The 52,832-nt window shown below is 45.0% G+C and carries 44 protein-coding genes (1 of these 44 running past the window's edge); 26 read left to right on the forward strand and 18 right to left on the reverse strand.

Annotated elements, in window-relative coordinates; genetic code table 11:
* Both ACFPFU_RS18690 and ACFPFU_RS18695 read left to right on the forward strand, forming a co-directional pair.
* A protein-coding gene (locus tag ACFPFU_RS18690) for a hypothetical protein (protein ID WP_377066896.1) crosses the window boundary here: on the forward strand, positions 1-342 show its 3' portion. Its footprint begins 144 nt before the window's first position; 342 of the gene's 486 nt are visible here — the last part of the coding sequence; its start codon lies off the left edge, out of view; it ends in the stop codon at positions 340-342.
* 4 nt (positions 343-346) lie between these two features.
* Positions 347-778: a nuclear transport factor 2 family protein gene (locus ACFPFU_RS18695; RefSeq protein WP_377066898.1), complete on the forward strand. Its 432-nt coding sequence runs from the start codon at positions 347-349 to the stop codon at positions 776-778.
* Positions 779-801: 23 nt separating this feature from the next.
* On the opposite strand, the gene ACFPFU_RS18700 is transcribed toward ACFPFU_RS18695, so the two are convergent.
* Positions 802-3,195, reverse strand: coding sequence for an endonuclease MutS2 (locus tag ACFPFU_RS18700; protein WP_377066900.1), 2,394 nt, complete (start codon positions 3,193-3,195; stop codon positions 802-804).
* Complete coding sequence (locus ACFPFU_RS18705; RefSeq protein WP_377066902.1) at positions 3,196-3,534, reverse strand: DUF4296 domain-containing protein; 339 nt, start codon at positions 3,532-3,534, stop codon at positions 3,196-3,198. It lies immediately after the preceding gene.
* A gap of 108 nt (positions 3,535-3,642) precedes the next feature.
* Between ACFPFU_RS18705 and ACFPFU_RS18710 the strand changes: the two genes are divergently transcribed.
* From ACFPFU_RS18710 to ACFPFU_RS18720, 3 genes are read left to right on the forward strand one after another with little or no spacing between them, the layout of a single operon-like run.
* Complete coding sequence (locus tag ACFPFU_RS18710; RefSeq protein ID WP_377066904.1) at positions 3,643-4,521, forward strand: DUF58 domain-containing protein; 879 nt, start codon at positions 3,643-3,645, stop codon at positions 4,519-4,521.
* A complete protein-coding gene (locus ACFPFU_RS18715) occupies positions 4,514-5,413 on the forward strand; it encodes a hypothetical protein (protein WP_377066906.1) in 900 nt (299 codons plus the stop codon). Before ACFPFU_RS18710 ends, ACFPFU_RS18715 begins: the two co-directional genes overlap by 8 nt.
* Positions 5,406-6,446: a vWA domain-containing protein gene (locus ACFPFU_RS18720; RefSeq protein ID WP_377066908.1), complete on the forward strand. Its 1,041-nt coding sequence runs from the start codon at positions 5,406-5,408 to the stop codon at positions 6,444-6,446. The genes ACFPFU_RS18715 and ACFPFU_RS18720 overlap by 8 nt, the downstream gene beginning before the upstream one ends.
* Positions 6,447-6,561: 115 nt before the next feature.
* Here the strand turns inward: ACFPFU_RS18720 and ACFPFU_RS18725 are convergent, their stop codons facing one another.
* The 4 genes from ACFPFU_RS18725 to ACFPFU_RS18740 form a co-directional block, all read right to left on the reverse strand.
* On the reverse strand, positions 6,562-7,980 hold the full coding sequence (locus ACFPFU_RS18725; protein WP_377066910.1) for a Gfo/Idh/MocA family protein: 1,419 nt from the start codon (positions 7,978-7,980) through the stop codon (positions 6,562-6,564).
* 55 nt (positions 7,981-8,035) lie between these two features.
* Positions 8,036-8,974, reverse strand: coding sequence for an amidohydrolase family protein (locus tag ACFPFU_RS18730; RefSeq protein ID WP_377066912.1), 939 nt, complete (start codon positions 8,972-8,974; stop codon positions 8,036-8,038).
* Between the two features lie 67 nt (positions 8,975-9,041).
* Complete coding sequence (locus tag ACFPFU_RS18735) at positions 9,042-10,412, reverse strand: TrpB-like pyridoxal phosphate-dependent enzyme (protein WP_377066914.1); 1,371 nt, start codon at positions 10,410-10,412, stop codon at positions 9,042-9,044.
* Between the two features lie 23 nt (positions 10,413-10,435).
* Positions 10,436-13,780: a VCBS repeat-containing protein gene (locus tag ACFPFU_RS18740; protein ID WP_377066916.1), complete on the reverse strand. Its 3,345-nt coding sequence runs from the start codon at positions 13,778-13,780 to the stop codon at positions 10,436-10,438.
* A 272-nt stretch (positions 13,781-14,052) separates the two neighbouring features.
* On the opposite strand from ACFPFU_RS18740, the gene ACFPFU_RS18745 reads away from it, so the two are divergent.
* Positions 14,053-15,546 carry a hypothetical protein gene (locus ACFPFU_RS18745; protein WP_377066918.1) on the forward strand — a complete coding sequence of 498 codons (1,494 nt, stop codon included), beginning with the start codon at positions 14,053-14,055 and terminating at the stop codon, positions 15,544-15,546.
* 50 nt (positions 15,547-15,596) lie between these two features.
* Here ACFPFU_RS18745 and ACFPFU_RS18750 read toward each other — a convergent pair whose 3' ends face one another.
* The 6 genes from ACFPFU_RS18750 to ACFPFU_RS18775 all read right to left on the reverse strand — a co-directional run bounded on the left by ACFPFU_RS18750 (position 15,597) and on the right by ACFPFU_RS18775 (position 28,519).
* A complete protein-coding gene (locus ACFPFU_RS18750) occupies positions 15,597-17,204 on the reverse strand; it encodes a SusD/RagB family nutrient-binding outer membrane lipoprotein (RefSeq protein WP_377066921.1) in 1,608 nt (535 codons plus the stop codon).
* Between the two features lie 20 nt (positions 17,205-17,224).
* A complete protein-coding gene (locus ACFPFU_RS18755) occupies positions 17,225-20,449 on the reverse strand; it encodes a SusC/RagA family TonB-linked outer membrane protein (RefSeq protein ID WP_377066923.1) in 3,225 nt (1,074 codons plus the stop codon).
* A gap of 637 nt (positions 20,450-21,086) precedes the next feature.
* On the reverse strand, positions 21,087-22,697 hold the full coding sequence (locus tag ACFPFU_RS18760) for a SusD/RagB family nutrient-binding outer membrane lipoprotein (RefSeq protein ID WP_377066926.1): 1,611 nt from the start codon (positions 22,695-22,697) through the stop codon (positions 21,087-21,089).
* A 19-nt stretch (positions 22,698-22,716) separates the two neighbouring features.
* Positions 22,717-25,941, reverse strand: a complete 3,225-nt coding sequence (locus ACFPFU_RS18765; protein WP_377066928.1) for a SusC/RagA family TonB-linked outer membrane protein — start codon at positions 25,939-25,941, stop codon at positions 22,717-22,719.
* A gap of 395 nt (positions 25,942-26,336) precedes the next feature.
* Positions 26,337-26,972 (reverse strand): LysE family translocator, encoded by a 636-nt coding sequence (locus tag ACFPFU_RS18770; protein WP_377066930.1) that lies wholly within the window; start codon positions 26,970-26,972, stop codon positions 26,337-26,339.
* A complete protein-coding gene (locus ACFPFU_RS18775; RefSeq protein WP_377066932.1) occupies positions 26,969-28,519 on the reverse strand; it encodes a GH3 family acyl-acid amido synthetase in 1,551 nt (516 codons plus the stop codon). Before ACFPFU_RS18775 ends, ACFPFU_RS18770 begins: the two co-directional genes overlap by 4 nt.
* A 60-nt stretch (positions 28,520-28,579) precedes the next feature.
* Between ACFPFU_RS18775 and ACFPFU_RS18780 the strand changes: the two genes are divergently transcribed.
* From ACFPFU_RS18780 to ACFPFU_RS18800, 5 genes are all read left to right on the forward strand, one after another.
* Entirely contained in the window at positions 28,580-29,263 is a 684-nt protein-coding gene (locus ACFPFU_RS18780) for a YggS family pyridoxal phosphate-dependent enzyme (protein WP_377066934.1), read from the forward strand.
* On the forward strand, positions 29,260-29,643 hold the full coding sequence (locus tag ACFPFU_RS18785) for a DUF423 domain-containing protein (RefSeq protein WP_377066936.1): 384 nt from the start codon (positions 29,260-29,262) through the stop codon (positions 29,641-29,643). Before ACFPFU_RS18780 ends, ACFPFU_RS18785 begins: the two co-directional genes overlap by 4 nt.
* 16 nt (positions 29,644-29,659) lie before the next feature.
* Positions 29,660-30,949: a D-alanyl-D-alanine carboxypeptidase/D-alanyl-D-alanine-endopeptidase gene (locus tag ACFPFU_RS18790; RefSeq protein ID WP_377066938.1), complete on the forward strand. Its 1,290-nt coding sequence runs from the start codon at positions 29,660-29,662 to the stop codon at positions 30,947-30,949.
* Positions 30,950-30,957: 8 nt separating this feature from the next.
* Complete coding sequence (locus tag ACFPFU_RS18795) at positions 30,958-31,995, forward strand: S66 peptidase family protein (protein ID WP_377066940.1); 1,038 nt, start codon at positions 30,958-30,960, stop codon at positions 31,993-31,995.
* 94 nt (positions 31,996-32,089) lie between these two features.
* Positions 32,090-32,746, forward strand: a complete 657-nt coding sequence (locus tag ACFPFU_RS18800; RefSeq protein WP_377066942.1) for an SGNH/GDSL hydrolase family protein — start codon at positions 32,090-32,092, stop codon at positions 32,744-32,746.
* Between the two features lie 50 nt (positions 32,747-32,796).
* Here the strand turns inward: ACFPFU_RS18800 and ACFPFU_RS18805 are convergent, their stop codons facing one another.
* Together ACFPFU_RS18805 and ACFPFU_RS18810 are read right to left on the reverse strand one after the other, a co-directional pair.
* Complete coding sequence (locus ACFPFU_RS18805) at positions 32,797-33,198, reverse strand: DUF1573 domain-containing protein (RefSeq protein WP_377066944.1); 402 nt, start codon at positions 33,196-33,198, stop codon at positions 32,797-32,799.
* A 40-nt stretch (positions 33,199-33,238) separates the two neighbouring features.
* On the reverse strand, positions 33,239-34,699 hold the full coding sequence (locus ACFPFU_RS18810; RefSeq protein WP_377066946.1) for an ATP-dependent DNA helicase: 1,461 nt from the start codon (positions 34,697-34,699) through the stop codon (positions 33,239-33,241).
* Between ACFPFU_RS18810 and ACFPFU_RS18815 the strand changes: the two genes are divergently transcribed.
* Genes ACFPFU_RS18815 through coaD form a run of 4 tightly spaced genes read left to right on the forward strand, consistent with a single transcriptional unit; the run spans position 34,689 to position 37,144 of the window.
* Positions 34,689-35,192: an NUDIX domain-containing protein gene (locus ACFPFU_RS18815; protein WP_377066948.1), complete on the forward strand. Its 504-nt coding sequence runs from the start codon at positions 34,689-34,691 to the stop codon at positions 35,190-35,192. The genes ACFPFU_RS18810 and ACFPFU_RS18815 overlap by 11 nt on opposite strands.
* A 60-nt stretch (positions 35,193-35,252) precedes the next feature.
* Positions 35,253-35,834, forward strand: coding sequence for a hypothetical protein (locus ACFPFU_RS18820; RefSeq protein WP_377066950.1), 582 nt, complete (start codon positions 35,253-35,255; stop codon positions 35,832-35,834).
* 2 nt (positions 35,835-35,836) lie between these two features.
* Positions 35,837-36,679 (forward strand): DUF3822 family protein, encoded by an 843-nt coding sequence (locus ACFPFU_RS18825; RefSeq protein ID WP_377066952.1) that lies wholly within the window; start codon positions 35,837-35,839, stop codon positions 36,677-36,679.
* Between the two features lie 9 nt (positions 36,680-36,688).
* Entirely contained in the window at positions 36,689-37,144 is a 456-nt protein-coding gene (coaD, locus tag ACFPFU_RS18830; protein ID WP_377066954.1) for a pantetheine-phosphate adenylyltransferase, read from the forward strand.
* On the opposite strand, the gene ACFPFU_RS18835 is transcribed toward coaD, so the two are convergent.
* Positions 37,132-37,821: an NUDIX hydrolase gene (locus tag ACFPFU_RS18835; protein ID WP_377066956.1), complete on the reverse strand. Its 690-nt coding sequence runs from the start codon at positions 37,819-37,821 to the stop codon at positions 37,132-37,134. The genes coaD and ACFPFU_RS18835 overlap by 13 nt on opposite strands.
* Positions 37,822-37,903: 82 nt before the next feature.
* On the opposite strand from ACFPFU_RS18835, the gene pyrE reads away from it, so the two are divergent.
* A complete protein-coding gene (pyrE, locus tag ACFPFU_RS18840) occupies positions 37,904-38,548 on the forward strand; it encodes an orotate phosphoribosyltransferase (RefSeq protein WP_377066958.1) in 645 nt (214 codons plus the stop codon).
* Positions 38,549-38,567: 19 nt separating this feature from the next.
* Here pyrE and ACFPFU_RS18845 read toward each other — a convergent pair whose 3' ends face one another.
* From ACFPFU_RS18845 to ACFPFU_RS18855, 3 genes are all read right to left on the reverse strand, one after another.
* Positions 38,568-39,338, reverse strand: coding sequence for a TIGR02757 family protein (locus tag ACFPFU_RS18845; protein ID WP_377066960.1), 771 nt, complete (start codon positions 39,336-39,338; stop codon positions 38,568-38,570).
* Positions 39,338-39,892 carry a hypothetical protein gene (locus tag ACFPFU_RS18850; protein ID WP_377066962.1) on the reverse strand — a complete coding sequence of 185 codons (555 nt, stop codon included), beginning with the start codon at positions 39,890-39,892 and terminating at the stop codon, positions 39,338-39,340. Before ACFPFU_RS18850 ends, ACFPFU_RS18845 begins: the two co-directional genes overlap by 1 nt.
* 200 nt (positions 39,893-40,092) lie before the next feature.
* Positions 40,093-41,352 carry a LysM peptidoglycan-binding domain-containing protein gene (locus tag ACFPFU_RS18855; protein ID WP_377066964.1) on the reverse strand — a complete coding sequence of 420 codons (1,260 nt, stop codon included), beginning with the start codon at positions 41,350-41,352 and terminating at the stop codon, positions 40,093-40,095.
* 139 nt (positions 41,353-41,491) lie between these two features.
* Here ACFPFU_RS18855 and ACFPFU_RS18860 point away from each other — a divergent pair, with 139 nt between their 5' ends.
* The 10 genes from ACFPFU_RS18860 to ACFPFU_RS18905 all read left to right on the forward strand — a co-directional run bounded on the left by ACFPFU_RS18860 (position 41,492) and on the right by ACFPFU_RS18905 (position 52,659).
* Complete coding sequence (locus ACFPFU_RS18860) at positions 41,492-42,859, forward strand: NfeD family protein (RefSeq protein WP_377066966.1); 1,368 nt, start codon at positions 41,492-41,494, stop codon at positions 42,857-42,859.
* Positions 42,860-42,968: 109 nt separating this feature from the next.
* On the forward strand, positions 42,969-43,721 hold the full coding sequence (locus tag ACFPFU_RS18865) for a lysophospholipid acyltransferase family protein (protein WP_377066968.1): 753 nt from the start codon (positions 42,969-42,971) through the stop codon (positions 43,719-43,721).
* A gap of 170 nt (positions 43,722-43,891) precedes the next feature.
* Complete coding sequence (gene gatC / locus ACFPFU_RS18870) at positions 43,892-44,179, forward strand: Asp-tRNA(Asn)/Glu-tRNA(Gln) amidotransferase subunit GatC (RefSeq protein WP_377066970.1); 288 nt, start codon at positions 43,892-43,894, stop codon at positions 44,177-44,179.
* An 8-nt stretch (positions 44,180-44,187) separates the two neighbouring features.
* Positions 44,188-46,992, forward strand: a complete 2,805-nt coding sequence (locus tag ACFPFU_RS18875; RefSeq protein ID WP_377066972.1) for a hypothetical protein — start codon at positions 44,188-44,190, stop codon at positions 46,990-46,992.
* Between the two features lie 81 nt (positions 46,993-47,073).
* Positions 47,074-47,790, forward strand: a complete 717-nt coding sequence (locus ACFPFU_RS18880; RefSeq protein WP_377066974.1) for an ABC transporter ATP-binding protein — start codon at positions 47,074-47,076, stop codon at positions 47,788-47,790.
* Between the two features lie 32 nt (positions 47,791-47,822).
* Entirely contained in the window at positions 47,823-48,371 is a 549-nt protein-coding gene (locus ACFPFU_RS18885; RefSeq protein ID WP_377066977.1) for a cob(I)yrinic acid a,c-diamide adenosyltransferase, read from the forward strand.
* Between the two features lie 8 nt (positions 48,372-48,379).
* Positions 48,380-49,447, forward strand: coding sequence for a branched-chain amino acid aminotransferase (locus tag ACFPFU_RS18890; protein ID WP_377066979.1), 1,068 nt, complete (start codon positions 48,380-48,382; stop codon positions 49,445-49,447).
* Between the two features lie 166 nt (positions 49,448-49,613).
* Positions 49,614-50,171, forward strand: a complete 558-nt coding sequence (locus ACFPFU_RS18895; protein ID WP_377066981.1) for a hypothetical protein — start codon at positions 49,614-49,616, stop codon at positions 50,169-50,171.
* 155 nt (positions 50,172-50,326) lie between these two features.
* Positions 50,327-51,428, forward strand: a protein-coding gene (gene prfB / locus ACFPFU_RS18900; RefSeq protein ID WP_377066983.1) for a peptide chain release factor 2 whose coding sequence is annotated in 2 segments (ribosomal slippage) — positions 50,327-50,386 and positions 50,388-51,428 — 1,101 coding nt in all. Because the reading frame shifts where the segments join, the coding sequence is not laid out codon by codon here.
* 34 nt (positions 51,429-51,462) lie between these two features.
* Positions 51,463-52,659 (forward strand): MFS transporter, encoded by a 1,197-nt coding sequence (locus ACFPFU_RS18905; RefSeq protein ID WP_377066985.1) that lies wholly within the window; start codon positions 51,463-51,465, stop codon positions 52,657-52,659.
* Positions 52,660-52,832 lie beyond the last annotated feature (173 nt).

The raw sequence follows: 52,832 nt of genomic DNA on the forward strand, positions 1-52,832 counted from the left end.
ACCTGGACAGTCGCCAACGGAGGTACTGTCACCAAAGATGGCAGCAGTGAGACGGCCAACTATGCTAATTTTGAATTGCGGTTTATTGCCAATAATACAGGAAGATCCTATACCACCTCCGGCGGTGGAATGCTGTTTGATGCAAGCGGCAACTGGAATCTTGAGGGTGACAATTTTGATAAAATCATCCTGGCAGGAAACCAACCCGCCGCTAACAAAGAAATCTCCTTTACAAGAAACCAAGACAACCTTCGGTTGGAATTTACCATTTCTGCTCCTGAAAACAGTAGGGTGATGGCATTGGCAGGCTATTATATTTTTGACCTCAAATTAAAACAATAAACCCATGATAAAAAACTTAATCGCACTGACATTGTTTCTTTTCACCTGTACCCTGGGAATGGCCCAAAACAAGGAGACCGCTGCGGTAGAACTGGCAGTAAGTGAACTACGGGAGGCCCTGATCAGTGGAGAAGCAAGCCGGCTAAAAGCCATTACTTCTGAAAAACTATCCTACGGCCATTCCAATGGACTGATAGAAAACCAGGAGGAATTTGTGGAAGCACTGGTGTCCGGCACCTCTAATTTCACGGCGATTGAGTTAGAGGATCAAACTGTTGAAATCATTAAGGATCTGGCAATCGTCCGGCACAACCTCATCGGTAAAACCCACAATGCGGGTGCTTCCCCCGCCGATGTAAACCTCGGCGTGCTTACCGTATGGCAGAAAAAAGGCAAAAACTGGGTGCTGGTAGCCCGTCAGGCCTTCAAACGCTGACATTCCTTATCCCAATTCAGAAACTATTCCTTTAGCTGGATCAACGTGACTCCCGCTCCTCCCCTTTCCACATGTTCATCCTCAAAATGGGCAATCACCGGCATATGGCGGAGCAGGTTTCTCGTCAGGTCCCTGAGAATGCCATCCCCTTTACCATGGATCACTTTCAGATCTTTCATACCCAGCATATAGCCTTCATCAACAAAATTCTGTAACAGGGGCAGGACCTCTTCGCCTCTTTTTCCTCTGATATCCAGATTAGGCGAAAAATCCAACATCTTCGAAGTGGTATCATAGCTGCTTCTTTTAGACAGCGCTTTCTTTTCCTTTTTCAAGGAGGCATTGGAAATCTTCTCCAGACGATTTAGTTTTACATTGGATTTCAGCTCCCCGATCATGATCTCGACAGACTGACCCTTTATGCCAATGACTTCTGCCAATGCCCCGTTGTCTTTGACCCTTACCTGATCTCCCGGTTTGATTTCTCCTTTGACTACCCTGATTTCCTTCGGTTCTTCGGGCAAACTTTTATCCGGCAAAAGCTGTGATTTATGCAGATCAAGGTCTTTTCGAAGGGATCTGGTAATCTCTTTTTCAGCTTTGTGTTCTTTAATGGATTTGATGGTGCTTTCTATTTTCTTATTGGCTTCGTCGAGAAGCGCCTTGGCTTGTAATTTGGCTTCATTCAGGATCTTTTTCTGACTTTTTTCCATGGTTTCCTTAAGGGCATTATATTCCTTAAGTCTTGTTTCCAAAAGCTTTTCTTTTTTCTCAGTCTCTGACAATAGCTGCTCGTACTTGTTCTTTTCACTCTCCACCTTCAAGAGCAGTTTGTCGTATTTTACCCTCGTCTCGCCGACCTGGGCCTTAGCGTGGGTAATAATGTCCTTGGGTATGCCGATTTTGCCTGCTATCTCAAAGGCAAATGAACTCCCCGGCTTTCCTATTTCCAGTTCATACAACGGCTCAAGAAGATCCACATCGTACCGCATGGCACCGTTTACCAAGCCGTGGCTTTTCGAAGCCAACTGCTTCAGGTTACCATAATGGGTTGTGATGATCCCGTACGCCCCTGATTTGTTCAAAGCGATCAGGATGGCCTCGGCTATTGCCCCTCCAAACTGGGGTTCCGTGCCTGTCCCAAATTCATCAATGAAAAAAATTGTCTTTTTATTGGCAAACAGGGTAAAATGCTTCATGTTCAGCAAATGTGAACTGTAGGTACTCAAATCATTTTCAATGTTTTGTTCATCACCGATATCAATAAAAAACTGGTCAAAGACACAGCATTTGGAACCGGGGTCCATAGGCACCAACAAGCCACACTGAAACATATATTGGATCAAAGCCACCGTTTTCAGGGTAACGGATTTGCCTCCTGCATTGGGACCGGAAATCACCAACAACCGTCTGTTATGATCCAGGTGGATGTTTACCGGAACGATTTTCTTTTGCTGCTGCACCAAAGCCATCTCCAAAAGCGGGTGCCTTGCCTTCATCCACTCCATTGTCCGGGTTCTTTCAATAATCGGCAGGCAGCCTTCCGTTTTCAGCGCAAACCTGGCCTTGGCCCGGATAAAGTCTATCATCCCCAAAAAATGGAAAGCCTTTCGGAGATCGGGAATATACCCACGCAAAGTGTCCGTCAGTTTGGTGAGAATCTTTTGGACCTCCCTCCTTTCCATGTATTCCAAGTCCTTGATTTCGTTGTTGATGTCAAGCACTTCAGCGGGCTCCAGGTAAATGGTCTGGCCGGTGGCCGACTCGTCGTGGATAAATCCTTTTATTCTTCTTTTATACTCTGCCAAAACAGGAATGACCATCCTCCCTCCCCTGATCGTTATGGACGCATCTTCCGGTGTAAACCCCTGTGCTTTGGCTGCCCTGTATATGCTGTCCAATACCTTCCTCAGCCGGTTCCCCTCAAACACCAGTTGGGTGCGGATAAGATTTAGTTCCAGGGTGGCATTGTTTTTTATTTTTCCTTTTTCATCCAACACCTTCTCGATATCCCTTACCAGGCTAAGGTCCTCCGAAACCATCCCCAACAGTTGGAATAGTTGAGGGTATTCCTCATGGTGCTTGTTAAGGAAAAACACACAGCCAGCCAATGTTTTTAACCCGAGCCTGACTTCGTGAAACTCTTCCTCATATAAGTAGGTCCCCTCTATTTTGGCTTTCTCCAAATAGGGATAAATATTGATAAAATGAGTAGAAGGGAAAGATTCCCCGGAAATAAGGATCTGCCGGAACTCCTCGGTTTGTTCCAGCAGTTTGGTCAGGAGGCGCGTGTCCTTGGAAAATGTTACTTTGTCCACAAAATCAGCTCCCAGAGAGCTGCTACACTCCTCTTTGATCAAGGATTTTATCTTATCAAAGTTTATTTTTTCCTCTAAATTGTGGGGGTATAACCTCATTTATTGTTGGGCTCTTTTTTCTCTAACAGCAAGTGAATCGATCGTTCTTTCATAGAATGCTTCCATTTTTGCCGCATCCCTTAAATAGTACTTCAAACTTGCAATGTACGTGCTGTCGGTAATTTCATATTTTTCAAAAATCTCCTTTTCCAACACGGGATACAGTTTTTTGGAGGAGTCATAGGGAATGGACAAGGACTGCACAAAACCTTCGGCCATATGGATGTCCACCAGGATGGAGACCATTTCGTCTTCCGTAAGGATCCCCTCCGGGGGCCTGTTACGGCCACAGGACAGGGCCAAAAGAAGACAGGAAAATAGGATCAAGTATTTTTTCACAATTCAAAATTACCTATTTCGATGGAATTTTGACAATAAGTAAGGGGCAAGTCGTTTTATTATTCGACGGAGACTGCTAAATTTAAGCCTCTGTTCTGTTTTGAGAAAATGAACCAACTGATAAAAAAGCTTAGAAAGTACGAAATCATGCTCCGTAAAGTGGCCAACAACCACCTTCAGGGGGATTATCAGTCCATTTTTAAAGGTGCGGGCCTGGAATTTGACGATCTGAGACCTTATCAATACGGCGATGACATCCGGACCATCGAATGGAAAGTATCTGCGAAGGGACATGGTACTTTTGTGAAAACTTTCAAAGAAGACAAAGATCAGTCGGTGTATTTTCTTTTGGACATCAGCGCATCCCAGGATATCGGCAACAAAGAGCGCAAAAAAATCGATGTGGGGAAGGAGATCGCGGGGGTTTTGGCTTTGGCTGCCACCTATGAAGGGAGTCAGGTGGGGCTTATCAGTTATTCAAACGAAAAGGAAAAGATCATTCTTCCGGGAAAAGGGATCAGACAGGCGGTAAAAATCATAAAGGGCATATTTAACCATACCAATAAATCTCTTAAAACCGATCTGAAAGGGATGTTTACTTTCTGTCTGAACCTCATCAAAAAAAGGAGCATTGTAATTGTCATATCGGATTTTATTGATGAAGAGTATGAAAAACCTTTCAAGGCCTTGGCCGACAAACACGACTTGGTGGCGATTCAGATCACCGACCCTATTGAATCCGCACTTCCCTCATTGGGTATAGTCCCTATATATGACAAAGAAGAAGGGAAAATAACCTGGGTCAATACGGCTTTTGGAGGCTTTTCCCGAAAAATTTCCTCTACTTTTAACCTGGAAAGAAACAACTTAGCGAATTTATGCAAAAAAAATCAGATCAACTATCTACAGATCGATACCAGACAGGACATCGTTTTACCTTTAATGGAATTATTCAAAACCAGAAATAAAACCATGAAGCGTGGATAATATCAGGATTTTGTTGGTCATATTTTTAAGCACTTTACTTTATCTGAATGGTTTTCCACAGGAGATAGAAGTCCAAGGGTACTTTCGGCAGGATTCCGCCATGCTTGGCGAGCGCGTCACTTATGTATTGAAAGCAAAATATCCCAGTTCGCTGCCCGTACTTTTCCCGGATTCCACTTATAATTTTGGAACGATGGAATTTTTGGGAAAAGAGTCTTATCCTTCCTTTACGGAAGAAGGGATCACCCAAGACAGTGCCGTCTACTATTTGTCCAATTTCTCACTGGACCCTGTCAGGAAATTCAGGCTGCCCGTATATGAAATTTTACGGTATGACAGCATCAGCCACTACCCGGAAGAGGCAGAACTTATCCTGAAACTGACCATTGACGAAATACCCGATGTGCTGACTTTCCAGGAAACCAACAGTTATCAGAAAATAAATCAGCCCTTTAACTATCCATATTTGATTGTGGCGCTGGTTGCCTTCCTGATAGTGGCTTTAACGCTGGTATACTTCTTTGGAAAAACAATCACAAACAAATGGAAGGCCTATTGGGAAAGAAGACGCTGGAGAAGGTTTGTGGAAAGGTGGGATTTGGCCAAAAAAAACCTGGTGAAACAGCCTACCGTGGATGGGGCAGACGAACTACTTGGGTTGTGGAAGGGTTATCTTGAAAAACTCACTGGGAGACCATACAAAGAATGGACGGCCACGGAGATTTCAAAGCACTTGCATAACCAGGACATTTTGAATGACTTCAGAAAAATAGAATTAATTATTTATGCCAACAGGATAACCGAAGACGTCCATGTTGCCTGTGAAAACCTGTTGCAGGTGTCCAACAGCTTGTTAGAAGAAAAACTAAAAAATATCCATGACCATGAATGAAATCTCTTCCTATATTTCATGGAGTTGGTTTACGCCGGATACATTCCGGTCTTATGAATGGGAAAACCTCTGGATTCTCCATCTCCTGTGGCTTGTTCCCCTTATCCTTTTGATAAGGAAATTTATCAAAATATTAAAAAAGCCTGCCCTTGAACTTTCCATCCCCAGAATGGTTCCCAGAAAAAACCCCTGGACGTATCTAAGACTTATCCCTACGTTCTTTTTCTTATTGGCATTGTGGATGGTCGTTGTCGCCTTGGCCAGACCACAAAGGACCAATGAAAAAGTGGAACAATTCACGGAAGGCATAGACATCATGCTGGTTTTGGATATTTCCGAATCCATGGATTTACAGGACTTCACACCCAACAGATTGGAGGCCGCCAAAGAAACTGCCATTGATTTCATCAATGGGCGCCAAGGAGACCGGATAGGAATCATCATCTTTTCCGGTGAGGCATATTCCCTTGCGCCGCTTACAACGGATTATGAACTCCTGACCGATCTGATCCAGGACATCTCCTTTAACATGATGGACGCAAAAGGAACCGCTATTGGCAGCGCTGTGTCTACGGCTACCAACAGGATGAGAGAATCAGAATCCAAGTCCAAGGTCATGGTGCTCTTAAGCGACGGGGACAACAACGCAGGCAACGTGGATCCTGTTTTTGCCGCGCAACTAGCCGCTGCCATGGAAATAAAAATATATACCATCGCCGTGGGCAAAGATGGAATGGTTCCTTATGGGACCGACTTTTTTGGGAGACCTCAAATGATTGAAAGTTATCTGAACGAAACCACTTTAAGGGATATTGCCAGGATAGCCAATGGCGAATTTTTCCGGGCATCCGATGATTCTACCCTGGAAAATATCTTTGACCGGATTGATGAACTGGAAAAGGCAGAAATCATCGAATCCCGTTATAAAGAAACGCTGGATTATTATAGAGCCTACTTATTTTGGGGGGTTTTGTTTTTCTTTGCCTGGATGGGACTCAAAAGCACATTTATCAACAATTTTCTGTTGGACTGATTCCTTCCTATTTCATATTCAGGGGAAAACCCCCGCTCTTAAAAAAAGCAAAAGGAAAAATCAGTCCCTTTTTGCCTTTTGATCATTCAGACCAACCGTCTTTATAATGAAAAGACTATGTCATTTCCCAGCCCTCTCTTACCGGCTCTTTGATGTAAACATCTGCCTCAGGTAATCCTTTTGCTTTGAGGTTTTCCGCATCCCAGAATATCTTTCTTCCCCCCAATCTCAGGGAGAGTACCCCCAATAGGGTGATTTCTGTCAAATGGGCTCCGTATTCGAAATTTGCACTGGCCGCCGGCCCTCCTTTGATAGCATCTACCCAGTCCCGAAAATGGCCATTAGATCTGGGAATGGTGGCTTTGGGAGGGGTTATGGTCTTCGCCAACTGCTCAGGAAATACTTTTGGGGCGCGATTCCCTCCTTCATTGACAATAATGCCCTTTTCCCCGATAAACATCGTACCCCGGCGTGGCCACTGATAATCAGCAGGCAGGGCTTCATGGAGAGGTGGCCTAAGTCCCCCGGAGTACCAGGTAAGCTTTATGGGCTTACCGGTATTGTTTTCTTTGAAATGATAATATCCTATTTCACCGTAAGGCGTGATGGCCTCATCACTGAACCCGGCGGGAAAGACTTCTATGGCTTCGGGATGGCCTAATTCAAATGCCCAGGTGGCTGCGTCCATGTCGTGGCAACCAAAATCTCCCAAGGCCCCACAGCCAAAGTCCCAAAAATCCCTCCAGGTCACCGGAGTATACCATTCATGATAAGGCCTATAGACGCTCGGACCCAGCCATAAATCCCAGTCAAAACCTTTTGGTTTCTTGGTTCCTTTCTGCGGTTCACCGGTGATCTCCGGAATCCAACGGGTAGCCGGTACCCATGAATAGGTTTCCTTTACCTGTCCTATCACACCACCCCTTAGGAATTCCACTGTTTCCCGGATGCCGTCTGTACTGTGTCCGACATTGCCCATTTGTGTGGCTAAACCGGTTTCTTCTGTCAATTTCTTGATCATTCGGGCTTCCCAGATATTGTGGGTAAGGGGCTTTTCACAATACACATGCTTACCGGCCTTCATCGCCATATAGGTGATAAAAGCATGGGTATTATCAGGTGTGGAACAGCAAACGGCGTCCAAGCCGGTTTCCTTTTCAAGCATTTCCCTAAAATCCCGGTACTCCCGGACTTTATAATTTTCTGATTTTTGACCGTAATGCCCTTCTATCAGTTTTTTTACCGGGCCTCTGCCTGCCAAAGATCGATAATAAAATTCAGCCAAATCCCAGTATTCTCCCGGATCTGCGATCGCCGTAAGCTGCACATCGTCCAGCTTCATAAGGTCTTCCGCATTCTGACGGCCTTTCCCTCCTACACCTATCATGCCTATATTGACCTTATCACTGGGAGCTATGTAATCCTTGCCCCCCAACACAAACCGGGGGACGATGAAAAAACCGGCAGCAGATAATGATGAAGTTCTTATAAAATCCCTGCGCGAAACGTCGCTTTTGTTTTTATTTTCAAGCATCTTGAATGAATTATTGAGTTATTATCTTAAATCTTCAATATAAGTTTCCGGTAGATCAGATCCTGTAAATACGTTCTGCATTCAGGTAATATAGTTTTCTTTTTTCATCTATGGATAAGTTTTTACATAGTTTTAAGAATGTGCTGATCCATTTATGGTAGCTCCCCGCCCTTAATACGACCGGCCAATCTCCTCCATAAATTACCCGATTGGTCCCGAAAGAGGTCATCACATGATCGAAATAGGGTAAAAGGTCATCCACTCGATCGTTTCGAGGATCAGCCTTGGTGATCATGCCGCTTATTTTACAGGTAACGTTGTCCAGTTCTGAAAAAGCGCTCATGTACTTTGCCCATTCCGTGAATTGGCCGCCCTTAATGTCAGGATTGCCCACATGATCCAAAACGAACAACAGGTCTGGAAACTTTTTCACAAAATCCAACGCGTCCTTCATCAATGGAGCCGATATGTTCAGGTCATAACTCAGTTCCAAACCGGACAACATCTTTACGGCTTTGCAAAAACCACTGTCAGCCATCAATTCAGAGGATACACCTTTCCGTATCCCCCTCACTATTTTTCTCTCAGTTAATGTCTCGAGATCCTTTTGGCTTTCTTTTCCCTTCTCCAGAGGGAAGTAAGCCACCATCCCTTTGATCCGTTTATCCCTCTGCGCCTGCTCAGTTACCCAATCCACTTCCTGTAAATACTGCTCCGGCAAACGGGCGCATTCCACAAAAACCATTTTTGATACGGGGGTGCCTTTTATTGCACGATGGTAATCAGGAAGGAGAAAATTTCTTTCAAGTGGTGCACCCGCATCTTTAAGCCATGGATAATCCATTTTGGACAGATCCCATAAATGTAAATGGGTGTCTGTCACGGGAATCTCCTGATGGCTTTTAAAACGAGAAAGAGAAAGCACCCCCTGGGGCACCAAGCCTAGGCCCAATGCCGATAGGGCGCCGGTTTTTAAAAAGGTTCGTTTGTCCATGTTCTTTTTTTCCCCTTCTGTCTGGATTCTACAACCGCCTGTTTTCCAATTCAGGATAGGATCCTGTCTAGGTTGGGATCAGTGGTGTTTCCAGCTTACTGATAGAAGTCTCAATTTCATACTGACTCAGCTCATGTTGTTTGATTTTTCCGGCAAAATAATCATCATATGCCTTCATATCGAAATTACCATGTCCACAAAGGTTAAACAGGATTGTTTTTGAAACCCCCTCCTCCCGGCATTTTTTGGCTTCCTGGATGGCGGTGGCGATACCATGATTGGCTTCTGGCGCAGGAATGATTCCCTCGGACCGTGCAAACATTACCCCCGCTTCAAAAATCTCTATATTATCATGGGCCCTGGCTTCGATAAGCCTGTCTTTTAAAAGCTGGCTGACAATCACCCCCGCACCGTGATACCGCAACCCGCCCGCATGGATAGGGGCCGGAATGAAATCATGTCCCAACGTGTACATCGGCAACAACGGTGTCATTCCGGCTGTATCCCCGAAATCGTACCGGAACACGCCCCTGGTCAATTTGGGACAGGATGCCGGTTCACTGGCTATGCACCGGATATTTCTTCCCTGTTCCAGATTCAGCCGCAGAAATGGAAACGCGAGCCCGGCAAAGTTGGATCCCCCGCCAAAAGGCGCGATGACAATATCCGGCATATCGCTGCCTGCTTTTTCAAGTTGCTTTATGGCTTCCAATCCAATAATGGTTTGATGTAGCTTTACGTGGTTCAGCACGCTACCCAAGGCATATTTTGTATCCTCTCTGCTGACCGCCATTTCCACCGCTTCAGAAATGGCAATTCCTAAAGAACCCGGAGATTCAGGATCCATTTCCAGGATTTTTCTCCCGGCTGCTGTTCTCTCCGAAGGAGAAGGGTATACATCCGCCCCCCAGGTATTCATCATGATTTTCCGGTAAGGTTTATCATTAAAGGAAAGTCTCACCATATACACCTCACAGGCAATCCCAAAATGCTGACAGGCGAAGCTTAGGGCACTGCCCCATTGACCTGCCCCTGTCTCTGTTGTAATTCTTTTGATCCCCTCCTGTTTATTATAATATGCCTGTGGAATGGCGGTATTAGGTTTGTGGGAACCTGAGGGACTGCTTCCTTCATATTTGTAATAGATTTTTGCAGGTGTGTCCAGAACCTTTTCCAAACCATATGCCCTGTACAAAGGAGTGGGGCGCCATATAGTATACATATGCCTTACCTCATCAGGGATGCTTACCCATTTGTCTGTGGTCACCTCCTGTTTGATCAATGCCTCCGGAAACAGCGGGGCCAATGAGTCGGGACCTATTGGCTCGAGCGTGGCCGGATGAAGGGGAGGTAAGGGCTTGTTGGGCATGTCTGCGATGATGTTGTACCAACTTTCCGGAATTTCACTTTCTTCGAGGTTAATTTTTCTGATTTTCATTGAAAAAAAACGAGGGTTAATGTTTACTGATGCTGTTTGGTTAGTTTTCTTAAGTTGTTTTTCCCCATAGAACGGTTGAGTAAATAAGCTTCTATGCCAAGATTGTTAATGCCCACCAGAAGCACTTCCAGATAGGATAGCTTAATGGGCTGTAGCGACTTAACATCTCCTATGAAGTTCAATCCTGTTATTTTTTGCTCAACATATTTAAAATTCCCATTTCCGTCGCCTTCGTACAGCTGCCCAAAATTAGCGTCTATAACCCCCAATCTAAGCCGGGTCGTATTTTGGTTTCCGGCTAAAATAAAGTCAAGGTTCCCATCGTCGTTATGGTCGATTACCGCTATGGCATATATTGGCGCAAACTGGGCTTCCATAGGCAGTTCGTGAGGTATCAGCCTGTTCCCCCTGTTTTCAAGATATAAGGTGCGTAATTCATTCACCTCCAACGTTGTGGCCGATTCGATTTGCTCTTTGGTTAAAATATCCTCCAGTTTGGCATCAGCAAAGGCAGCGTAATCCGTAAACTTGCTGCGCATCCCGTACATTTGATCCAGAAGCTCATCTCTGCTCAAAAAAGGATAAGAAACTCCAAGAATGTATTGACATAATATAGGATCCACAGAACCATTGTTGTCAAAATCCGCAAACATCATCGTGATAGGTTCATCATCGCTTGCTTTGAATTGAGAATTCAAGCCAAAATTCCCTATGATGAAGTCCAAGTCACCATCATTGTCGAAGTCCCCCACCGCTATCCTGGACCACATACCGGACATGGGTCTGTCAAAATACTGATGCGTGGCATTTTCAAATCCTTTTCCTTCTTTATTAAGAAGAACCTGAATGGGCATAAATTCCCCCACTACCACCAAATCCTGCCAGCCATCTCCATTGATATCCAGCCATTGGGCATCGGTCACCATCCCTGAGCCCTCAATTTCCGCCAAATAGGCCGCTGTTACATCCTTAAATTTTCCTGTACCATCGTTTTGCAGCAGATAAGATGAAGGCTTGGAAGGGTATTCACCGGGCACCACCCTTCCCCCGATGAAGAGGTCTAAATGGCCATCTCCGTCAAAATCAGCAACCCGGACGCAGGAGCCGCTGGTTTTTATTTCCGGCAATGCATCATCGGCCTTTATGAAATTACCGCCTCCACGATTCATATACAGTCTGTCCTGTAGAGCATCATCCCCTTTTTCATAATCATGATAGCCACCACTCACGATATAAAGGTCTTGCCAACCATCACCATTGGCATCAAAAAAGAGGGCATCGGTGTCAGCGCTCAACTCATCTTGACTCAAATCCAGCCCCTGCGATTCCAGGAACTGTCCGGTGGACACTTGAAAATAAAGTTTGCCCGGCTTTCCCTGGGTACCGCCGACATACAGGTCCGGAAAACCGTTTTTGTTGACATCTCCTACCGCCATGGCAGGCCCCGAGGGGGAAAGCATATGGTACAATAAAGGCTGCCTTTTAAAGTCATTGTATCCCGGTTCCTCATGTTCATATCCAATAGGTGAAACAATCTGTGTGAACAGGGGCTCCGGTATTTCCTCGTTTTCACCAGGTGAAGGGAGGGCATCTTCTTCCTTAACCGTGATCCTGGTATTGGCTTGGATATGCTGAAGTACTTGCCGGTCACCCCCTGGCCATATTACCTTGAGGGAATCCACATGCGGCTTATTTCCCAAACCTATATGGATCCTGGGGCTGACAGATGACTGAAAACCGCGGGAAGGCTGTTGTTCAAAAAACTGCATGTCTCCGCCGGAATAGGCGTAGATCTTAGCACCCACCCCGAATGTATTCAAACCCCCGCCTTTCAATTCCACCTGCAGAAAATTAGCCGCTGCACCATCTGGTACAAGTTTATTTCTGTAAATTCCTGCATTTCCATTGAGATGGTTTACCACCAGATCGATACTTCCATCGTTGTCCAGGTCAGCAAAGGCAGCCCCATTGGAAAAACCCGGCTCCGAAAAACCCCATTCGGTGGTTTTATTTTCAAAGTTAATTCCTCCTTGATTCTTAAATATATAATTGTGAACAGGTGTGGACGTCATGCTGGTAACAAGGTGGAGCGTATCTGCGGTTTCCTTTGCCCGGGCCTTGCTGAAATAGTAATCGCCCTTATACTTCAGGAAATCCCTGTTGGTATAGTCGCGATAATAGCCATTGGTCACAAAAAGGTCTTTCCAGCCGTCATTGTCAAAATCTGCAAAAAATGCTGCCCAACTCCAATCGGTATTGGATACCCCTGCAAGCTGGCCGATTTCACTGAACAGTCCATTGCCCAGATTAAGATGAAGCATGTTTCTCATGTTCTGGTGATAAAACCCTTTCATCACCATCAGGGCATATTGTTCATAATTCTCAGGACCGTAGAGCAACTTCTGTCTGTTATTGTCTTCCGGAAGCATGTCCAAGGTATAAATATCAGGAAGGCCGTCGTTATTGATATCGCTGATATCCGATCCCATTGAAAAGTAGGAGATGTGCTGAAGATAGTCGGTGAGTTGTTCTGAAAATGTTCCATCACCGTTATTGATATACAAATAATCCGGCTCGATGTAATCATTCGAAATATAAATGTCGGGATAACCATCCCCATTGAGATCAGAAACCGCTACACCCAGTCCAAAGCCCATAGAATTGCCCTTAATCCCGGTTTTTTCACTCACATCGGTGAATTTACCCCCGTCATTGCGAAACAATTTATCTCCCGCATATTTATTCCTGTCCCTCCTCTTGGCATCAAATTCAATTTCGTTGATTACGTTGGTATTGTGGTTAAGCAAATACATGTCCAGATCACCATCCCGGTCATAGTCAAAAAACAACGCATGGATGCTGTTGGACGGGTCATCAAGCCCATAAGCTGCTGCTTCATCCTTAAATGTCCCATCTCCTTGGTTGATGAACAGCTGGTTTCTTCTTTGGTCCGGGTCTCCTTTTCCTGAGTAACACACATAAATGTCCAGGAAACCATCTCCGTTTATGTCCACCATGGTGACCCCGGTGGTCCAGGCATCCCTGCCTTCTACTCCGGCTTGCTTGGTAATATCTTTGAATTTAAAGTCGCCTTGGTTCAAATAAAGTCTGTTGGCAACCATGTTGCCGGTGAAATAAATATCATCCAGCCCATCGTTGTTGATATCACCGATTGCCACGCCTCCGCCATTGTAAAAATATTCATAGGTCAATATATTGGCAGATCTGCTTTCTTTAAGGTTATTCTGAAATTTTATTCCGGATTTTTTGGGAGATATCTGCTCAAAACCTTGGGCCAAAACCGACCGGTCCCCCACTGTCAAAATCAAAGCCCCTAATATGAGGCCACCGAAGATTCTATTTTTCATTAACATTTTTCTGAACTTACCTCCACCCTTCATTATTACCCTTATTTGATCTCTTATAGGTAAATCTACATTATTTAAATATATATAGCAACACGCTTTAACTACAATATCCCCTTATAAAAAGAGCCACATTCCTAATAAAGATCACCTAATTCGGTTCAATTTGCAATTTATATTTTTGTCTCCGTCTTATCAGGTCTTTATTGTTATATTTAAGACACAATCAAGCACTAAATCTCATTATCGTCCTTTCGCATCCTATTTCTGAACCTATGAAACCTCTTCCTCATTGGATTTTCCTCACGCTCCTGTCACTGCTGTTTTCCTGTACTAAAAAGAAACAAAGCCAATTGGTATGGGACGCGAATTTCCCCATTATCGGCTCCCAGTCTTCTCCCAGATCCGTGGATTTAAACCAGGACGGTATTTTGGATTTCGTGATAGGTGCCGGAAAAAACGAATTTGAATACAGTGAACAAGGCATCATCGCCATCGACGGAAGCAACGGGGAAATCATTTGGGCACATGAAGCGGAGGACCAGGTATACGGATCGGCCACTTTTTGTGATGTAAACGGAGACGGTATCAAGGATATTTTTATTGGGGGAAGATCACCGCATCTCCGCGCCCTGGACGGCAGAACAGGGGAATTGATTTGGAAGTATAACTATATTTATCAAGATCATCCTGTTTTGAGGCATGCCCGCTTCAACTTCAACAACAGTGTCCTGATTCCGGACCAGAATGGAGATGGTATAGAAGAGCTTCTGATAACCAATGGCGGCAATGCTGAAGCCGCTCCTTATGAGACCGAAGACCGGTTTCCCGGCGTATTGATGATGATTGACCCTACCAATGGCGATATCCTGGCTGCGGACACGATGCCGGACGGAAAGGAAACATACATGTCCCCTGTAGCTTTCTCCCAATCGGGGTCCGGAAAATTCCAGATTCTTTTCGGTACCGGTGGGGAGACCATCAGCGGCAATCTCTATCTCACCGATGTCGGCGAATTTGTTAACAAAGGGCTTTCCGCTGCCAAAGTCATTGTCCAGGAATCAGGACACGGATTTATCGCCCCTCCGGCTGTGGCAGACATCAACGGCGACGGTTTCTATGATATCATCACCATTTCCCATGCCAGCACCATCACTGCCATCAATGGCAAAACCCTACAAACCCTGTGGCAGCAATCTGTCCCGGATACGGAATGCAGCAACAGTTTCGCGGTAGGGTATTTTACGGATGACCGCATACCCGACGTGTTTACTTTTGTAAGTAAAGGTATATGGCCCGAAAATACCGGATCTATCCAAGTGATGATCAATGGAAAAAACGGTGAAATCGAATACATGGATTCAATCGGCTGTACAGGATTCTCCTCACCGGTAGTGTATGATTTGAACAGGGACGGAAGAGACGAGGTGATCATCAGCATCAACGAATTTGACTGTAACCGGTACATTGGTGACCAATCTTCGTTTGCTATAGAGAATAAACTGCTGGCCATAGATTTTAAAAAACGTCAAACGGCTATTATTGACAGCACCAAAGGATTTAAAAACATCTTCAGCACACCATGGATAGGAGACATAGATCAAGATGGTTATTTGGACATCATCCATTGTCAATATTACAGCCATTCGGATGTGCTTTCTTTTTTGGGAATGCGGATCAAAAGGATTGATACGCCGGTTAAAATAAAAAAGCCTCCGGTTTGGGGTGCCTATATGGGATCAAATGGAGATGGTATCTTTCCTAAATAAAAAAGGGGATTTGAGCATCCCCTTTTTATTTTAGTTATTCCTCATGACAATTAATTGCCTCCATCCCACCATACACGGGTCATGAATACATCGGGAAGTGTGGCCCCTGACTGGAAATTTTCATTGGTCGCTACTTCGGCCGCTGGATAACGCAACTTCCTCATGATCTGCCCTTGGGTTACATTTGCGGGGTGATTGGTAGGCGTAAGTGCCGGATAACCTGTTCTTCTCCAATCAGACCAAGCGTCCCACCAGTTGAAAAACTTGCTGACCCACAATTGCTCCCCGATCATTTCAAGCGCAGGTTTTTCTACACCATAAACGTGCCTGCTGAGATAAGCGGTAACCTGGGCATCCGAAACGGTCAAAGACTGGTCAAACGGTGTATACATCTGCATGGCTCCCTTTACCCCGGCTTCATAATGCTGGCGGGCAGTACCTGAGATGCCGGAGCCAATCCCTCTTTCAAGCGCCTCTGCTTGCAGGAATGCTGACTCCGCAAAATTCATCAACATATAGGGAGAGTCTCTCTGAAGCATCAGATAGTTGATTCTCGAATACGTGGATGTCTGATCCACCGGTCCTCCCTCTAACTGCTCCAATCCGGCAGCGTCGTATCCGTTAGGCATACCTTTTTGCTGCAGGGGATTGGTGTTCAAGGGGGTCCATGCGACTGCGGACCAGTTGGCAATACCGCCGCTGATGATCATTAGCCGGGGGTCTACCTCATCGGCGTTTGTAGCACCTGCCTTGAGCCAATCCACCAGGGTCTTGCTGAGATAGCTGGGTTGCCCTCCATCGCCTGGATAAAAAGCCCGGGAAATGCCATTTTGGTTGATCCAAAGACTGGGGCCTTCGGACATGGGTACCCATGCGTTGTCATCATTGCTCTGCATCACACCTCCAGCAACTGCCTTGGTCACATATTCATTGGCCAACTGAGGTGCCACATTTGAAACACGCATGGCGAGCCTCAGCATTAAAGAATACCCGAATCTTCTCCACTTGGTGATATCACCATTATACATAATATCCGCTCTAGCAAATCCTGAATGATCAGGTGCGTTGGGGTTAAAACCGGCGGTGGCCTCTTCCAATTCCTTCAATAAATGGGGATAGATTTCGGACTGCTTGTCGTATTTTGGAAAGAACACCCCGTCCATACCCTGGAGCGCGTCAAAGTAAGGAATGTTTCCATAGAAATCGGTCAACCTGTGGAAATTCAACACCCTCATGATACGGGCAGCATTCCTGGTGTTGACTTTATTGCCTTCGTCATATCCTCCGGGACCGGTTTGACGCAAAACCTCGGAAAGATTTTTCAGAGCATCCCCATAGAAGAACTCAAAAGGTGCATTGTTGGATTCAAAGTTTTCGGTATACTTGTCACCGGGGGCTATGCCGCCTCCTGCATTGGCAAGATGTTGTATCAAATAAGCAGTCATGCCAATATTGGTCCTCCAATCAATATACCGGTTATCTCCGGCAGAACCGCCCGAGGCAGAACCTAACTGGGCCGCCGTAAACATAAAATTCAGATCGATTTCATTGACAGCCTGAGGGTTGATGTTCAGGTTATGCAACTCTTCCGTATCGCAGCCGATCATTGGGATAGTAAGGACCAGCGCGAATAATATGGCTTTATTGATAAGTTTCATAATATAATTTCCTTTTATGGTTAGAACGTTGCCCTTAGGTTGAACCCATATGTTCTGGTCTGAGGCATACCAAAGTAATCCAATCCCTGACCGTTTCCGGATGAATAAGCCGACTCTGGATCAATGTTATCCACATTTTTCCACAGGATGGATAAGTTCCTTCCGACAAAGGACAGGTTTAAATTGGTAAAAGGCGTTTTGTCCAGAATAGTTCTTGGGAAATTGTAACCAAAGGTAATTTGTCTCAACTTGGCAAAGGATCCGTCATATACGAAGTAATCCTGGACCCTGTTACCCATCTGGTTCCAATAGTTATTGGCTTCTCCCGGAGTCAAAGTCTTTTCAAAACTTTCATAAATTGGATTGCCTTGGGAATCAGTTCCAGCCTGCACCACGCCGCTTACAGTCAAAGGAGCTTCTCCTGCTCTTCCCTGAAGCGTCTGCTTATGGAGCCCCCACTGAGTCAGCCTCACGTTAGTTCCCGAGTAAATATCTCCACCGACCCTAAAGTCAATCAGCGCGGACAAATTGAAGTTCTTGAAAGTAATGCTGTTATTAAGACCTCCAGTAAAGTCCGGGATGCCGTTCCCGATGATTTCCATCTGGTCAGATTGTACCGGCGCACCGTTGGGTTCGAATACAGGCTGGCCATCAGGTGAACGTTTTTGTACCCATCCTGCCAATACACCAAACGGATGTCCGGTCCTGTGCTGAACGAATACTGTTCTTGTCCTGGGCTCTTCCACGTTCAGAATGTCATTCCCCTCAATCAATGAGATCACTTTGTTCCTGTTTCGGGCGAGGTTCAGAGAGATATCCCAGCTGAAAGTCTGGTTTCTAACAGGAGTACCGGTCAAAAGGACCTCAATCCCTTTGTTTTGCATTTCACCCAAATTGACCAGAGTAGAGCCAAAACCGGAAGATCTGGAAACCTGTGCGTTCAATTGGTCATCGGTACTTTTCTGCTGATAATAGGTGAAGTCTACGCCCAACCTGTTCTGCAAAAACCTCACATCCAAACCTATCTCCATTTCAGTGGAAGTAAGCGGCCTTAACATCCTGTTGGGAATAGTCCCGGCGTTACCCTGAGCCGTGGCAAAAGAAGCCATAGGAACCTGGTTGCCAGCGGAATTGAAAGCAGGGGCACCTATCAACGAATAGACGTTGGCTATCTGATATGGCCCTACTGTGGCACTACCTACCTGAGCCCAGGAACCGCGTATCTTACCAAAACTCAACCAGAAAGGCAGTTCTCTCATGGCATCGGTAAACACGAAGCTACTCCCTATGGAAGGATAGGTGATGTTGTTGGTAGCCGGATCCAAAACAGAGAACCAGTCCGTTCTTGTCGTAGCGGTCAGAAAGAGGAAGTTTTTGTAGCTGACTTCAGCAGAACCAAAAACAGAGTTGATCCCCCATTCGGAAAACCCGTAGCCGAAATTCCGGGTTACGGTATTGTTAATGGCATGGAAGAAAGGCACATTAAACCCTTGCCCATTGGCGGATATGGTTTCATCTTTTCTTCTCATCCGGTTGGCACCGATAAAGGCATTGATTCCAAAATCCCCAAACTCCTGATTATATCCCAGCATGGCTTCCAGGTTGATCTCACTCACTCTTCTTTCACCTTCCTGCATATTTCCATTTCGGTCATATCCCGTACCTTGAGGGGTCAGGTTACTGAATCTTCTCGTATACCAGTCCATACCTGACCTGCCGGAGATATACAAATGGTCGGTAATATCAAATCTCAAACTTCCGGAAGTGATGATCCTGTCCCTGATATCATTGATGGACAGCTGATGGGTGGCAAAATAAGGGTTCTGGCCCCAAGGGTTGTTCACCATAAGGTATTCTTCTCTTTCAGCAAAACCCCATGTGTCCAACAGAGATTGAGCTGTTCCTTCGGGTATCGTGCCAAGTCTGTTGGGGTCGCCTTTGCCCCATTCCACATTCACGTTTGGTGGAAGTGCAAAAATGGATTGAAAAGCATTACCCGGTGAATCGGAGAGTCTTGGCCTGTTTTGGGTGTTTTCGTTGGAATACATCACTTTGGCATCAAAGGTCAATCTGCTTCCAAATTTGCCATTGGTAGCCAGCGATGCGTTCATCCTGTCAAAACCTGCGTTTGGTACCACGGAAGTGCTCCTCAGGTCGGTTACATTGAACCTGAACGTTTGGTTTTCTCCCCCACCTGCCAACGAAAGGCTATTCGTAAACGCCACGCCTGTTTCATAGAACCTGTTCCAGTTGTCACCTGCATCCACGTAAGGTCGTTCCACACCATCAAAATGCATAGCGGTACCTGATCCCAAACGCTCACCCCATGCCTGGGTACCCCAATCGTAGCCTTGGCGAACCGTGGTAGGCCTTACAGCGGCTCCTGTCGCCTGGTCACCTTGAAATCTACCGGAGCCAAACGTGCGCTGAAGATCTGTCTGATTGTTGATTCTTTCAAATACAGTATTGGAATTGAATTCCACGCCGATACCTTTTTTGGTAGTTCCTCTTTTTGTAGTGATCAGAATCACACCATTGGAAGCCCTGGCACCGTACAAGGCTGCCGCACTGGCACCTTTTAATACAGACATGGATTCAATATCGTCAGGGTTGATACTGGTCATACCGTCCCCTTGGTCGGCTCCACCCCATACACCGGCCTGTCCAAAATTGGTGTTGTCCATGGGAATACCATCCACCACATAAAGCGGCTGGTTGTTGCCCTGAAGGGAGGTATTTCCCCTGATAATCACTCTGGAGGACCCGGCAGGGCCGGATGCTACATTGGTCACGTTCACACCTGCTACTCTACCTGCCAACTGGTTGGCAATGTTGTTTTCTCTGGCTTCCGTAAAATTCTCGCCGCCCACTTTGGTGACGGAATATTGAAGCGCCCTAACATTCCTTTCTATACCCAGGGCCGTAACCACCACTTCAGAAAGCTCAGCGGCATCTTCCTGCATCGATACATTGATGGAAGTCCGGTTGCCTACCGCCTGCTCGATGGTTTGGAAACCCAGGTAAGAAAATACCAGGACGGTCTCCGGACCAGGCACATTTAGACTGTAATTCCCGCCCACGTCCGTGGCCGTACCCGTAGAGGTTCCCTTGATCAGAACCGACACCCCGGGAAGAGGCTGGCCATCTGAATTATCAGTGACCCTACCGGTTACAGTCTGTCCCATGACCATATTGCCCATAGAAGTCAACACGGCGAGACACACAATAAGTAATAGGTTTTTCATAAATAGATCATTTTGGTTTGAATTGAGTTAACTATATAAATACTGACATCCAGTAAATATTCTTATCCAATTAGTTTTTTATAAACGGAAACCTTTTAAACAACATTTTCCACAACCATGAAAACTACCGTTCGTTCATTATTAGCCACAAACCTACTAACATACAATTAGGTACTGCAATAAGGGTGATAGTTAGAATATGCCACTATTTTATGAGGAAATGTAGAATATTATTAAGTAAAAAAAAAGTGTTTGAATCGATTTTTTCAGCCGACGTTTTTCTCTATTTTTTATATAAAAGGAAAATAGATAGTTGAACCACGCCTTGATCATATGAATTGAGTCATATAAAAAACAATCATAGTCCTAAAGCATTAAAGTGTAAATTACTTGACCTACTATTATTTATTTTAAAAAAATTAAAGGTTATATCTTATAAACAACAATTACTCAACAAAAAATGATTTTCACAATTTGATTCATAAAAATACGTACTACTGATTAGACAGGCACAAAGGTTTAAAAACTGCCTAACCTAAACATAACCCGATAAAGGGTGACAATAATAAAAAAAGAGAGGATAGGATTGGCTCCCATCCTCTTCTTCTTAGGATTATAATATCAATTTTTCAACCTATTAATCCGCGGGTCCTCCGTCCCACCATACCTTGGTGAGAAAAGTATCGGGCTGGGTTGACCCTGTAGCGAAATGCTCATTGGAAGCGGCTTCCTGTGCGGGATATCGGAGCCTTCTCATTATTTGTCCCTGCGTCATATTCAAGGGATGGTTTGTAGGTGTCAGCTGTGGGTAACCGGTCCTTCTCCAATCAGACCATGCCTCCCACCAGTTCAGAAACTTGCTTACCCACATCTGCTCTCCTATCATCTCTAAAGCAGGTTTTTCCTGACCATATGGATGCCGGGCCAAATAGGCGTCCACCTGTCCATCGGAAACGGAGAGAGAGGAGTGAAAGGGGGTGTACATCTGCATCGCAGCCCGCACACCATCTTCATAGTGGCTTCCGGCGTCTCTGGAAATACCCGAGCCGATACCTCTCTCCAATGCCTCGGCCTGCAAGAAAGCCGACTCAGCATAATTCATCAGCATATAAGGAGCGTCCAATTGAAGCAATAAATAATTGATTCGTGAAAAGGTGGTTTGCTGATCCACTTCGCCTCCTTCCATCTCTTCAATACCCGCAGCATCATAGCCGTTTGGCAACCCTCTTTGTTCTAATGGATTGGTATTGATCGGATTCCAGGCATTGGCGGTCCATTGCGCTATACCACCGCTTAAAATCATCAACCTCGGGTCTACTTGATCCTCTGAAGCCGCATCGGCCTTCAACCAGTCAATCAATGTCTTGCTCATAAAAGCCGGCTGGCCTCCGTCACCTGGATAAAAAGCGCGTGATAGGCCATTTTGATTGATCCAGAGGCTGGGCCCCTCCGACATAGGAACCAGAAAATTATCTGCGTTGCTCTGCATCACACCTCCTGCAACTGCCTTGGTTACATATTCATTCGCCATATCCGGATCCACGTTGGATACTCTCATCGCCAAGCGCAACATCAGGGAGTAGCCGAATCTTCTCCATTTTTCCACGTCTCCCTGGTATACCAAATCAGAAGTGGAAAAACCCTCGTCCGGCAAGGAAGTGTCCAGCAAGGAAGTAGCCTCCTCAAGTTCATTCAGCATATCCGCATAAATGGCCGGCTGAGCGTCATATTCGGGAAAGAAAACACCTTCCATACCGTTAAGCGCATCAAAATACGGGATGTTTCCATAAAAATCGGTTAACCGATGGAAATTCAGCACCCTGAGCATCCTGGTGGCTTGGCGAAGATTGTTTTTATTGCCCTCGTCATATCCTCCAGGCCCTGTCTGACGAAGCACCTCTGATATATTCTTCAAAGCATCGCCGTAGAAGAACTCAAAAGGTGCATTGTTGGATTCAAAATTCTCAATGTACTTGTCACCTGGTGCTATGCCGCCTCCAGCATTAGCCAGTTGCTGAATCAAATAAGAAGCCATCCCTATGTTAGTCCTCCAGTCAATTATCCTGTTGTCTCCGGACGCCCCCCCAGAAGCAGTGCCTATTTGGGCCGCAGTAAATATAAAATTAACATCGATCTCGTTGACAGCTTGAGGGTTGATATTCAAGTTGTGCAGTTCCTCCGTATCACATCCCATCAGAGGAACGGCAATCATTAATACGTATATTATAGTTTTATTGATATTTTTCATGGTTTAAGCTCTTTAGTGATTAAAAGGTAGCTCTCAGGTTAAATCCAAATGTTCTGGTCTGCGGCATGCCAAAATAATCCAAACCTTGGGCATTCCCTGATGTATAGTTAGCCTCCGGATCAATATTCTCTACATTTTTCCACAGTATGGAAAGATTCCTTCCGACAAAGGACAGATGAAGGGACTGGAAAGGCATACGACCCAACAGGCTTGCTGGAAAATTATAACCAAACGTCACCTGACGCAATTTGGCAAAAGAACCGTCATAGATGAAATGATCCTGCACCCGATTACCCATTTGGTTCCAGTAATTTTGAGCCTCTCCAGGCGTCAAAGTTTTGTTAAATTCTTCATAAACAGGATTACCTTCCGCATCCGACCCGGCTTGTACTACACCGGAAACAGTAAGCGGTTCTTCCCCTTCCCTGCCTTGCAAAGTCTGCTTATGCAAACCCCACTGAGTGAGCCGCAGATTGGTGCCTGAATAAAGATCCCCCCCAATCCTAAAGTCTATCAGTGCAGACATTGTAAATCCTTTGAAACTTAAAGTATTATTAATACCTCCGGTCCAATCAGGGACCCCGTTCCCAATAACTTCCATCTGACTTGATTGAACAGGTGCTCCATTGGGCTCAAAAATCGGAATACCATCTGGCGTTTTGGCTTGTACCCAACCGGCTATTACGCCAAAAGGATAACCTGTTCTATGCTGGACGAAAACCGTTTGGGTTCTTGGCTCCTCTATATTAAGGATATCATTACCTTCAATTAAAGACATAACCCTGTTTCGGTTTCTGGCAATGTTTAAAGAAATGTCCCAGTTAAGGGCCCTTCCGGTTATAGGCGAGCCGGTCAAGAGCACCTCAACCCCCCGGTTCTCCATTTCACCCAGATTGACCAGCGTTGACCCAAAGCCCGAAGCCCTGGAAACCTGGGCATTTAGCTGATCATTGGTACTTCTCTGATGATAGTAGGTCAGATCAACTCCCAATCTATTCTGAAACAAGCGCACATCAAAACCCAATTCTGTCTCCGTTGATGTAAGTGGTATTAACCCTATGTTCGGTATGGTACCGGCATTGTTTTGCGCATTGGCAAAGGAGGCCATCGGAACCTGGTTCCCGTCAAAGTTAATTGCCGGCGCTCCAAGCAGCGAATACACATTGCTTATCTGATAGGGTGCCACCGTCGCGCTCCCCACCTGTGCCCATGAAGCCCGTAATTTACCGAAGCTCAACCATATGGGAAGTCCCTCGAAAGCATCGGAAAACACAAAACTACCCCCTAAAGAAGGGTAGGTGATGTTGTTGATGGAAGGATCCAGCACTGAAAACCAATCCTTCCTGGCTGTAGCGGTCAAAAACAGGTAGTTTTTGTAGCTGAATTCAGCTGAGCCAAAAATGGAATTGATGCCCAGCCCCGAATAACTGTATCCAAAATTCCTGGTTACGGTATTATTGATGGCATGAAAAAAGGGGACATTAAAGCCTTGCCCGTTTGCGGAAATCGTTTCGTTATTTCTTCTCATTCTGTTGGAGCCAACGAACGCATTGACCCCAAAATCGCCGAATTCACGCGTGTAGCCTAACATTGCCTCGAGGTTTATTTCTCTCACCCTGTTTTCTCCTTCGGTCAGAGTCCCACCCCTGGTATGGCCCGTGCCCTGGGGAATAAGATCGTGAAACCTCCTGGTAAACCAGTCCATCCCGGCTCTGCCAGAAATGTATAAATGGTCAGTAATATCATATCTTAACGAACCGGAGGTAATGATCCGGTCCCGGACATCGCCCCGCGATACCTGGTAAGTCGCCCAGTAGGGATTTTGGCCCCATGGGTTATTGACCATCAGATATTCCTCCCGTTCTTCAAATCCCCAGACATTCAGCAATGTGGGATCAGTCCCGACGGGAATTGATCCCAAATTATTAGGATCGCCTCTACCATCAAGGACGTTTACATCCGGCGGTAAAGCAAAGATCGATTGAAAAGCATTGTTGGGTGAATCCGATAAAGACGGCCTGTTTCTTGCCGTCTCCTGAGAATAAAGCACCTTGGCATCAAATGTCAGTCTATTTCCAAATTTTCCGTTTGTGGACAATGACATATTGAACCGGTCAAAACCTGAATTCGGCACTACCGCGTCACTTCGTAAATCTGTGACATTAAACCTGAAAGTCTGGTTCTCCCCTCCACCTGAAAGTGAAATACTATTGGTCCACGCAGTACCGGTCTCATAAAATCTGTTCCAATTGTCTCCCGCATAGGAGTAAGGCCGCGTCACGCCATCAAAATGGACGACATCTCCACCATCCAGCCTCTCTCCCCAAGCTTGGGTACCCCAGTCGTATCCTTGCTGGGTAGTCCTGGGTCTTACTGAAGTGCCAGTCTCAGGATCACCTTGGAATCTGCCGCTACCAAACTCCCGTTGAAGATCTGTTTGGTTATTGATCCGCTCAAAAACGAAATTGGAGTTGAACTCAACCCCAATACCCCTTCTTGCTTCACCTCGTTTGGTTTTAATATTGATCACGCCGTTCGCCGCCCTGGCACCATACAAAGCCGCGGCACTGGCACCTTTCAGAACCGAAATCGATTCGATGTCGTCAGGGTTGATACTGGACATCCCGTCCCCCTGGTCCACACCGCCCCACATACCTGCTTGTCCGAAATTGGTGTTGTCCATCGGGATCCCATCGATTACATACAACGGCTGATTATTGCCCTGAAGTGAGGTGTTTCCCCTGATAATTACCCGGGACGAGCCTGCCGGACCGGAAGCCACATTACTCACATTTACGCCGGCGACCCGGCCCGCCAGCTGATTGGCAAGGTTGTTTTCCCGGGCTTCCATGAGGTTTTCCCCCCCCACGTTGGTTACCGAATATTGAAGGGCTTTTACATTTCTTTCAATCCCCAATGCGGTAACCACCACTTCGGACAATTCAGCTGCATCTTCTGAAAGGCCTACATTTATGGCCGACCGGTTACCTACGCGTTCCTCGGTGGTTTGATAACCAAGATAACTGAAGATCAAAACGGTCTCCTCACCGTCTACATTTATACTGTAATTGCCGTCCACATCCGTGGCTGTCCCTGTGGCCGTTCCTTTAATCAATACCGAAACCCCCGGCAATGGGCTTCCGTCTGTTGCATCCGTTACCGTACCGGTAACGGTCTGGGCATAAACTGCGGCAGTAAAAAACATACTCGCGGCCATTACCCCAATAAGTAATAGGTTTTTCATTTAACAGATTATTTAGGTTTAAAGATGCCCCCTTTAAAAAAGGGGGAGATAACTAAGTTCTCAAAGATTAAAAATATATTAAACCAAAAAAAAATTAAAATTGGATTATTACATGAAAGGTAAAAAAGAATTTATTATATTATCGATGATTTTAGAATATTATTTTACAATAAATATCTGTAAAAGATTAAAAAACTGATATATTCCCTATAAAACAACTAAAAAACTGATTTTAATGTTTTTTTAAAATCCCGATCATGTAGGAAACATCATCAGATTTTAACTGCTTCTTTAGATATACGGTGATCGCGCCAAAAAGATCTTGAATCGGCATAAACCCTGTACCTGCCCCTTATATGCTTTATTGGTGGCTAAAAAAGCCAACCAAACCGGAATTACAATAAAAGATGCTGGTTTACAGCGTATCCAATCAACCGGACGCCAAACACCATCAATAATACAGCTACAATACGGTTCAGTTTCAGCATCAAAGAATGCGTAATATACTTGCTCAAGGTCTGTGCAACATAGGCTTTGAAAAGGTCCATAACAAAAACAGTCAGAAGCACGGCAAGATAGTACGCCGTCTTATCCCATGAGTCATAGCTTTCCTTAAGGTTCACAAGGCCTGCCACTGAAATCCAAAATAGTAAGACAAATGGGTTGATGCCATTAAGCCCCAATCCTTTGAAAAAGCCTTTTCTCCGCCTGACTTTCTTTGGTACGATCCCCCCTGTGCTCGGCCTGTTCATCCCTTTCTTTACAAAAGAGAATACACCGAAACCGATGAGGATCAAGCCTCCAAAGTACCCCAGCAGAACTTTGAAATAGGGATTTTCAGCAAGGAAGGCCACTCCAAAATAGGAAATCAACACATATAGGGAATCACTCAATAAAATCCCCATTGCCATAAAAATTGAATGCCTGAAGCCATTTTCAAGGCTGTTTTGTATTAAAGCAAAAAAAACGGGGCCAATGATCAGAGACAACACCAGGCCCATTCCTATTCCTTCAAGAAAAGCCCAATTCATGATAAATGTCCGGTATCCTTCAAAAACTTCAACCAGTCTCCTGCCTTTTGGCCCTTCAAAACCCTGGGGAATTTATTTTGCCCGCCTTCTTTCCCCTGCGCTTTCATCCAGTCATAAAACGCGGCAGATGGCAGCACTGTCAGCCGTACTTCCTTCAAAGCATGCTTTCTTTCGGTAATATAGTCGTCGTTAAGCGTCTTGAGATTATCATCAATATGGTTCAGTAGTGCCTGCCGATCCACGGGGTCATCGGTGCCAACAAACCAGTGGTGGGCAAAGAGGGTACCGAAGGGGAGGCCCAGAACCGAGTATTCCCTCACACTGATGTTAAGCTGATCTTCTGCCATTTCCACAGCTTTATTCATATTGTCCACCGAAACATGTTCTCCACATAAACTCAAAAAATGCTTGGTCCGGCCGGTAATTATGATTTCACTCTCTTCCTTGGAAACAAAACGGATTACGTCTCCAATCAGATACCTCCAGGCACCGGCGCAGGTGCTGATCAACAACGCATAGTCTATTCCCTCCTCCACTTCCCCTATGGACAAGGGCTGTACACCGCTTTTTAAGTGTCCGCTTTCATCGAAGTTTTGGGTATTGAAAGGTACAAATTCATAAAAAATACCATTATTTAAGACCAGCCTCATGGATTTCCTATCAGGATAAGCTTGAAATGCCAGAAATCCCTCACTTGCCAGATAGGTTTCGATATAAATCAACGGCCTGTCCAGCAGCTTTTCGAATCCCTTTTTATAAGGCTCAAAATAAACCCCACCATGAACAAAAATTGTCAAATCAGGCCAAATTTCGTGGATGTTCTTTACTTGATAACGCTCTATTATCTTTTCCAGCAGGATCTGTAGCCAAGCCGGCACTCCCACAATGATCCCTATGTCCCATTTAGGCGCATTTTCCACAATTTGATCCAACTTTTCTCCCCAGTTTTTATTTCTTGCAATTTTGTATCCTGGTTTATAAAACCGCTGAAACCATATAGGCAGTCTTCCGGCAGTTATGCCGCTAAGGTCTCCGGAAAAATATGTGCCGTTAAAATCCAAATCCGTGCTCCCTCCAAGCATAAGAATCCCTTTATTGAACAGTTTGGCGGGGAGGTCATATTTGGAAAGGCTAAGGATCTGTCGCACCCCGGTGCGCCGGATGGCTTTTACCATTTCATTGGTAATGGGAATATACTTAGAGGAACTCCCGGAGGTGCCGGAGGTCAGCGCAAAATATTTAATTTGTCCTTGCCAGGTGACGCCTTTCTCCCCTTCTTTCAATTTATGCCACCATTCCTCATATATTTTCTCATAATCATAGATGGGTACAGCTTCCGAAAAGGCGTGGTAATAGGACAAGTCCTCCAGCTTGAACTTTTCCAGTACGGATTTGAATCCATATTTTTTGCCGATTTGGGTTTTTGAAGCAGCTACAAGAAGCTTTTGAAGGACGGTTTTCTGAAGATCCTGTGGGGCTCCATATTCCTGTTCCAAAGATTCTCTTAATCTAATGCCTTTTTTTAGCAATGTACCTAATATAGCCATATCTTTGTTTTTTGGTAAAATACCCCTGTTGTATGATTATTTACCGGTAAAAATACGAGAATGGGCATTAAAGAAAACTTAGAACAGCTAAAAATCACTTTTAAAAAACAGGATTGCTTACTGGTCGCAGTAAGTAAGACCAAACCACCAGGGGCCATAAAAGAAGCCTACGAGGCCGGAATAAGGGATTTTGGAGAAAACAAGGTACAGGAACTGGTGGAAAAAGCACCTCAGTTGCCAAAAGACATCCGGTGGCATATGATCGGTCATCTCCAAAGGAACAAAGTAAAACACATTGTTCCTTTTGTCTATCTCATCCACGGAGTGGACTCTTTGCGTTTATTGAAGCAGATCAACAAGGAAGGGGAAAAGGTAAAAAGGGTAATTCCTTGCCTTCTCCAGATCCACATAGCCAAAGAGGAAAGCAAATTTGGTCTTGATGAGAAAGAACTTGAAGACATCATTTGGGGAAAAGAAATGCAGCATATGGAATTCATCAAAATAAAGGGATTGATGGGCATGGCCACCAACACCGACAATCCGGAAACCGTCAGAAAGGAGTTTGGCTATTTAAAATCATTGTTTGAGGAAATAAAGACCAAAGCGTTGCCAAAACAGGTAGAAATGGAGGAATTGTCGATGGGCATGAGCGGTGACTATCCCCTTGCCTTGGAAGCGGGAAGTACAATAGTGAGGATAGGAAGTGCTATTTTCGGTGCCAGAAATTATAATCAAACGTCATGACATATTATAACTGTATCCGGATCGCAGCCGTTTTGGGGGCTTTGGCGGTAGCCTTTGGCGCGTTTGGAGCCCATGCTTTGGCAAACCTGCTGGAAGAACAGGGTAGGGAAGACACTTATGATACGGCCGTAAAATATCATTTTTACCATAGTCTGGCCGTTCTGATGACAGGTATCCTGATCTACCTTTTCCCGGATAGCCGTAAACTGAAAATCAGTGCCTGGCTGTTTCTTTTTGGGATTGTGGTTTTCTCAGGTTCCTTATACCTGTTATGTTTATCAGGAATCACGTGGCTGGGCGCCATCACTCCTTTGGGAGGAACGGCTTTTATAATTGGCTGGCTATTTCTTTTTTTAGGTATTAAATTCAAACAGCAATAATTTCACGTAGTATACAATGGGTAGAAAAATCTTGTTGGGAGCTTGTGTATTTTTCATTCCCTTCTTCCAAGTTGTTGCTCAGGAGGCCAGAGAAAGGTACTTAGGGTTGGATGCCCTTTTAGGCAAGGATTCTTTTTTTGATAACCATCTTACGGGTTTTATGCTCTTTGACCTTGACAGCCAAACGGTACAGTATGATAAGAACAGTCACCTGCATTTTATCCCCGCTTCCACGACCAAGCTTCTGACCTTCTTTGGTTCTCTTCTGGTGCTGGGAGACAGCACCACCTTTCTGAGGTTTATACCAAAGGGGGATGATGTGGTGATTTGGGGTACCGGAGACCCTTCATGGAAATACCCTCCCTTGCCTCAACCAAAGCTTGAGGGCTTTCTCAAACAGTATGGCAGGGTGTTTTTTTCCGACACCAACTGGAAAGACAATGCTTTCGGCTACGGCTGGCAATGGGACGATTATTATTATTCCTACTCCGCAGAAAAATCCCCCGTGCCTTTGTTCGGAAACACGGTGACATCCACCAATATCAACAACAGGCCCCATCTCAGCCCGGCACTCTTTCAGGTTTCCGTCTCAGAAAAGCCAATAAGAAACGTGCAAAGAGACTGGCATTCCAACGATTTTTATTATAATCCCAGAACATACAATGGGATGAATGCCAAAATTCCTTTCATAACTTCCCAGCAGACCTTTGTGACCCTCGCCTCACTGGACTGGCAGAAGGAAGTAATCAGGTCCAACGAAGATTTACCACCTGACCATTTTGTTCTCAAAGGCATCCCAACCAGGGCACTTTTTAGGGAAATGCTTATGGAAAGTGACAATTTCATCGCCGAACAGTTGCTATTGCAGATTTCTGATGAAGTCTTCAAGGAGTTGAATGCTGAAAAAGCCATTAATTACATCAAAAAAACGTATCTCTTTGACCTTCCGGATGAGGTGTTATGGGTAGATGGATCCGGGCTATCGCGACACAATCTGGTCACTCCCAGGTCCATGGTAGCATTGGTAGAAAAAATATACCGGCTCCTACCTGACGAAGAACTGTTTGCTTTGCTTCCTACCGGCGGGAGAACCGGCACCTTGAAATTCAACTACCATGCTCCTGTCCCTTACATCTTCGCCAAAACAGGAACCGTCAGTAACAACCACAGTCTGGTAGGCTTTATCCGTACCAATGGGAAGAAAGTATACGCCTTTGCATTCATGAACAACAATTATCCTTATAAGGCTTCGGTGGTGAGAAGAGAAATGGAAAAAGTTTTGTTATATATCAGGGATAATTTCTAAATTCCTCTATGAAAAAGAGAGATTTTATCAAGGCCCTCACTTTGGGCCTGGGAGGACTGCCTCTTGCGGGTTTTTCATCGAATACCAGTCCATTTTCTTCAAAGCTACTACCTAAAGCACTCAATCCAGGCGATTTGGTCGGCCTTATCAGCCCCTCAGCTGCTACCGCAGAAAGGATTCAGTTTACTTTTGCCAGGGAGGCACTGGAAGCCTTGGGATTCAGGGTAAAAGAAGGAAAAAGCCTTACCAACAGAAGGGGGCATCTGGCGGGGACCGACCAGGAAAGGGCGGATGATCTCAATGAAATGTTTGGGGATCAGGATATACGTGCGGTCATCTGTATAAGAGGCGGATCCGGAGCTGCCCGCATCCTTCCTCTTATTGATTATGAAACCGTCAAAAACAATCCCAAACCCATTATGGGCTACAGTGACATCACCGCCCTGCACAATGCGATCCATGCACAGACGGGATTGATTACTTTTCACGGTCCTAATGGCACAGGCAGTTGGAACAAGTTCAACGTCCATCAGTTCAAGGAATTGTTTTTTGAAAAAAAGCTGATAAAATATGAAAACGAACAAGTGAAGGAGGATGATCTGGTCATCAAAAGAAACAGGACCCAGGTCATTTTCCCGGGAAAAGCCGAAGGTGAACTGATAGGAGGGAATCTTACGGTACTTACGGGTTTGGCTGGCTCCCCTTACCTCCCTTCCTTCAAGGACAAGATCCTTTTTATCGAAGATATCGGGGAAGAGCCTTATCGCATTGACCGCATGATGAGCACTTTAATGTTGATGGGGGCTCTGAAGGAAATCCGCGGTTTCATTTTTGGACAGTGTACTGACTGTGACCCCAGCAGTGGATATGGCAATCTCCATTTGGACCAGATCCTGGATGATTACCTGCTGCCGCTCAAAATCCCCGCCTACAGGGGTGCCATGATAGGACATGTTCCCAAACAGTTTATTCTGCCTATAGGAGCCAAAATCTCCATGGACGCGGACGCCGGCACTTTTGAACTTCAGGAACACGTTTTTCAGTAAACCCTGTGGTTAAAAAATGATAAAAACGCTGTCGTTTTAATAATTTTACCTCAGACGGGGTTTGTCCCCGGTATTCATAATCCCTGCAGATGACATGATCAATCCCAAAAGGAATTCCAACTTTGACCGGCAAGCTCTTTTGCGGTACCTTGCTTTGGGCGACAGCTATACCATTGGAGAAGGAGTGGCTTCGGAGGAATCTTATCCCTACCAGCTTGTCCGGAAGTTGGAACGGTGTGGCCTGTACTTTGCAGAACCATGGGTTGTCGCCAAAACGGGATGGACCTCGGGAGAACTGATTGATGCTTTGGATTTCGAACAACTCAAGACGAAAAAATTCGACCTGCTTACTTTGTTGATCGGTGTAAACAACCAATATAGGGGACAGGATATTGGCGGATACGAGAAAGATTTCAAACAGTTGATGGATCTTGGTCTCTCTTTGGTGGACGGTCGCTCCCACAGGATTGCGGTTATTTCAATTCCGGATTGGGGAGTGACGGAATATGGCGGGGCCAGTGGCCGAGTGCCGGGAGAGATCGCCGGAGAAATAGACGCCTTCAATGAAATCAATAAGGAAATTGCCTTAAAAACATCCGTAAATTATTTGGAGATCACCAACCAATACCGGCAAATCGGAGGTTTAACAGAAAACATGGCCCCGGATGGACTCCATCCAAGCGGAAAAATTTATGAAATCTGGGCGGAAACGCTCAGTGAATTGCTTTTTACCCATTTTTATAAAAAATAAAACCCGGTGATTAGGGTTTTCCACCAGGTCATGTCTCTCATTTATTTTGATCACCTGGATCCTTTGGGCAGCACATTGGAAATCATCGAAACTTTTTCTATGGGTTCGGTGGCGTTGGAATAAATCCTGACCACACTGTTTTGTTTCCCCATTTTACCGGTAGAATTGAACGTAACTTTTATCTCTCCTTTTTCTCCCGGTGCAATCGGATCTTTAGGCCAGCTGGGCACTGTACAACCACACGTGGCCGCCACATTGGAGATAATTAATGGGGATTTACCCGTGTTCTCAAACTTGAAGACATGTTCCACCTTATCCCCTTGGGTGATATCCCCAAAATCCTTTGATGACGCTTCAAAGGAAATCACAGGACCATCTGTGTTTTTTTCCTGTGCATGGACCAGGAAAACCGAAAACCACGCCGCCACCAATAACGTTACTAACTTTTTCATATTCAACTGCTATTAAATTTATTGCTGTTTATTTATCTCCCTAATCCTTAATGAAAAAACGGGGATGAAAGTTCACCATGAACAATTCCTGTTTGGCCCTGGTCATGGCAGTATACAACCACCGTATGTATTCTTTGTCCAATTGGTCCTCCTTCAGATAGCCCTGATCCACAAAGACCGCCTCCCATTGTCCACCCTGGGACTTGTGGCAGGTAAGGGAATAGGCAAACTTAACCTGCAATGCATTCAGGTACGGGTCCTTCTTCAAAGATTCCCTGACACCTGTCTCCCCATCCATCTGTCTGTATTCTTCCTCCACCTTTACGTAGAGGTCACGCCATTGACTTTCCTCCAATGCGGGGTAGGGGGAATGCAGCGTATCCAATATGATCCTGGCCTCAAAAGGCAGCTCTTCCGGATAGTCTACCAGCCTGAGCTCCACCTTAGCAAATCTCAGGCCATACAACTCCTCAAAGGAACGAATTTTTAGTATTTCAACAAAATCCCCGTTCGCCAAAAAACTCACTTTGCCAGTGTCCTCCATGTAGGTATAGTTGTTTTTCACAATCATCAGCCTATCTCCCGCCGTCACCTCGTCTTCATAAAAAAATATCATCCTGCGTATATACTGATTATACTGGACTGCGGTTTTGTTGGATCGTGTGATGACAACCGTGTTGTCCAGACCGAATTTATCATAGGCATATCTCAGGCCATCCTCTAGCCTTTCACCTGTCATTCTGTAAAAATCACTGAATCCTTTAGTTTTAAAACCTATCTGTGGTTTTTCTTTGACCACTTCATCTCTCAACTTAGTGGCATTGTATAAAATCCCAGAGGCCAGGTGTTGCCGGGTAACTTCTGTAAGCATACATTCCTCCACCAGCAGCCTCAAATACCTGACAAGATAGTTTTTATCCAACGCAGGACTGTTGACACTTCCGACTGGCGGCAATTGGGCAGTATCACCAATAAGCAGCAGCCGGTTGCCGGCGTTTTGATACACATAATCCATAAGGTCCCTCAGCAAAGAGCGCCCACCGGCTTGTTCATCAGCCAACATGGAAGCCTCATCCACAATGAACACGGTCTTCTGGTAATAATTCTTTTGCAGCTCAAAGCCGGCTGCCTTTCCTCCTACGGTCCGGGATCTATAAATGATTTTATGTATGGTAAATCCCGTTTTGTGGGCATATGCGCTCATGATTTTAGCGGCCCTTCCGGTGGGGGCAAGCATCATTGCCCGCCATCCCAAACCCGGGAGCGCCTTTACCAGAGCAGCTATGGCGGTGGTCTTACCCGTCCCCGCAAATCCCTTCAGGACAAATGCCATCTTTTCTTCCGGTGCATGAACCAAAAAACTGTTCATGGCAACAAAAAAAAGTTCCTGATCCCCTGTGGGGTCATGGGGGAAAAAACTCCTTATTCTTTCTGAAGGCATTGGTACGGCTTCACTATCTTTATGCATCAAATGCGAAACTACTTTCAAAATGGCTAACATAAAAAAAGAAATTGAAGATAAATTTGGGAACAGACTCAGGGCCAGGGTAAACGGCATATTGATGGAAGATGAAAAAATACTTATGATCAAGCATCGAATGGGTGATGACCGCGTTTTTTGGAACGTCCCCGGAGGAGGAATGCATTATGGCAAAAATGCGGAACAAAATCTGATCCGGGAGTTTTATGAAGAAACGGGATTGAACATAGCAATCCGGCAATACCTCTTTGTTCATGAATTTCTACAGCCACCGCTCCATGCCATAGAATTGTTTTTTGAAGTTAAAAGAAAAGGGGGAAAGTTATACCGGGGCATTGACCCGGAAATGCACCCTGACCTCCAAGTTATAGAAGACATCCAGTTTCTCGACATTTCACAAATAAATCAAATCCCTAATGAAGACAAGCATGCGGTCTTTTGGGGAATAAAATCCATTAATGACATAAGAATATGGAAAGGTTATTTTAATTTTGAAAATAAATGCATAAAATAGCGTTCTAATACAAACCATCAATTCTTTATAAACATTATCAGAAGCTTAAAATATTAGAAAATGACTCTGAGCAGAATTTTATCCGTTGTATTCCTCCTGGGCGCTTTAGGCTTGGGGTATAGATTATACCTGGGCGTTGATGAAGTAGTGGAAGAAGAAAAAAGACTGGCGAGGACCGAAGCAAGAATAATAGAAAAATTACAGATGCTGAGGGATGCCCAAATCGCGTACAGGGCTTCACACGGCGAATACGCAGACAATTGGGAAGATTTGAAGCAATTTATCCAATATGGTGATATTTACATTGTCCAAAGAACAGAGACTACCAAGCTCCTTGACTACGGGAAGGAAGAAACCACCGTATCCTATGACACTTTGGGATCGGTAAACGTGCAGGACTCCCTTTTTAACGACAGGAAATACCCTGATTTTAATCTGGAAGCCCTTAATGTCATTCCGGGTTCAGGCGGAAAACAGTTCGAGTTTTTTGCTGATAAAATCGAGCGGAGTGGCAGAGAAATAGCCGTGTTTGAAATCAGAGACCCCGCCCCTATCAATCCGGCCAGAAGGAAAAACAACAATGAGAAGGCCTTAAGGGTTGGTTCCAGAGTTGACTCTTCTACTTCCGGTAACTGGGAATAAAATTGGCTCATCAGGAAAAATATCCAGTAAACAGATTTCTTAGCGATAAATTTGATATTCAGGAAATATCAAATTTATCGCTTTTCTTATATGATTCCATGTTTGTGGTCATGGCACACAAAACGGGCGATCATTCCATAAATGCCGTTCATCATTATACTTTGATTTCGGCAAAAGACCTCGAAGATATCATTGAGGAAGACACGCTGATCAACTCTTCCAACATAGCAGGGAAACTATATGTGCACAACCGGCTGTTCAGCTTGGTACCCACCATTTTATTTGACCCCTCCCACACGGGATTATATTTAAATTTTTCCGCAGACCTGGAAACAGAAAATGACAGATGGGAAATCTGCTATGAAGGCATACAAAACAATACCATCCAAGTGGTAGGTGCCACAGAAAAGAACCTGCTGGGTCTGCTGGACAGTAAAATTCCGGAGCTGGATTTGGCCCATGGCGCCTCGTTGACCCTGGCTTATTTTATGGAGGGAAGAAAAGACTTATTGAACCAGGAAATCTTCATTCATATCATCCCCGAGAGCATATATATGGCGGGTTTCCGTGGAGGAGAACTGATGGTTTTCAACCAATTCCCGGTCACGAAGGAAGCTGACTTTCTTAAATATGTCTTCACCGTGATCCAACAATTGGCATTTGACAGGGTGCACTGCAAAATCACCTTGCTTGGCAAACTCGAACTTATCCACTGCAAACTCGAAAACCTACAGCTTTATTTTAAAAATATCCAGGAAACGTTACCCCCGCAGAAGATCCGTTATCAACCGGGGGCAGAAGAATTCAAAAACACCCGATTGTTAGAAGCTTTTTGGCTAGAATAAACCACATAAATGAAAAAAACAGCACTTTTCCCAGGTTCATTTGATCCGTACACCAAAGGCCACCATGATATCGTCATGAGAGGCCTTAATATTTTTGATGAAATCATCATCAGCATTGGCCATAACATGTCTAAAAAAAGCAGGTATTTCGACATCGATTTGATGGTAGAAAAAATCAGATCCGTCTACCAGCACATCCCTGAAGTACAGGTCATTGTATACAACGAACTTACCTCATCCATCGCAAAGAAACACGGGGCCAAATACCTGCTAAGAGGGCTGAGAAACACCACTGATTTTGAATATGAAAACACGATCAGTCAGATGAACCGCTATCTTTACGAGGAATTGGAAACCGTATTCCTCATCACTTCTCCGGAATACGCCGCGATCAGTTCTACCATTATCCGGGAAGTCCATAAATATGGAGGAAAGGTAAATGATTTTCTACCTTACGAAGTCTGATAGACTTTGGGAAAAAGTTTCAAAAACCTTTTGTACAGATGACGCATCGAAGGGTATGAATTGATCAGGGCGGTTTTGGCCTCCTGATGGTTAAACCACCTTATCTCCTCAATCCCCTCATCCAGTTGGGGCTTCATTCTGGAGGCGTCCAGGCACTCCATAGAGTACCAGTAGGTTTTTTTTAGAATACTTTTTCTGTTTTGGGTATAGGTGTGCCAAGTGTTGCAGATGTGGGTACCCAGTTTAACCTTAATATTGCATTCCTCTTCCACCTCCCGTACTGCGCATTCTGCCGGCGATTCTTTTTTTTCAAATTTCCCTTTCGGCAGGTCCCATTTTCCCAGCCTATAGATAAAAAGTATTTTGTCACTTTGGGTGACCACACCCCCGGCAGCTTTGATGATCAAAAACCTGCTTTTGATAAACTTCTGGATTTCCTTTTTCCTGCTGCTCACCAGGGTAATGCTGTCCAGGTTTTTTAACTTCCTCGTACGGAGCAAATACAGCAGCTTGATAATGATCTCCTCAGAAGGCTCTTTTATCAAAACATCATCATGAAAATTAGTCGTAGGAGGAAGGTCTTTCGGGTTATCGTATACACACTCAAAAGTCTTCTTTGGAGCAAGCTCTGAGATGGATAGCAAGTCCATTGGCTTGTCATTTATGAAAATTTTCATGGCCGGCCTATTTTCTCCAAAAATGCATTTTTTTTTTAGCCATCACAACCCTCTGTAACTTTTTATAACTTAATTTTATAACATGGAAATATACGAAAACGCCACTGCCGGTCTCATCTCAAAAAAATTATTGGAAATCAACGCCATTAAGCTTAGCCCTAACCAGCCCTTTACCTGGGCTTCTGGATGGAAATCACCTATTTATTGTGACAATCGACTGTCGCTTTCTTACCCTGACGTCAGAAAGCTGGTACAGGAAAACCTTGTGAAAGCCATCCAAAAACATTTTCTCAATATTGAAGCGGTGGCTGGTGTGGCCACTGCAGGCATTCCACAGGGTGTATTGATAGCAGACAAATTGAATCTCCCTTTCCTTTACGTAAGATCAAAACCAAAAGGACATGGTATGGAAAATATGATTGAAGGAAAAGTCACTGAAGGACAACGGGTGGTCGTCGTGGAAGATCTCGTTTCCACCGGGGGGAGTTCCCTAAAAGCAGTAAATGACCTTAAAAATGCCGGATTTGAAGTGCTCGGGATGGTCGCCATCTTCACGTACGGATTTGACATTGCCCTGCAAAATTTCAAAAAAGAAAACGTGAAACTGATATGCCTGAGCGATTACGCCTCTCTTTTGCCCCAAGCTCTAGGTGATGGGTATATTTCAGATAACGATATGGCTACCCTTGCACAATGGAGAGAAAATCCGGCGGAATGGGGCAAATAGCATGGTCTTTATCCTGCATTTAGCCATACTTCTCCATCACCCCCATACCGAACAGGGCAAAATCATATTTCACGGGGTCTTCAGCATCAAGAAGCCGGAGATTTTTTGTAAGCTCCATGGCTGTTAGCCAATCGGTTTGCTTACGCCGGATCAGGCCAAGTCTCCTGGCTACCCTGTCCACATGCAGGTCACAGGGACAGATCAGCTGGTAAGGCCTGATCTTTTTCCAAATCCCAAAATCCACACCGCCGCTATCCTTTCTTACCATCCACCTTAAGAACATGTTAATTCTTTTACAGGCTGCTTTCCTAACGGGAGTCGCAATGTGCTTTCTGGTCCTTTGGGGGGCATGGGGAAGTCGAAAAAAATAATCATGAAAACCGGCCAACAGCTTTTCCATGATGTTATCTTCCTCATTCCAACCGGATGTAAAAGCTTCTTCCAGGCTATCATGTTCTTTGTAAAACCTGGAGAAAAAATCTATAAAATAAAGGGTGTCAAGGTCATTGAAAGTCCGGTGTTTGAAGTTTAAAAAAGGCTTAAGGTCATTTTCTTCATGATGAAGCATAAAATCATACGGGCTGTTGTCCATCCATTGCATCAGCTCCGTACATTTATTGATAATGGTTTTTCTCTGTCCCCAGGCAAGTACGGCCGCAAAAAAACCCGAAATTTCGATGTCCTGTTTCCTGCTGAACCGATGAGGTATGGATACCGGATCATCAACAATAAAGCTTGGCTGATTATAAACGCTTACCTTGGATTCCAGTAATTTCCTGAGTTCTTCCATCAGGCAATGGCCACTTTTACTTCTCCTCCCTGAGTTCCATCAAACCATTTGAATCGAAAAAAATTGCCTTCCTTATCCGCCAAATGCCAATCAAAGCATTTGATATTGGTAAGTTTGGTAAGCCGGTCCTCCTCAGGCTGATACAGACAGATATCGAAATCTGGAATTTGATTGATATCGGTAGTATTCCATTTTTCCATCAGCCAGCCTTCATCCATGATTTTTACCCTCTCGCCGAAAATATAATCTTCGATCACGGAGGGGATGCCGTCCTTTCTTCTGAAATGATAACAATTGGGACCAAACATTATCTGTTTGTGCAACTTCCCTTCTATCAAATCTGAATCCTTCGCCATGGGTATCCATTCGCTTTTCCTGGCTTCCTGAAAAGTAGAAGAACTAAACTTGGCAAAAAAGGAGGATATCCAGGAAAAAAAACAAGTAATGCCTACAAAAAGCAGTCCGAAGGTGGCCAAAATAGGATATGAAATCACGAATATGGCATTCCATACAAATTTGAAGAAATGGTGGCCGAATAGTTGGAACTTGTTCATTTATAATGGGATAGTGCCCGCAAAATTAAATGATTATCCGCAAACAACCAAAAATACCTTTCCGTGATACGGTAACCACTGTTTGATAAGCACTGGCCCACTTCACTCCCCGAATGTTTACGGTATCATGCAAAAGCTTCGGCAAAGCCCTTGATTTCAAAATCCACTCTCTTGTTCAACTTGATAGGCTGTGAAAAAAATCAATAGGAAACCTCAACCGGGAATCTGGAATTCACCGCCTTCAGTTGATCATAAGCCGCCTTAGACACTTTGATAAGCAACTTGTTGTTATCCCCTGTTTCAGGCAACACTCCTACTACCCTGGCAAAAATAGTGATGTCATTTTGTTCATTTCTCACCCGCATGATGGTGCCCACCGGCGCTGTGCGGTGCAAAACAAGGTATTTTTTATGATTCCCTGTGCCTTCTATCACTTCCGCCTGGCCGGTTTCTTTGATGTTTTTAAACTCTGTGGATTTAGATACGTTTGGAGAAGCCGAAGTACTTCCCGAACCAGGGCTTGAGATGGTAGAGGAAGAAGCTGTTGAATTGGATGAAGAACTGGTACCCGTATTGGCAGTAGCCGTATTCGTATTGTTATTTTCAGACGAAGGGAAGCGGGTTACCGGTATGTTGGCCCCTGTTTCTCTTCCCACTTTTAAGGTCTGGCCCACAGAGAGGTTATTGGAAGATAAGCCATTCCATTTAATCAGGTCTTCTACTTTGGCGTCATATTTTTTGGCTATGGAAAACAGCGTTTCTCCCTGCCCTACCGTATGGGAAAGCCAGTTGCCTGTAGAGGAGGTAGCTGTTTTGACGGTGGTAGCCTCTGAAGGAACCGCCGCAGGTTTATCCAAAGGGCTGGCAGAGGGTGCTTTTTCCTTTGTAGCCTCATTGGCCTTATGGGTTGTGGGAGGCTTGTTATCTGTTTTTTTGTCAGGCTGGGATTTCACAGGTTGCTTGGTTACGGCCACTTTTTGGTCGGCTACAGCCACCGTCTCCTCTATTTTATCACCACTCACCGGCTCTTCGGCTATTCCATGGATCAGAACGGATTGCCCTACGCTTAAATCAGTACCCTGGAGCTTATTCCAATCCATTACATCCTGAACAGAAACATTGTATTTTTTAGCAATGGCAAAAAGGGTTTCCCCCGGGCTTACCTGATGGAGCATTGCCCCCGCAGGGATAGCCTCTTTTTCTATAAAAGGCACCCGTATGCGCTGTCCTATTTTAAGCCCCTCTTTGAGGCTTTCGTTGCTTTGGACAATATCACTCACCGGTGTATTGTACCTTCTGGAAATACCGAACAAGGTCTCCTGCGGGTCCACCTGATGGATAATGTAGGATTTATCCCCTACCTTTTCTACCCCAACCGAATCGGCCCGGTAGAGGTCCGACCCGCAAACAGCAGCAGACACCAAACAAAAACCGGAAATCAACAACCAACTTCTATTCATAACATGTAGATTCAGCACTTGGTAATTCATTATTAAATGCAAATTTGATATTTATTTTATCAAAAGCAACTGCATTTTATACCAATTAAGGGAATCAATGATTTTATTGGTATATTCAAATTGAATTTACAAATACGGTATGAAAACGAAGTTCACTCTTCAGTTATTGTTATTGGTTTTTTTAGTGGGATGCACCTTTTTTTGGGCCAATGCCCAAGACAGTCCTGGTGATGAAGTAAAACAAAAAGTCTATATACTGGACATAAAAGACAACATTGATCCCAGGATGAACCGGAAGGTGAAGTTGGCCTTGGAGGAGGCTAAAAACCTCGAGGCCCATATGATCATTATCCATATGGATACTTATGGAGGGGCAGTAAATGATGCGGATGACATCCGGACCATGGTGCTGGAATCCACCATCCCCATACATGCCTATATTGACAAGGACGCTGCTTCCGCGGGTGCCTTGATTTCCATAGCCTGTGACAGCATATATATGGCCAGGGGAGCCAGTATAGGTGCGGCTACCGTGGTAGTGGGGAATACGGGCGAAGCAGCTCCTGACAAATACCAGTCGTACATGAGATCGATGATGCGCAGCACGGCTGAAGCAAGGGGAAGGGATCCCAAAATCGCCGAAGCCATGGTGGACCAAAACCTGGAAATCGAAGGTGTGACCCGAAAAGGAGAGGTCATCACTTTCACCGTCTCTGAAGCTATCGCCAATGGCTTTTGTGAAGCCCAGGTAGACAGCTTCGATGAAATCATCAAAAGAAATAACATCCAAAATTACCAGATCATCGCCTATGAACCTTCTTTGGTGGAAGACATTATCGCTTTTTTTCTCAATCCGGTGGTAAGCGGATTTTTGATCCTGATCATTTTTGCCGGGATTTATTTTGAAATCCAGACCCCTGGTGTGGGATTTCCCTTGGCTGCCAGCATCACTGCCATCGTGCTCTATTTCATCCCCTATTACCTCACCGGCCTGGCTTCAAACCTGGAAATCGCCATATTTATTACCGGGGTGGTCTTCTTGGTGGTGGAAATATTTGTTCTCCCGGGGTTTGGTATATTCGGTATATTGGGCATTATAGGTGTACTGGCCGGCCTGACCATGGGGATGCTTCCCAACGAACAATTTGATTTCACCTTTGTGAGCTCCGGTAAACTTTTCGCTGCCCTCCTCACTGTGATCCTGGGGGTGATCGCCGCTACCATAACGATATTCAGCCTTACTCCCAAAATCAACCAGTGGCGGGCTTTTAGTGGCATATCCCTGGCCACTACCTTGCAAAAAACAGAAGGGTATACTTCTTCGTTTTATAGTGAATCCATGGTCGGAAAAGAAGGCTTAGCCCATACCAGACTTTTACCGAGTGGAAAGGTGCTCATAGAGGATGAAATTTACGATGCCTATTCAAGAGGTGAGTTCATTGACAGGGGTGAAAAAATAAAGGTAATCAGCACTGAAGGCACTTCCCTTAAAGTAAAAAAAATATGACAGTAAGGCTTTAGCGGCTAATTTTATATTTTTGGGGTAGATTTTTTATTGGCAGCTGTAGGCGGGGCCTATTGTCAATAGACCGATTCCTGAAAAGCAAAGACAAAAAATGAAAGTATTGAGACGAATCTATTCCATTTACGGCACCCTTGTTTTCATTTTTACCTTCTTGCTGCTTCTGCCCATATTTATCATCACGATCGAAATCCCGGGGCTGAAAAAATACGGAAGGATGCTCAACAGATTATGGTCCAAAATATTTTTCGGGCTGCTTCTGATCCGGGTCAGATTTGAAAACCTGCAATATTTGAAAAAACATCCCCAATACGTCATCATTGCCAATCATTTTTCCTATCTCGACATACCGGTGCTCGGATTGATCCCGTATGATTTGGTTTTTATTGGAAAAAGCTCGTTGACGAAAATCCCCCTTTTCGGCTACATGTTCAAAAACCTCCATATAGCGGTCAACAGGGCAAGCTTGAAAAGCAGGGGAGAATCCATTCTCAGAACAAGGGAAGTGCTCTCTCAAGGCAGCAGCGTGGTCTTTTTCCCTGAAGGCGGCATATCCAGCCCCCAGCCGCCCCAAATGGCCCGCTTCAAAGACGGCGCATTTAAAGTAGCCGTAGACAAACAAATTCCAATAATTCCTATCACTTTATCCTACAATCATTTAATTTTGCCGGACGACGGGAAGTTTCTGTTGAGGTATAAAAGTGCAAAAGTGGTGATACACCCACCTATCCCCGTGGAGGGCTTGGGCCATAAGTCCGTTCCGGAGCTGAAGGATAGGAGTTTCAGGATCATCCAGGAACAGTTACTCTGTGACAATGCTTTGATAGTGACATCCTCTAAAAGCTAACTGAAATAGCATATGAAATCAAGCATGACGGAACCGTCACAAACTGGGATGCCCCGATAGCCCCGATAGCCATCGGGGGGTGGGGAAAAACATGCGAGATTCCATACCTGCATGCTGAAGTGCATTACGGCACGCAAGCATGTGGCCTATTGAGAAAAAATTATAATCATATGAAAATAGATATTGATTCGTTGAAAAAGATAGCCCATCTGGCCAGATTGGAGTTTGATGAAGACGGCGCGGTCAGAATGACTCAGGACATGACACAAATACTTGACTGGGTGGAAAAACTAAACGAACTGGATACGAAAGACATAGAGCCGCTTACCACCATGTCTTCTGAGGAAAATGTCATGAGAGAAGACGAAGTAGGTGAACACTTGGATCATGAAAAAGGTCTGAAAAATGCGCCCCAGCGGGATTCGGACTATTTCCGGGTTCCAAAGGTACTGGAATAATGACTCCCATGCCCAAACAGAAAATTCTTCAAATTCTTCTTTCCATTTTTCCTGTTATCGCCATTCTGGGCGGCGCCATTGGCCTGATTTACCTGGATTCTTCCGGCCGCCCGCTTTTACCCATAAGCACATCCCTTGAAACAGTCAAAATAAACGTTCCTTTGGAGAAAATACCTACGGGAACTGATTTGTTTATATTGGAAACACAGAATTTTCTGCTTTTTCAGCAGTTTGAGTCCCTGCCTCCGTTATCCCATGCTTCTCTCATCCAGGTTTTGGGAATATCTTTTTGGATATTGACGGTGTTGTTTGTAGCGCTTATGACCACCTTCAAGCGATACCCTTTTATCATAAGCGCTGCAGCATTAATCCTGTTGCTCACCCTCAGTGGCGTAAATGGCCTTAACATAGGAGGCATTGGTACAAACATGGGCTTGATCATCTGTTTGCTGGGGTTATTGCTGCCCGCCAGCCTGATACATGTTTTCTTCTACCAATGGAATATGACGAGCAGGGTATTGGTCATTTTTTTATCCGGCATGGCCACATTCATCCTCCTGATCACTTTCAGCGGCATAAACCATCCCACGCTCTTGTTTTCGGAAAACATCTCCATCATGGCCCTCGTTGTCAGCGCTGTTTTTACCGTATATATTGGACATAGCTTTATTTCCAATGTATATGTTTTATTGGCAAGACTCAACCGGGGAGTAGGGATAAAAATCACCTGGCATCTGACGGTAATTTCCTTACTCTACCTCCTGATGATGGCGCTGATGTTCCTTAGCATAACAGGCGGGTTAAATACATCTATCCCGCTACCACCTTTCCAATACCTTTATATTATTCTCGGCATACTGGGATATATCGAAACGGAGAGAAAGATAAAGCAACTGGATCAGCCTTACCTGGTGCCATGGGTAGGCAAAATCGTATACCTGGTGGGATTCGCTGTCAGTATCCTTGTCCTTTTTAAAGCCGGTCTAAGCGTCAATACCCCTATGTTGGACTTTATCGAGCATTTCTTTATTTACAGCCAACTGGGTTTTGGCTTTTTATTTTTCCTTTATCTTTTGATCAATTTCAGCGGCGTTATGAACTCAGGAAAGCCCGTGGAAAAGATCATTTACCAGCCGCCATTTTTCCCGTATTTCCATATGAGGTTGGGGGCATTGCTGACCACTGTCATCTTTGCTGTATATGCGGATGGAATCGTTGCCGTGCAATTTGGCACTGCCTCAACCAATACTTCTGCCGACTTTTTCTACAGCACATCGCGTTCCGCAGAAGCCACCATCTTATATGAAAACTCATTCGAAAGGTACCGCAGGAACGAAAAAGCCATGAATGCAATCGCTCACCTGGCCTTTCAACAAAACCAACCGACATCCGCCATCAACACCCTGACCAAAAGCTTCAATGAAAGGCCCAATGTCCCGGATATCTTATTGCTTTCATCCTCTTTGCAGCGTCGCCAGAGGACAACTGACGCCATATTTTATCTTGAGCAGGGCTTGAAATATTATCCTGAAAACCCCTATCTGCTCAACAATCTATCCTTGCTGTACAGCAAGATCGATCGTCCGGTGGAAGCCTTTCGTCTGCTTGAACAAATGGATTTTCGCAGAGAGATCAGCAAGGCAAATCAGATCGGGCTTCAAGCGATGCATCAAGTCTTCCTGGAAAAAGATATTGACATAGATGACAATATTCCGGCCTCCATCAACCTATCTGCCCTGGACAACCTGCGGGGAATAACTTCTTCCCATACACTGTTGAAGACGGATACTATCCAAGCGGGAACTTCTCCTATAAACAGGGCTATACTGAGGAACCAATGGACCAACAAGTCTGAAAGTAAAAGTATTCAGGAAGACCTTGCCTTACTGGATAGTCTTTTGGAAGATCAGCAGTTGCTGCCTATTGAAGAAGAGGAGCTCCGGGAAACCGGTGTGATTCGAAGGTTCAGGGATGGTAAAATCAACGAGACCTTGAAACTACTCAATGGAATGGCATACCGGTTCCAAAACAGCGCCGGATACTATCATGCATTTGCTGCCTCGGTATTGACCCAGCAGATGGACCTGGAAAATGCAGCAAAAGAATGGCTGCAAGCCGCCGAAAAAGGGTTTTCCAATTTCAAATCATCCCATCTTCCGGTGATATATTTCGGCGGCAAGGAAAAAGAAGCCGCTTTTATTTCCGCCAGCACCGGGACCGTATTTCCGGATTGGATGAACTTTGAAGGGGGTGAACTTAACGACAATGATACGGTTCGCTTTTATCAAAAACTCGCCGGCTTGCTTAAAATGCAGGGAAAGGAAATCCTTCCGGCCCTCAGCCAAATAGAATCTCCCGGTCTACAGGCCTTTTTTGCGAAGGAAGTCCTTATAAAAAAGGCTCATTGGCTGACTCAAGAAGAAAGGGAGAAGCTGCTTAACCTTTATTCTGAGTCATTTGTCAACCCTGAAGAACTGGCTTTCCTTAAAAAATACGAACAGGTACTGTCCAGCGAAAAAGAAACTGACGTCAAACCGGAAGCGCTTGCCACAACTGCTTCCTTTTCAGAAGCGGATAACGCCTATCATACGCCATGGGTACTGCATGCATTGACCCAAATCCCCGAAAATGTCGAAAAATACAACTTGTTGCTGGAAGCAAGCCAATTTAACAAGGATCCCCTTTTATGGATTAATTTGGTAAAATACAGCAGAATGATTGGACTTGATCATTATGCCAGCAGCAGTCTTGCCATGATGTCGGAGTGGATTGACCGGGAAGACCTGATACAATTGCAAATTGATCATCTATAACCCCGACTGCATAAAATAACTCCTAGAGTTCACGTTTTTGCCTATAAACCACTATCTTCACGTTTTAAAAGTGTAAAGATCATGGCCACTGTAATCGAGACTCACGAAATCCAGAAAATCTACAGAATGGGGGCAGAAAAAGTCCACGCGCTGAAATCCATCAGTATCAAAGTAGACAGAGGGGAATACGTAGCTTTCATGGGACCTTCCGGATCTGGAAAATCCACCCTGATGAACATCATAGGTTGCCTTGATTCACCCAGCTCCGGCACTTACATTCTGAACAGGAAGAATGTGAGTGATATGTCCGAGAATGAATTGGCGGAGATCCGAAACAAGGAAATCGGCTTTGTATTCCAGACATTTAATTTGCTTCCCCGCGCTTCCTGTCTGGAAAACGTTGCCTTGCCGCTGATCTATGCAGGATACAATAAGTCCGACAGGGAGGAAAAGGCTTTTTTGGCGCTGAAAAGTGTGGGGCTGGACGATAGGATACACCATAAGCCCAATGAGCTTTCAGGGGGGCAAAGGCAGCGGGTGGCCATCGCGAGAGCACTGGTAAATGATCCCAGCATTATCCTGGCAGATGAACCCACTGGTAATCTCGACACAAAGACTTCCCACGGTATCATGGACCTGTTTCATGAACTGCATCAAAAAGGCAATACGATCATCATGGTGACCCACGAGGATGACATCGCCCACCATGCCCATAGAATCGTCCGTTTGAGGGATGGTCTTGTGGAATCAGATAGCATCAACCCCAATCCCACGGTGAGCAACAAATCATTGGTATAAGCAAGGCTAATAAAATCATTTGATTCCTGAACATGAAAATATATACCAAAACGGGGGACAGGGGTGAAACTTCCCTTTTGGGAGGAAAAAGGGTGGCCAAGTCCCACATCAGAATAGAAGCTTATGGCACCATTGATGAACTGAATGCGTTCATGGGGCTGTTAAGAGACCAAGAGGTAAATCTCAGAAGGGCAGACTTTATCAAAACCATTCAGGACCGGTTGTTCACCATAGGGGCTACACTCGCCAACGACCCTGAAAAAACCAAAGTCAAACGTCCTTCTCTCTTGAAAGAAGATGTGGAATATTTGGAAAAGGCCATTGATGAAATGGAAGGGGGGCTTCAGCCTCTTCAGCATTTTCTCCTACCGGGAGGGCATGCGTCTGTTTCCTATACCCATATCGCCCGTACCGTCTGCCGCAGGGCCGAGCGTTGCGTGGTGGCATTAATGGATACCTCACCGGTGGAGAGCCTTGTGCTGGAATTCCTCAACAGGCTTTCAGACTATTTATTTGTATTGGGCAGACAGATAGCAAAAGAATTAGAAATAAAAGAAGTAACTTGGGAGCCAAGAGTATAGATGAGAATATGAACAAGCTTTTAGAAATCCAAATCAATAAGGTTTCTTCGTCCAGACTGACCAAAACTGATTTCAACAACCTGGCCTTTGGCCAAACGATCAGTGATCATATGTTTATGGCGGATTATCGGGATGGACAATGGTATGATCCGAGGATCGAGCCTTATGCCCCCCTTTCCCTCAATCCCGCCAATGCTACCTTGCATTATGGACAATCTGTATTTGAGGGCTTGAAGGCACATAAAAATGATATAGGCGAAATATTGGTATTCAGACCGGATGCCAATTTCAAAAGACTCAACGAATCCGCAGTAAGGATGTGTATCCCCGAGATTCCGGAGGATATCTTTATGGAAGGGTTACGGAGACTTTTGGAAATAGACCGCGAATGGGTTCCGGACAGGGCCGGGTGCTCTTTGTATATCCGCCCTTTTATATTCGCAACAGATGACTACTTGGGTATCAGGCCTTCCGCCAAATATAAATTTATGATCTTCACTTGCCCGGTGGGTCATTATTATGCCAAACCGGTGGCCGTTAAAGTGGAAACCAAATATACCAGGGCCATTGAAGGGGGGACCGGTTCAGCCAAAGCCGCAGGCAACTATGCAGGTTCTTTATATCCGGCTTTATTAGCCCAACGTGAAGGCTATGACCAATTACTGTGGACTGATGGCAAAACCCATCAGTTTATAGAAGAAAGCGGGACCATGAATGTAATGTTCATCATCAATGGTAAACTGATTACCGCCCCCACCAGCACCGGCACCATATTAAAAGGGATAACCCGGGACAGCGTGCTCACCTTGGCCAGAGAAATGGAGATCCCTGTAAAGGAAAGTTTTCTTTCCGTGGATGAACTGGAAAATGCCTTGGAAGATGGCACGTTAGAGGAAGCATTCGGAACCGGTACCGCCGCTACAGTGGCCCATATCAACCGCATTCACATAAAAGGAAAGGATTATGTCCTGCCTGACAAATCCGTGGATGCATTTTCCAACAAAGTACTGAAAATCCTGGACGCCATTAAATACGGCCGCATGGAAGACGAACATAATTGGATCATGAAAATTTAACCGGAAAATGAGATTGCCCCAAAGCAGGATTTGCCACTGAGAGCACTGCGCTAAAGCAAAAATTGACTGCAAGTTTAACGCATCTTAAACGATTATTTCAAAATATTTTGGCAGATGTGCTTGGAGCAATCTCATAATTTTTTAAATCAACAACGCTGAAAGGCCTATGGTTTCTATCTCATTTTCCCTTTCCAAATATAGTAAGCCCCGTTTCCTCATCATTGTCATGCTTTTTTTTGTGATCCTGACTCCCTGTGTGGCTCAAAATTACATGATCCTTCAAAAGGGCAAGAACCAAAAAACCAGGATCAAGTATGAAGAGGGTGATCCCATCACTTACTTGCAGGAAGGCCTGGACTACTACATCACAGATGTCATTAAAGAAATCACCAAAGATTATCTTATTCTAAGTGAAAACATCGTCACACCGTCTCAGATAGTTGCCATTGACATCAGGGACCGCGATGAAAGAAACCGGACAATGGCAAACCTGACCCTGCTGCCGGCCGGCGGGGCTGTCCTGCTTTTATTGGCCGAGTCGATCAACAGCCTGTATGCTGACGGCGGTCTCTCCTATAGCAACAGCTCTTTGGTTATCTCGGGAGCGCTATTGACCACCAGTTTGGTCCTGGCCCCGGTCCGGTACAAGAAGTTCAGGCACCGTGGCAGAAATAAAATCCAGATCATTCCTCTAAAAGAATTGGAGCAGGAAAACCAAGAATAAAAAACACCTCTGCGATAGCCCACCACCTCATAAAAACACCAAAAGTACTGCACTTTTATATTTCCATTTCAAGATTTGATAACAGGTTTTCTGAAAAAGTAGGTATTGATAAATGAATTTACGAAATTTGCCTCCTCAAATAAACGAAACAATCCATGACAGCAGACCAGTTGAAAGACTTGAAGGCCCGTATTTCGGCCTTAAGGAGGTATCTTTGACTATGATCGGAAGAAAACAGAGATAGAAGAATTTGAAGCCATATCAGCTCAACCTGATTTTTGGAATAACCCGGACGAAGCCGAAAAGGTAATGAAGCAGATACAGGCCAGAAAAGCCTGGACCACTGCCTTTGAAAAAGTGGAAACAGCCATTCAGGACCTGGAGGTATTGTGGGAATTCTATAGTGTTGAGGAGGTTTCTGAGGAAGAAATACGAGGAGAGTATAAAAAAACCCTCAAAGCCTTGGAAGATCTGGAACTCAAAAAAATGCTCAGCGGGGAAGAGGACCAACTGAATGCCATGTTGGAAATCAATCCCGGGGCCGGAGGGACAGAAAGTAATGATTGGGCATCCATACTCCTCCGCATGTACATTATGTGGGGCGAAAAAAACGGCTACAAAGTAAAAGAAGTCGATTACTTGGAAGGGGAAGTTGCCGGAATCAAGTCGGCTACCCTGGAATTTGAGGGCCCCTTGGCTTACGGTTTTCTGAAATCAGAAACAGGGGTACACCGGCTCGTAAGAATCTCTCCTTTTGACAGCGGCGGGAGAAGACATACTTCATTCGCTTCAGTATACGTGTATCCTGTGGTGGATGATACCATCAATATCGAAATCAACCCATCGGACATTGAATTTCATACCTCAAGGTCAGGCGGCGCAGGCGGACAAAATGTCAACAAGGTGGAAACCAAAGTACAGCTAACCCACAAACCTACGGGAATCGTGGTAGTGTGCCAGGTGGAGCGCTCACAGCTCGCCAATAGAGAAAAGGCCATGCAAATGCTTAAATCAAGGCTGTACCAGTTGGAAATGGAAAAACGTAATGCGGAGAGAGCAAAAATTGAATCGGGCAAAATGAAAATAGACTTCGGATCCCAGATCCGTAACTATGTCCTTCACCCCTATAAACTGGTAAAGGATGCACGGACCGGTTACGAAACTTCCGATGTTCAGTCTGTTTTAGACGGGGACCTGAATGATTTTATCAAGGCCTTTTTGTTAGCCCAAAGCGAAGAAGAAGTAAAAGACAAATAAATAGCAGGCCGGAAAATTCCGGCCTTTTTTTGTAATGGTGAAAAGAAAGTCTTTTTATACGCTGGATTTTTTATTGCTATGCATCAGCTCCTTTCTTTTTTTTGCCAGTTTCAATATGATCATTCCGGAACTTCCTTCTTATCTCAGCAGTTTGGGAGGAGAAGCGTATATTGGCTACATCATCGCTTTGTTTACGCTTTCAGCAGGCTTATCCAGACCATTCAGTGGAAAACTGGCAGATAAAATTGGCCGGATTCCCGTAATGGTCTTCGGGGTCGCCGTATGTTTTTTCATCAGTCTTCTTTACCCTTTGATGACCACTGTAGGCGGTTTCCTGCTTTTGCGTTTTCTCCATGGATTTTCGACCGGCTTTACGCCCACCGGTACTTCAGCGTATGTTGCCGACATCATTCCTTTTTCAAAAAGAGGGGAAGCCATGGGCATTCAATCCTTGTTTGGTTCTCTCGGAATGGCGGCTGGTCCGGCCTTGGGTGGATACTTGGCAGGCATATGGGGAATTATTCCCCTCTTCTATTGTTCAAGTGCTGTGTCTTTGCTTTCCATTGTCATCTTATATCGACTAAAAGAAACCCTTCCCCGCAGGGAAAAATTAAACCTTGGACATTTTAAACTGAAAAAAAACGAGATCATAGAAAAAAGAGTCATGGGACCTTCTTTGGTACTTTTTTTTTCTGTGTTTTCATTCGGAATTGTGCTGACCATCATCCCGGATTTTTCAGTTTTTTTGGGAATAGCCAACAAGGGACTTTTCTTTGCTGTTTTCACCTTATCATCTTTGTTGATCCGGGTAATTGCCGGCAGGGCATCCGACAGATACGGCAGGATTCCTGTACTCAAAGTCGCCATGCTGACGATGGTACTGGCCATGATCTTAGTAGCCCAGGCCGAAAGCCGTATTGCTTTTTTACTGGCTGCCGCACTGTATGGGTGTGCAGTAGGCATGAACAATCCTACGGTAACTGCTTGGACCATTGATCTCTCATTGGAGAAATTCAGAGGAAGGGCCTTGGCCACCATGTACATTGCGTTGGAAGCGGGCATTGGTATAGGTGCCCTCGTCTCCGGCTGGTTATTCTCCGTCCATGAACAAAATTTTCAAATCGTCTTCTTATTCGGTTCAGCGTCTGCCATGGCGGCATTTATTTTACTTTGGATATTTCCGCATCAAAAACCAGAGCCGGTACAATCCAAGGAAGGTAAAGAAGGTTAAAGGAACTCGTTTTGGCTTATTTCAAGCTACCTTCTTCGAATCCGGGAAAATCAATTCAGCACCAGTTCATCCACCATGAGCCAAGCTTTGGCACCCGCGCCTCCGTGCCATGGGGGCAGGGAGCTTACCGGGGTGGCCACCAGCCTCATTTTCTCCACGCCCTCGGCCGAAAA

It is taken from the genome of Negadavirga shengliensis, from assembly GCF_042652345.1.
In the GTDB taxonomy this organism is placed as follows: domain Bacteria; phylum Bacteroidota; class Bacteroidia; order Cytophagales; family Cyclobacteriaceae; genus Negadavirga; species Negadavirga shengliensis.

Excerpts from the sequence above, each read along its gene's own strand:
- ACFPFU_RS18740 (WP_377066916.1), bottom strand. The coding sequence starts at position 13,780 with ATGAAAAATAGAATCTTCGGTGGCCTCATATTAGGGGCTTTGATTTTG.
- ACFPFU_RS18890 (WP_377066979.1), top strand. The coding sequence starts at position 48,380 with ATGAACAAGCTTTTAGAAATCCAAATCAATAAGGTTTCTTCGTCCAGA.
- ACFPFU_RS18785 (WP_377066936.1), top strand. The coding sequence starts at position 29,260 with ATGACATATTATAACTGTATCCGGATCGCAGCCGTTTTGGGGGCTTTG.
- ACFPFU_RS18730 (WP_377066912.1), bottom strand. The coding sequence starts at position 8,974 with ATGGACAAACGAACCTTTTTAAAAACCGGCGCCCTATCGGCATTGGGC.
- ACFPFU_RS18800 (WP_377066942.1), top strand. The coding sequence starts at position 32,090 with ATGATCAATCCCAAAAGGAATTCCAACTTTGACCGGCAAGCTCTTTTG.
- ACFPFU_RS18850 (WP_377066962.1), bottom strand. The coding sequence starts at position 39,892 with ATGAACAAGTTCCAACTATTCGGCCACCATTTCTTCAAATTTGTATGG.
- ACFPFU_RS18865 (WP_377066968.1), top strand. The coding sequence starts at position 42,969 with ATGAAAGTATTGAGACGAATCTATTCCATTTACGGCACCCTTGTTTTC.
- ACFPFU_RS18745 (WP_377066918.1), top strand. The coding sequence starts at position 14,053 with ATGAAACCTCTTCCTCATTGGATTTTCCTCACGCTCCTGTCACTGCTG.
- ACFPFU_RS18750 (WP_377066921.1), bottom strand. The coding sequence starts at position 17,204 with ATGAAACTTATCAATAAAGCCATATTATTCGCGCTGGTCCTTACTATC.
- ACFPFU_RS18815 (WP_377066948.1), top strand. The coding sequence starts at position 34,689 with ATGGCTAACATAAAAAAAGAAATTGAAGATAAATTTGGGAACAGACTC.
- ACFPFU_RS18735 (WP_377066914.1), bottom strand. The coding sequence starts at position 10,412 with ATGAAAATCAGAAAAATTAACCTCGAAGAAAGTGAAATTCCGGAAAGT.
- ACFPFU_RS18755 (WP_377066923.1), bottom strand. The coding sequence starts at position 20,449 with ATGAAAAACCTATTACTTATTGTGTGTCTCGCCGTGTTGACTTCTATG.
- ACFPFU_RS18760 (WP_377066926.1), bottom strand. The coding sequence starts at position 22,697 with ATGAAAAATATCAATAAAACTATAATATACGTATTAATGATTGCCGTT.
- ACFPFU_RS18770 (WP_377066930.1), bottom strand. The coding sequence starts at position 26,972 with ATGAATTGGGCTTTTCTTGAAGGAATAGGAATGGGCCTGGTGTTGTCT.
- ACFPFU_RS18845 (WP_377066960.1), bottom strand. The coding sequence starts at position 39,338 with ATGGAAGAACTCAGGAAATTACTGGAATCCAAGGTAAGCGTTTATAAT.
- ACFPFU_RS18775 (WP_377066932.1), bottom strand. The coding sequence starts at position 28,519 with ATGGCTATATTAGGTACATTGCTAAAAAAAGGCATTAGATTAAGAGAA.
- ACFPFU_RS18790 (WP_377066938.1), top strand. The coding sequence starts at position 29,660 with ATGGGTAGAAAAATCTTGTTGGGAGCTTGTGTATTTTTCATTCCCTTC.
- ACFPFU_RS18835 (WP_377066956.1), bottom strand. The coding sequence starts at position 37,821 with ATGAAAATTTTCATAAATGACAAGCCAATGGACTTGCTATCCATCTCA.
- coaD (WP_377066954.1), top strand. The coding sequence starts at position 36,689 with ATGAAAAAAACAGCACTTTTCCCAGGTTCATTTGATCCGTACACCAAA.
- pyrE (WP_377066958.1), top strand. The coding sequence starts at position 37,904 with ATGGAAATATACGAAAACGCCACTGCCGGTCTCATCTCAAAAAAATTA.
- ACFPFU_RS18700 (WP_377066900.1), bottom strand. The coding sequence starts at position 3,195 with ATGAGGTTATACCCCCACAATTTAGAGGAAAAAATAAACTTTGATAAG.
- ACFPFU_RS18810 (WP_377066946.1), bottom strand. The coding sequence starts at position 34,699 with ATGTTAGCCATTTTGAAAGTAGTTTCGCATTTGATGCATAAAGATAGT.
- ACFPFU_RS18795 (WP_377066940.1), top strand. The coding sequence starts at position 30,958 with ATGAAAAAGAGAGATTTTATCAAGGCCCTCACTTTGGGCCTGGGAGGA.
- ACFPFU_RS18720 (WP_377066908.1), top strand. The coding sequence starts at position 5,406 with ATGAATGAAATCTCTTCCTATATTTCATGGAGTTGGTTTACGCCGGAT.
- ACFPFU_RS18855 (WP_377066964.1), bottom strand. The coding sequence starts at position 41,352 with ATGAATAGAAGTTGGTTGTTGATTTCCGGTTTTTGTTTGGTGTCTGCT.
- ACFPFU_RS18780 (WP_377066934.1), top strand. The coding sequence starts at position 28,580 with ATGGGCATTAAAGAAAACTTAGAACAGCTAAAAATCACTTTTAAAAAA.
- ACFPFU_RS18895 (WP_377066981.1), top strand. The coding sequence starts at position 49,614 with ATGGTTTCTATCTCATTTTCCCTTTCCAAATATAGTAAGCCCCGTTTC.
- ACFPFU_RS18695 (WP_377066898.1), top strand. The coding sequence starts at position 347 with ATGATAAAAAACTTAATCGCACTGACATTGTTTCTTTTCACCTGTACC.
- ACFPFU_RS18875 (WP_377066972.1), top strand. The coding sequence starts at position 44,188 with ATGCCCAAACAGAAAATTCTTCAAATTCTTCTTTCCATTTTTCCTGTT.
- ACFPFU_RS18885 (WP_377066977.1), top strand. The coding sequence starts at position 47,823 with ATGAAAATATATACCAAAACGGGGGACAGGGGTGAAACTTCCCTTTTG.
- ACFPFU_RS18765 (WP_377066928.1), bottom strand. The coding sequence starts at position 25,941 with ATGAAAAACCTATTACTTATTGGGGTAATGGCCGCGAGTATGTTTTTT.
- ACFPFU_RS18710 (WP_377066904.1), top strand. The coding sequence starts at position 3,643 with ATGAACCAACTGATAAAAAAGCTTAGAAAGTACGAAATCATGCTCCGT.
- ACFPFU_RS18820 (WP_377066950.1), top strand. The coding sequence starts at position 35,253 with ATGACTCTGAGCAGAATTTTATCCGTTGTATTCCTCCTGGGCGCTTTA.
- ACFPFU_RS18905 (WP_377066985.1), top strand. The coding sequence starts at position 51,463 with ATGGTGAAAAGAAAGTCTTTTTATACGCTGGATTTTTTATTGCTATGC.
- ACFPFU_RS18860 (WP_377066966.1), top strand. The coding sequence starts at position 41,492 with ATGAAAACGAAGTTCACTCTTCAGTTATTGTTATTGGTTTTTTTAGTG.
- ACFPFU_RS18805 (WP_377066944.1), bottom strand. The coding sequence starts at position 33,198 with ATGAAAAAGTTAGTAACGTTATTGGTGGCGGCGTGGTTTTCGGTTTTC.
- ACFPFU_RS18880 (WP_377066974.1), top strand. The coding sequence starts at position 47,074 with ATGGCCACTGTAATCGAGACTCACGAAATCCAGAAAATCTACAGAATG.
- gatC (WP_377066970.1), top strand. The coding sequence starts at position 43,892 with ATGAAAATAGATATTGATTCGTTGAAAAAGATAGCCCATCTGGCCAGA.
- ACFPFU_RS18725 (WP_377066910.1), bottom strand. The coding sequence starts at position 7,980 with ATGCTTGAAAATAAAAACAAAAGCGACGTTTCGCGCAGGGATTTTATA.